Genomic DNA, 56505 nt, shown 5'->3' on the forward strand with positions numbered 1-56505 from the left:
GACTGGTCGGCCAACCGCACGACCAGCAAGCCGCCGCCGAACAGGCCGATCGAGATCGCGGTCGTCAAGATCATCGCGACGGTCATGGTGACGTTGCGACGAAATCCGGTGAGGACCTCGTTGATGAGGAAGCCGAAGCGCACTAGCGATCCATTCCGTAGACGCCGCGCTGCTCATCGCGAACCAGGCGGCCGAGTTCGAGTTCGACGACCCGCTGACGCATCGAGTCGACGATGTGGTGGTCGTGGGTGGCCATCAGCACCGTCGTGCCGGTGCGGTTGATCCGCTCGAGCAGATCCATGATGTCCTTGCTGGTCTCGGGGTCCAGGTTGCCGGTGGGTTCGTCGGCCAGCAGCACCAGCGGGCGGTTGACGAAGGCGCGCGCGATCGCCACGCGCTGCTGTTCGCCGCCGGACAGTTCGGCGGGCAGCCGGTTGGCCTTACCCGAGAGGCCGACCATCTCCAGCACGTCGGGCACCACCCGATTGATGGTTTCCGCGCGCTTGCCGATCACCTCCAACGCGAACGCCACGTTCTCGAACACCGTCTTCTGCTGCAGCAGGCGAAAGTCCTGGAACACGCATCCGATCACCTGCCGCAGGCTCGGGACGTGGCGGCCGGACAGCTTGTTGACGTGGAACTTCGACACCTGGATGTCGCCGTGGGTCGGGGTCTCCTCGGCCAGCAGCAGCCGCATGAACGTCGACTTGCCCGAACCCGACGGGCCGATCAGGAAGACGAACTCACCCTTGTCGATCTTGACCGAGACGTTGTCGAGCGCGGGCCGCGCAGACGACTTGTACTGCTTGGTCACGTTGTTGAGGGTGATCATCACGGGTCGCCAGTGTAGCGGGACGAGGACGCCGCCCTAGCTGGGCGGAGTCGTCGCCGGTGGCTCCGGCGGGAACAGTTGCGGCAGGCCCGGGAACGGCGGCTCCGTCGTCGTCGGGGTGACGGTCTGGGTGGTCGGCGGGCGCGGGCCGAAACCGTCGGGGTCGATGACCGTGGTCGTCGGGGTGGGCTCGGTCGTGGTCGTCCCTGGCGGTGTCGTGGTCGGTGTCGTGGTCGGCGTCGTCGTGGTGGTCGGTGGCGTCGTGGTCGTCGTCGTGTACACGGGTTCCTTGGGCCGACGCACGTTGGTCCTCGGCACCCACGTGTAGTTCGGGTCCGGGACGAAACCCGGCGGCACGACCGCGGGCGCGGGTCGTGGTGGCGTTGCGGGTTGCGGCTGGAAGGTCTGGTTCACCCAGAACAGCGCGACGAACGCGACGATCAGCGCCAGCGTGGAGACCCGCATCCGGCCCAGCCGCGCCCTGAGCCAGCCGGTCACTGCTTCTGCTCCGGCGCGGCCTGGGTCTCCTCGGCGGCTCCGCCCGCGACCGCCGCCGGGTGCGGGATCGCCGCGACCATCGGGTTGTGTCCGTCGCCGGGCGACGAGATGCCGCCGCGGCGCAGCGCGCGGATGACCAGGACCCGCAGCCGCCGGCCGACCTCGAACTGCTTGCCGGGCAGCGTGCGCGCGACCATCCGCAGGTTCACGGTGTCGAGTTCGATGCTCTCCACACCCATCAGCTGCGGCGCGTCGAGCAGCAGGTCACGCAGCCACTTGTCCTCGTAGGCGTTCTCGGCCACCTCGTGCAGCAGGTCGTTGACCTCGTTGAGGTCGGCCGACGTCGGCACGGGGATGTCGATGACCGCGCGGGCCCAATCTTTGGACAGGTTCACCGATTTGACGATCTGCCCGTTGGGGATCGTCATCATCTCGCCCTCGCTGGAGCGCAGCTTGGTGACCCGCAGCGTGACGTCCTCGACGGTGCCTTCGGCGGGCGCGGCCACACCGGTCACCGTCAGCGCCACCAAATCGCCGAAGCCGTACTGCTTTTCGGTGATGATGAAGAACCCCGACAGTAGATCCTGCACGAGCCGCTGAGCGCCGAAGCCCAGCGCGGCGCCGAGCACCGCGGCCGGGGCGACCAGCGAACCGATCGGCACGGCGAGGATGTCGGTGATCTCGACCAGCACGATGACGAACAGCAGCGCGACCGACACCCAGGAGATGACCGACGCGACGGCCTGCCGGTGCTTGGTGCTCTCCGAGCGCACCAGTTGGTCGCTGCCCTCGTACTCGGCGTCGAGCCGGCGCACGATCCGTACGGCGGCCCAGTTGATGAACCGGGCGGCCAGGATGCCACCGATCAGCAGCAGCGCGATGCGCACGCCGCGGTCGAGGATCCAGACACCGATGTCGCCGGACCAGAAGCCGCGCCAGCTGTCACCCATGCTGAGGGCCAGGACGGTGTTGGTGGTCATGGGGTTACTCGTCGTTTTGGCTCTTGCGCCAACGGATCCCGGCCTCGAGGAAGCCGTCGATGTCGCCGTCGAGCACCGCGGCCGGGTTGCCGACCTCGTACTCGGTGCGGAGATCCTTGACCATCTGGTACGGGTGCAGCACATAGGACCGCATCTGGTTACCCCACGAGCTGCCGCCGTCGCCCTTGAGCGCGTCCATCTCGGCGCGCTCCTCCAGGCGCTTGCGCTCCAACAGTTTTGCCTGCAACACCCGCATCGCCGACACCTTGTTCTGCAGCTGCGACTTCTCGTTCTGGCAGGTCACCACGATGCCGGTCGGGATGTGGGTCAGCCGCACCGCGGAGTCGGTGGTGTTGACCGACTGCCCGCCTGGCCCGCTGGACCGGTAAACGTCAACGCGCACATCGCTTTCCGGGATGTCGATGTGGTCGGTGGTGTCGACCACGGGCAGCACCTCGACATCGGCGAATGACGTCTGGCGGCGGCTCTGGTTGTCGAACGGGCTGATGCGCACCAGCCGGTGGGTGCCCTGCTCGACCGACAGGGTCCCGTACGCGAACGGGGCGTGCACGGCGAACGTCGCGCTCTTGATGCCCGCCTCCTCGGCGTAGGAGGTGTCGAACACCTCGACCGGGTAGTCGTGCTGCTCGGCCCAGCGGATGTACATCCGCATCAGCATCTCGGCCCAGTCCGCGGCGTCGACGCCGCCCGCGCCCGAGCGGATGGTGACGACGGCCTCGCGCTCGTCGTACTCGCCGGACAGCAGCGTGCGCACTTCCATCGCCTCGATGTCCTCGCGCAGCTTGGTCAGCTCTGCGTCGGCCTCGCCCTTGGCCTCGGTGGCGGCCGCGCCCTCCTCCTCGTCGGCGAGCTCGTAGAGCACCGGCAGGTCGTCGAGGCGCCGGCGCAGGTCCTCGACGCGGCGCAGCTCGTTCTGGGCGTGCGACAGGTCGCTGGTCACCTTCTGGGCGCGCGTCTGGTCGTCCCAGAGGTTCGGGTCGGACGCCTCGTGCTCGAGCTTTTCGATGCGGCTGCGAAGACCCTCGATGTCGAGCACCCGCTCCACCGTCGTGAGGGTGGAGTCGAGGGCGGCGAGGTCGGCTTGACGATCAGGATCCACGGGAGTTCAGGTTACCTGGGGCGACACCCGGGCCGGTTCTCGCTGACAACCCGCGACGAACCAGGGAACCGATCTAGCATCGGGTGGGTAACCAGCCCGGGCCGCGACGCGACAGCCCCTTGCGCGCGACCGGGCAGCGACAGAAGGCTGTAAATGCGCCCATACCATGTGGCGATCGTCGGCTCCGGACCCTCGGGTTACTTCGCCGCGTCGTCGTTGCTCAAGTTCGCCGACTCCGCCGAGGACATCGACGTGCGCGTCGACATGATCGAGATGCTGCCCACTCCGTGGGGGCTGGTGCGCTCCGGTGTCGCGCCGGACCATCCGAAGATCAAGTCGATCAGCGCGCAGTTCGAGAAGACCGCGCTCGATCCGCGGTTCCGGTTCTTCGGCAACGTCGCGGTCGGCGAGCACGTGCAGCCGGCCGAGCTGGCCGAGCGCTATCACGCGGTGATCTACGCCGTCGGCGCCCAGTCGGACCGGGCGCTGGGCATCCCGGGTGAGGATCTGCCGGGCAGCGTCGCCGCCGTCGACTTCGTCGGCTGGTACAACGCGCACCCGCACTTCGAGGAGATGACGCCCGACATCTCGAGCGGACGCGCGGTGGTCATCGGCAACGGCAACGTCGCGCTCGACGTGGCCAGGATCCTGGTCACCGACCCCGATGCGCTCGCCGCCACCGACATCGCCGACCACGCGCTGGAGTCGCTGCACGACCGCGGTGTGGAGGAGGTTCTGGTCATCGGCAGGCGCGGGCCGCTGCAGGCGCCGTTCACCACGCTGGAGCTGCGTGAGCTCGGCCATCTCGAAGGGCTCGGCGACGTCGACGTGATCGTCGACCCCGCCGATTTCGCCGGCATCACCGACGCCGACCTCGACGCTGCGGGCAAGACCGTGCGCAACAACGTCAAGGTGCTGCGCGGTTACGCCGAGACGACGCCGAAGAACGCCAAGCGGCGCATCGTGTTCCGGTTCCGCACCTCGCCGATCGAGATCAAGGGCGACGGCCGGGTGGAGTCGATCGTGCTGGGCCGCAACGAGCTGGTCGAGGAGAACGGCCGCATCGTGGCCAGGGACACCGGCGAGCGTGAGGAAGTGCCCGCGCAGCTGGTGGTCCGCGCGGTCGGCTACCGCGGCGTGCCGACGCCGGGCCTGCCGTTCGACGAGCGCAGCGGCACGATCCCGCACACCGCCGGGCGCGTCGAGGGCAGCCGCAACGAGTACGTCGTCGGCTGGATCAAGCGCGGCCCCACCGGAGTCATCGGCAGCAACAAGAGCGACTCGCAGGAGACCGTCGACACGCTGATCGCCGACCTGTCCGGCGCGCAGCTGTTCGACTTCGACGAGGACCATTCCGAGCAGCTGGCGCGGTGGCTGGTCGAGCGGCAGCCGAAGGTCGTCACCGACGACCACTGGCGGTTGATCGACGAGTACGAGCGCTCAGCCGGCGAACCGCACGGCCGGCCGCGGGTGAAGTTGACCAGCGTCGCCGAACTGCTGCGGATCGGGCACGGTTAAGGCGCGGGCGGAGGCGGCGGAGGTTCCTGCGGCAGCTCCTGCGGCGCGAACCGCCAGTTGTCCGGGTTCTTCGGCGAGTAGACGACCGGGAACAGCTGGCCCATCGTCGGCCAGTCGTTCACGTCGACCTCGAGGCGCTGGTACACGACGTGCTCGGTGACCGTCGGGCCGTTGATGACGCCCGTGATCGTCACGTACTGCGGCCCGGTGACGTCGGTCGGTCGCGGGCTGACGCCGGTGACCAGCAGTTGTCCCGCCGGCCAGTCGGGCGGGGTGCCGCGGCGTCGCATCAGCATCGGTCGCGCCAGCAGCACCAGCGCGCCGACCAGCAGCAGGATCACCGCGAATTCGAACACCCCCACATGGTAGGACCACAGGCATGGATCGCCCCGAGGATGACCTGACGTTGGCGCTCGCGTTGGCCGACGAGGCCGACGCGCAGACCACCGCCCGATTCGGCGCGGTCGACCTCGTCGTCGAGACCAAACCCGACATGACACCGGCCACCGACGCCGACCTCGAGGTGGAGGCGATGATCCGGCGCCGGCTCGCGTCGGCCCGGCCCGAGGACTCGGTGTTCGGCGAAGAGTTCGGCGGCACCCGGGAATTCGTCGGCAGGCAGTGGGTCGTCGACCCGATCGACGGGACCAAGAACTTCGTGCGCGGGGTGCCGGTGTGGGCGACGCTGATCGCGCTGCTGCACGACGGGGTGCCGGCGCTCGGTGTGGTCAGCGCGCCCGCGCTGCAGCGACGGTGGTGGGCGGTCTCCGGGCAGGGCGCGTTCGCCCAGGTGACCGGACAACCCGAACGACGGGTCTCGGTGTCGAAGGTCGACGATCTCGGGTCGGCGAGCCTGGCGTTCTCGAGCCTGTCCGGGTGGGCGCAGCGCGGGATCCGCGACCGCTTCGTCGCGCTCACCGACGAGGTGTGGCGCGTGCGCGGATACGGCGACTTCTACAACTACTGCCTGGTCGCCGAGGGCGCCGTCGACATCGCGCTGGAACCCGAGGTGTCGACGTGGGACCTGGCGCCGCTGGACGTGCTGGTGCGCGAGGCCGGCGGCCGCTTCACCAACCTCGCCGGCGAACCCGGCCCGCACGGCGGCAGCGCGGTGGCCACCAACGGCCTGCTGCACGAGGCGGTGTTGACGCGGCTGCGCTGACCGCCGCGCAGGGACCTTACTCACGAGTCAGTTCTGGTACCTTACTCTGGAGTCAGTTCGACGGGCTCGGACATCCACCACAAAGCGAGGCAGCCGACATGACCAACACCCTGCCGTCGAAGAACGGGTCGAAACCGAAGCGGCGCGGCGGTAAAGAAAGCGCCGTGGGCCTGCAGAAACACCGGCGCACCGCGACCGACCTGGGCCTGGCGCTCGTCACCCCGCTGGTCGGCCAGGAGTTCCTGGATCGCTACAACCTGCGCGACCCGCTCAACCGCGGGCTCAAGTACGGCGTCAAGCAGGCGTTCTCGGTCGCCGGCGCCGCGGGCCGCCAGTTCAAGCGCGTCTCGGGCAGCCAGAGCAGTCCCACGCGGCTCAAGACCAGCGGCTCGGACTACTTCGACCTCACCCCCGACGACGAACAACAGATGATCGTCGACACGGTCGCCGAGTTCGCCGCGGAAGTCATCCGGCCGGGCGCGCGGGAGGCCGACGAGGCCGCGGCCTACCCCGCCGACCTCGTCGCCAAAGCCTCCGAACTCGGCATCACCGCGATCAACGTGCCCGAGGACTTCGACGGCATCGCGGCGCACCGCGCGGCGGTCACCAATGTGCTGGTCGCCGAGGCGCTGGCCTACGGCGACATGGGGCTGGCGCTGCCGATCCTGGCCCCGGCGGGTGTCGCGTCGGCGCTCACCCACTGGGGCAGCGCCGATCAGCAGGCCACCTATCTCACGGAGTTCGCCGGCGAGAACGTCCCGCAGGCCTGCGTGGCGATCGCCGAGCCGCGGCCGCTGTTCGATCCGACCGCGTTGAAGACGACGGCCGTGCGGACCCCCAGCGGCTACCGCATCGACGGCGTGAAGTCGCTGGTGCCGGCCGCCGCCGACGCCGAATTGTTCATCGTCGCAGCGCAACTCAACGGCAAGCCGGCGTTGTTCATCGTCGAGTCGTCGTCGCAGGGCGTCAGCGTCATCGCCGATCCCGGCATGGGCATCCGCGCCGCGGCCCTGGGCCAGGTGACCTTCGACAGCGTGACCGTGCCGCTGTCGGCGCGCCTCGGCGAGGACGAAGCGACCGACGAGGACTACTCCGAGGCGATCGCGCTGTCACGGCTGGGCTGGGCGGCGCTGGCCGTCGGCACGTCGCACGCGGTGCTCGACTACGTCGTGCCCTACGTCAAGGAACGCCAGGCGTTCGGTGAGCCGATCGCGCATCGGCAGGCGGTCGCGTTCATGTGCGCCAACATGGCCATCGAGTTCGACGGGTTGCGGCTGATCACCTGGCGGGGCGCGTCGCGCGCCGACCAGGGCCTGTCGTTCACCCGCGAGGCGGCGCTGGCCAAACGGCTGGGCGCCGACAAGGGCATGCAGATCGGCCTGGACGGCGTGCAGCTGCTCGGCGGCCACGGCTACACCAAGGAACACCCGGTTGAACGCTGGTATCGCGATCTTCGCGCGATCGGCGTCGCCGAGGGTGTTGTAGTTATTTGAGCCGTCATTCCTCAGAATCCGAAAGTCGAACCATGGCAATCAATCTGGAACTCCCCCGCAAGCTCGAAGCGGTGATCGAGAAGGCGCATCAGGGCGCGGCGGAGATGCTGCGGCCGATCTCCCGCAAGTGGGACCTGCGCGAGCACGAGTACCCGGTCGAACTCGACACGCTGGCCACCCTGTTCGAAGGCATCCAGGGCGCCAAGACGGTCGCGTTCGCCGGCGCCGAGGCGTTCGCCGGTGGCGACTCGCCCAAGGACACCAACCACAACGGCGCGAACATGTCGGCCGTGCTCAACGTGATGGAAATCAGTTGGGGCGACGTCGCTCTCATGCTGTCGGTGCCGCGCCAGGGGCTCGGCAACGCCGCGATCTCCAGCGTCGCCACCCCCGAACAGCTGGAGCGCCTGGGCAAGGACATGTGGGCCGCGATGGCCATCACCGAGCCCGGGTTCGGCTCGGACTCGGCGGCGGTGTCGACGACGGCCAAACTCGACGGTGACGAGTACGTCATCAACGGCGAGAAGATCTTCGTCACCGCCGGATCGCGCGCCACACACATCGTGGTGTGGGCGACGCTGGACAAGTCGTTGGGCCGGGCGGCGATCAAGTCGTTCATCGTGCCGCGCGAGCATCCCGGCGTGACGGTCGAGCGCCTCGAGGACAAGCTCGGCATCAAGGCCTCCGACACCGCGGTGATCCGCCTCGACAACGTCCGCATCCCGAAGGACAACCTGCTCGGCAGCCCAGAGATCCAGGTGGAGAAGGGTTTTGCCGGGGTCATGGAAACCTTCGACAACACCCGCCCGGTGGTCGCCGCGATGGCCGTCGGCATCGCCCGCGCCGCGCTCGAAGAGGTCCGCAAGATCCTCACCGAGGCCGGCATCGAGATCTCCTACGACAAACCCTCGCACGCCCAGAGCGCGCCTGCCGCGGAGTTCCTGCGCATGGAATCCGATTGGGAGGCGGCTTATCTGCTGATGGTGCGCTCGGCGTGGCAGGCCGACAACGCGATTCCGAACTCGAAGGAAGCGTCGATGGGCAAGGCCAAGGCCGGCCGCGTCGCCAGCGACATCACGCTCAAGGCCGTCGAACTGGCCGGCACCGTCGGCTACTCGGAGACGACGCTGCTCGAGAAGTGGGCCCGCGACAGCAAGATCCTCGACATCTTCGAGGGCACCCAGCAGATCCAGCTGCTGGTGGTGGCCCGTCGGCTGCTCGGCCTGTCGTCGGCCGAACTCAAATAGGGCTCGGGTTCTCCGCCGTTTGTGAATCTGACGACGGAAAGCGCCGAAAATGCGTCGCTAGATTCACAAACGGGCCAAGCACCACGCGAAAGTCCCCGGACGCAGGTGGCGTCCGGGGACTTTCGCGGTTCCGGTTACGAACCCAGGTGCGAGATGAGGTCCGGCTTCATCTCCTGAAGCTGCTGGCCCCAGTACTCCCAGCTGTGCGTGCCGTACGGCGGGAAGTTGAACACGCCGTTCTGTCCGCCCGCGGCGATGTAGTTGTCGCGGAACGTGACGTTGGTGCGGATCGTCAAGCCCTCGAGGAACTCGGCGGGCAGGTTCGCGCCACCCAGTTCGTTGGGCTTGCCGTTGCCGCAGTAGACCCACAGCCGGGTGCCGTTGGACACCAGCGTCGGGATCTGCAGCATCGGGTCGTTGCGCTTCCACGCGCTGTTCGGGTCCTCGGTCGGGCCCCACATGTCGTTGGCCTTGTAGCCGCCGGCGTCACCCATCGCCATGTTGATCAGGAACGGCCAGCTGCCCTCCGACGGATTCAGGAACGCCGAGAGCGCACCGGCGTAGATGAACTGGTCGGGGTGATAGGCCGCCAGGATCATCGCCGAGTTGCCCGACATCGACAGCCCCACCGCGGCGTTGCCCTGGGTCGACACGCCCCGGTTCGCGGCGAGCCACTGCGGCAGCTCGCTGGTCAGGAACGTCTCCCACTTGTAGGTCTGGCAGCCCGCCTTGCCGCAGGCCGGCGCGTACCAGTCCGAGTAGAAGCTGGACTGACCGCCGACCGGCATGATCAGCGACAGCGGCGAGTCGAAGTACCACTCGAAGGCCTGCGTCTCGAGGTCCCAGCCGTTGTAGTCGTCGCGGGCGCGCAGGCCGTCCAGCAGATACACGGCCTTGGAGCCGGTGCCCTTCTGAAACTGCACCTTGATGTCGCGGCCCATAGAGGGCGACGGCACCATCAGGTACTCGACCGGCAGGCCGGGCCGGGAGAACGCCCCCGCTGTCGCTGTCTGCCCGGCGATACTCACCACACCCGGCAGCAAGGCCGCCGCGACGGCAGCCACCGCGAAGCGTCGCGCCCACGGGCCACGAATCTTGTCAATCAAGCTCATACTGCAATTCCATCCATCTTCCGGTTGCCTACTGACCAGGCCGTTCCGTCCCACGATCGAGCGATCGCCATCGACACCGCAGCACGTTTTTCGCTGCGCTGTCATGCCCGCTCGACTGACCCGGGGCCGTCGAGCGGACCGAGAAAATTTCAGTTGTCGCGTGTGCAGTAAAACACGATGACCAGCGCGGGATAAACCCAACAGGCCCCAATGCCCGAGGATCGACGCGAAACAGAAACTGACGGAACCGTCGAACCGCGCCTGGTCGGGCCCGCTTCTCCGGCCTTAGGCTGCCGGTCATGGCGAACGCCCGCGGGTCCCGGCTGAGCGCCGACGATTGGATCACCGCCGGGTACGACATCCTCGCCGAGGACGGCGTCAAGGGCCTCAAACTCGAGCCGCTGTGTGCCCGCGCCGGGGCGACCAAGGGCAGCTTCTACTGGCATTTCACCGACATGGCCGCATACCGCACGGCGCTGGTCGAAGCCTGGGGCGAACTGCGCGACGAGGACCGCAGCCACTTCGCCGGGCTACGTGAACTGCCGCCACGCGAGCGGTTGTCGCGAATGATGGAAGCACTGGTCGACGCGCGGCACTGGCGCCTCGAGCGCGCGATGCGCGAGTGGGCGCGCACCGACGACGCGGTGGCGGCCGGGGTGCGCGCCTCCGACGCCCGGGTGGTCGACGCGGTGCGGCAGGCGTTCGTCGACGACGGGTTCGACCCCGACGACGCCGATGTCCGCGCGAACGCCACCTTCGCGGCCGGGATCGGGTTCCTGCACCTGTCCGGAGCCCGGCCGAGCCGCGCGGCGGCCGCGCGACGCGAACGGTTCCTCGACATCATGCTCACGCACTGACAGCGCCGTTCCATACAAAAAAGTATGTTAGCGTCCGGGGCATGACCGTCTCCACTGTCGACGCCGACTTCGTCAGCCGGCTGGCGGACCGGGCGCTGGAGGCCGAACGGCTGCGCCAACTGCCCCCGGCGACGGTCGAGGAGTTCACCGCGTCGGGACTGTCCGATCTGCTGGTGCCTGCCCGGTTCGGCGGCCGGCAGGCGCCGTTTCCCGCGATCCTCGACCCGGTGCGGCGGATGGCCCACGGGTGCGCCTCGAGCGCCTGGACGATCGGCTTTCTCGTCCTGCACAACTGGATGGTCGCGCTGTTCGGCGAGCAGGCCCAGCAGGAGGCGTTCGCGACGCGCCCGTTCCTGGCGCCCGCCCCGTTGGCGCCGACGGGCCGCGGCGTGCCCGTCGACGGCGGCATCCGGCTCACCGGCCGCTGGTCGTGGGCCACCGGCGTGATGCACGGGAACTGGATCATGGTCGGTGCCCTGTGCGGTCCCGACGACGACCTGACCGCGATCTGGCCCGCGCTCGCGCTGCTGCCGATCACCGACGTGGTCATCGAGGACGTCTGGCACACCGACGGCATGCGCGCCACCGGATCCAACGACGTCGTCATCACCGATGCGTTCGTGCCCGAGCACCGGTTGGTTCGGGTGGGCGACATCTACGCCGGCAGCGCCCCCGGCGCGCAACTGCACGACGCCGACACCTATCGCTGGCCGATGGTGCCGGCCGTGGCGCTGCTGGCCGCGATGCCGGCACTGGGCAGCGCCGAACGCGCCGCCGAGATCTACGCCGAGCGGCTGGCGGGCCGCGTGCTGGCCTACGAAGGCCTCACGCAGAAGGACAAACCCCTCGCCCAGGCCCGGCTCGGCGAGGCCGATGTCCGGCTGCGTACCCTGCGCGGCCTGCTGGCCGACACCGTCGGCGAGATCGAAACCGCCGTCGCCGCAGGTGAATCGGTGCCGCGGCCGGTGCGCGCTGCGGCGCGGATGTCCGCCGCGCACATCGTCCACGAGTCGCGCGCCGTGATCGGCTTGCTACTCGAGGCGTCGGGCGCCAGCGCGCACTTCGTCGACAATCCACTGCAGCGCATCAAACGCGATGTCGACGTGATCGCCGGCCACGTCGTGTTCGATTACGACACCGGCCGCGAACTCGCCGGGGCGTTGAAGCTCGGGATGAAAGTGCCGCGGACCGCGATGGTGTAGGAGATTCTCAATGAAGTTGTCAAGCCGCCGCGGCGTTAGGGGCGGTGGGTTGATAGGTCCTGTGGTCGCGCAGCATGGCCCACAGGACGTTGAGGCGTCGGCGGGCCAGTGCGAGGACGGCTTGAGTGTGGGTTTTGCCTTCGGATCTTTTGCGGTCGTAGTAGGTGCGCGAGGCGGCGTCAGTGCGGATGGCTATCTGGGCGGACAGGTAACAGGCGCGCAGCAGGCGGCGGTCGTAGCGGCGGGGGCGTTTGAGGTTGCCGCTGATGCGGCCAGAATCTCGCGGCACTGGGGCCAGCCCGGAGACGCCGGCGAGGCGGTCGGCGGAATCGAAGGCATTCATGTCGCCGCCGGTGGCGGCGATGAACTCGGCGCCGAGCACGACGCCGAAGCCGGGCATGCTCAGGATGATTTCGGCGTGGCGGTGGCGGCGAAATCGGTCCTCGATCATCGTCTCGGTCGCGCCGATTTCGGTGTCGAGGGTCATCACCTCCTTGGCCAGGCGAGCGACCATGGTGGCGGCGAGGTCTTGGCCGGGCACGATGGTGTGTTGGGCGTTGGCCGCCTCGATAGCTTTGGCTGCGACAGCAGAGGCGTTGCGGGCCTTGTGTTTAGCCAGCCAGGCTGTCAGGCGGGCGGCACCGGCGCGGCGCAGCCCGTCGGGAGTTTGGTAGCCGGTGAGCAGGATGAGCGCGGCCTTGCTGGTGCTGTAGTCGAAGGCGCGTTCCAAGGCGGGGAAGTATTCCAGCAGCTGGGCGCGCAGCCGGTTGATCGCCCGGGTGCGATCGGCGACCAGATCGGTGCGTCCAGCGGTCAGGATGCGCAGCTCGACTGCGAGCTCATCGCCGGACCGCAGCGGTTGCAGGTCGCGGCGCATCCGGGCCTGATCGGCAATGATCGCGGCGTCTTTGGCATCGGTTTTGCCGTCGCCGCGGTAGCCGGACGAGGCGTGGTAAACAGTGCGGCCAGAAATGTAGAGCAGCCGCTGCTGGGAAGCGATGAGCAAGGTAATCAGCAGCGCGGCACCGCCGGCATTCAGGTCGATCGCCCACGTAACATCACCGCCGTCGGCCAATGCCATAACCTCGTCGATCAATTCGACCAAGACCGCCTCGTCGTTAGCCACCCGTTGCGACAGCAAGCGCTGCCCGTCGGCATCGATAACCACGCAGTAGTGGTCAGACTTTCCAGCGTCGACGCCCGCCCACAGTTGTTGCCCCACAACCACCTCCGCGATCGTTGTTGTTTCTCTCAACCCAGCAGACGACCACGCCGACTTGTCCTTACACAGCGATCGAATCGCATCTCTCAATTAGCGGTCGAGTCGTCGCGGGACGACGGGCGGCCAATCTCCTTCGGCCATGGAACACCGCAAAAACATGAAAGCCATACCCGCCGTCCCTGGGTGATTCAAAGCCTACGGCCGACGGCCCCGAACACCCTGCAAGAAAGGTAAGGAAGAACATGGCCGAGGACCTGCGCGACCGGATCACCAAGCTGTTCCAGAAGAACGTCGCCAACCGGCTGATGCGGGCGCTGCCGTTCCAGACACTGCTGGAGACGACGGGCCGCAAGTCCGGGCAGCCGCGACGCACGCCGCTGGGCGGCAGCCGGGTCGGCGATCAGTTCTGGTTCGTCTCCGAGTTCGGCGAGCGCTCGCACTACATCAAGAACATCCAGGCCGACCCGCGGGTGCGGGTGCGGTTGAACGGCCGGTGGCACACCGGGGCTGCACACCTGATCCACGACGACGACCCCCACGAACGGCTCAAGTCGCTGCCGCAGTTCAACAGCTTCGGCGTGCGCACGTTCGGCACCAATCTCTTGACCGTGCGGGTCGATCTGATCGACTGAGCACTGTTGACCCGCTCCGTAAGTAAAACTAAAGTCAGTTTTAGTTTCTTGCCGTCGTCGTCGAGGGAGTCACCGTGGAGTCATTCGTACACCTGCGCAAGGGCAAGGGGCCGCGGCGGCTGCACGCCGACCTCGACGGGCTCAAAGACGACGAGCTCGGCCGCGGCGGGTTCACCGGCCGCACGGCCAGCTTCTTCCGGCGCAACGACCCCACCGCCTACCGGACCGTGGGACCGCTGCACCCCACCGACGTGCTCTCCTCGGAGCTGAAGCCCAGCGATGCGACCGACGCCCACGGCGGCCCGCTGCTGATGTTCTCCAACGCCGACTGCCTGGTGCTGCTGAGCCGGCGCAGCGAGGAGATGCCGTTCTTCGTCCGCTACGTCGACGGTGATCTGTTGTCGTTCGTGCACAAGGGTTCTGGCCGACTGGAGACCGAGTTTGGCCCGCTGGACTACCGCGAGGGCGACTGGGTCTACATCCCGAAGGCCTGCACGTGGCGGCAGATCCCCGCCCAGGAAACCACGCTGCTGATGATCCAGGCGACCGACGAGTTCCGGGTGCCGCCGGCCGGTTACCTGGGCAGGCACTTCCCGTTCGATCCCGGCCTGGCCGTGGTTCCCGAGCCCGCGCCGATCGACGACGGCTCCGGGCCGACCACCGACGGGGAGTACGAGGTGCGGCTCGTCCATGACGGCGGCCCGACTTCGCTGTTCTATCAACACCATCCGCTCGACGTGGAGGGGTGGCGCGGCGACAACTTCCCGTTCACGTTCAACATCGAGGACTATCACGTCATCACCTCGGAGAGCGTGCACCTGCCCCCGACGGTGCACCTGTTCATGCAGGCCACCGGCGTCTACATCATGAACTTCCTGCCCAGGCCCGCCGAGGGCGTGCCCGGAGTCGAGCGCACCCCGTGGTACCACCGCAACGTCGACTACGACGAGATCGCGTTCTTCCACGCCGGCTCGCTGTACGGCATTCCGATGCCGCCCGGACTGGTCTCGCATGCTCCGCAGGGCGTGCACCACGGCGCACCCGAGAAGGCCCGTGAACGCGCGCGCCGCAAGTTCGACGACTACGACCGGGTGGACTGGTCGGTGATCGCCATCGACACCCGTCGTCGACTGATCCCGTCCGACGAGATCTTGGCCAACGATCTGGGGCAGCACTGACGATGACGAGCACTACTGAGGCACCCGTGAAGTACGAGTACGATCGCATCCCGTATCTCGTTGCCTACCAGAACAATTCGGCGGTCCGCGATGTCTACGGCGGGGTCGCCGAGCTGGTCGTGCTGGAGAGCTATCTGCTGCGGCCGAAGGACCGGCCGAGCGACACCGTGCTGGTGTTCATGCACCCGATCGGCGGCGGCGCGTACCTGCCGATGATCAACGGCTTGGCCAAGGCCGGCCACCACGTCATCTACTGCAACAGCCGGTTCCGCGGCACCGACTCGGCGCTGCTGATGGAAAAGGTCGTCGAGGATCTCGGCGAGTGCATCAAGGACGCCAAGAACCGGCTGGGCTACCAGAAGGTGGTGCTGGCCGGCTGGAGCGGCGGCGGGTCGCTGTCGGTGTTCTATCAGCAGCAGGCTCAGCACCCGACCGTGACGGCGAGCCCGTCCGGTGACGGTCCCGACCTGACCAAGCTGGGGCTGATCCCCGCCGACGGCATGATGCTGCTGGCCGCGCACGTCAGCCGCCACGGCACGATGACCGAGTGGCTCGACGCGTCGATCCTCGACGAGTCCGATCCGACCAAGCGGGACCCGGAGCTGGATCTGTACAACCCGGACAATCCGAACCAGCCGCCGTACACACCGGAGTTCCTCGAGCGGTACCGGCAGGCGCAGATTGACCGCAATCGTCGGATCACCAAGTGGGTCAAGGACAAACTGGCCGAGCTCAAGGCGGCGGGCAGGCCGGACGACGAGTTCGCGTTCGTCGTGCACGGCACCATGGCCGACCCGCGCTGGCTGGACCCGACCGTCGACCCGAACGATCGCAAGCCCGGCACCTGCTACCTCGGCGACCCGCAGGTGGTCAACAACTCCCCCGTCGGCCTGGCGCGGTTCTGCACGCTGCGCAGCTGGCTGTCGCAGTGGAGCTATGACGACGCCAACGGTGACGCGGTCAAGGCCGGCCCCGACATCGCGGTGCCCACGCTGGTGATCGGCAACCTCGCCGACGACGCGTGCACGCCGAGCCACACCCGCCGGCTGTTCGAGGCGATCGGGCATCATGACAAGGAGATGCACGAGATTCCGGGCGCCAACCACTACTACGCGGGCGCCGATCAGCGCGACAAGCTGCGCGCGGCGGTCGGCGTGGTGACCGACTGGCTGCACCGGCACGGGTTCTCGCTATGAGCGTCGCGGGGCCCCTGGACGGTATCCGGGTCATCGAGGTCGGCACGCTGATCTCCGGGCCGTTCGCCGGACGGCTGCTCGGTGACATGGGCGCCGAGGTCGTCAAGATCGAGCCGCCCGGCGCGCCGGACCCGTTGCGCACCTGGGGGCAGGCCGAACTCGACGGGCACCACTTCTTCTGGACGGTGCACGCCCGCAACAAGAAAGCCGTCACGCTGAACCTGCGGACGGAGGCCGGGCGGGCCCTGTTCCTCGACCTCGTCGAGCGCTCCGACATCATCGTCGAGAATTTCCGCCCCGGAACGCTGGAGAAGTGGAACCTCGGCTACGAGGTGCTGCGCGAGCGCAACCGCGGGATCATCCTGGTCCGCGTCTCCGGTTACGGGCAGACGGGTCCGGAGGCGCACAAGGCCGGGTATGCGTCGGTCGCCGAGGCCGCCAGCGGGCTGCGGCACATGAACGGCTTTCCCGGCGGGCCGCCTCCACGACTGGCGCTGTCGCTGGGCGACAGCCTGGCCGGCATGTTCGCCGCGCAGGGGGCGCTGGCGGCGCTCTATCGCCGGTCGGTCACCGGCGAAGGGCAGGTCGTCGACGCCGCACTGACCGAGGCGTGCCTGGCGGTGCAGGAGTCCACGATCCCCGACTACGACGTCGGCGGCGTGGTGCGCGGACCGTCGGGCACCCGATTGGAGGGCATCGCGCCGTCGAACATCTACCGCAGCGCCGACGGCAGCTGGGTGGTGATCGCTGCGAACCAGGACACCGTGTTCCGCCGGTTGTGCGACGCGATGGGCCGTCCCGAGCTGGCGACCGACGACCGGTTCGCCAACCATGTCGCCCGCGGCCGCAACCAGGACGAGCTCGACAAGATCATCGGCGACTGGGCCGCCGAGCGCGGGCCCGACGACATCATCGAAACCCTCTCGGCCGCAGGCGTTATCGCCGGTCCCATCAATACGGTCGCCGAGGTGGTCAAGGACCCGCAACTGCGGGCGCGCGGGATGCTCGTCGAGCACTTCGACGAACGGGTCGACCGCCCCGTGCTGGGCCCCGGCGTCGTGCCGGTGCTGTCGGAGACGCCGGGCACCGTGCGCTCGGCGGGACCCGCCAGGCCCGGCCAGCACAACGACGAGATCTACCGCGGACTGCTCGGCAAGACCGCAGCCGAACTCGAGGCGTGGCAGTCGGAGGGAGTGCTGTGAACGCGTTGCCCGAACATGTGCAGATCCGCGACGTGTCGCTGCGCGACGGGTTGCAGATCGAGGACCCGATCCCGTTGTCGGCCAAGCTCGAACTGCTCGCCGCGATCGCCGCGACCGGGGTGCGCGAGATGGAGGCGACGGCATTCGTCTCGCCGTCGAAGGTGCCCGCGCTGGCCGATGCGCCCGAACTCGCCGCGCACCTGCAGGAGTACCGCGATTCGCACGGCATCGAGTTCTCCGCGCTGGTGGCCAGCCCCAACGGCGCCAAACGTGCGATCGCTGCGGGTCTTTCGTCGATCGAGTACGTCGTGTCGGCAGCCGACGGGCACTGCCGCGCGAACGTCGGCCGCACGTCGGCCGAGGCCACCGCGCTGATCCCGGAGATCACCGCGATCGCCCACGACAGCGGCGCCACCGTCGAGGTGATCGTCGCGACCGCGTGGGACTGCCCGTTCGACGGCCCCACACCGCACCAGCGGGTCGTCGACGTGCTGACCACCGCGGTGCAGGCGTCGGTGGACCGGCTGGCGATCGCCGACACAATCGGCACCACGACACCGCGGCGGGTCACCGAAACCGTTGCCGCGCTGTGGCCGCTGATCGGCGACATCCCGCTCGGGGCGCATTTTCACAACACCCGCGGCGCGGGACTGGCCAGCGCCTACGCCGCGGTCAGCGCTGGGGTGACGCGGTTGGACGCGTCGGTCGGCGGCCTCGGCGGTTGCCCGTTCGCGCCGGGCGCCAGCGGGAACGTCGCCACCGAGGATCTGGTGTACCTGTTGCGCGACAGCGGAATCGGCGTCGACGTCGATCTGGCGGCGGCGATCGACGCGGCCGCCGTGGCGCAGCGTTTGGTCGGTCACGACCTGCCGAGCGCGCTGCTGCGCGCGGGTGACCGGATCCTGGGCTGAGCCGACGTGCCGCAGGCAACGCTGAGCGCCAAGGGCCGCCAGACCCGCGAGGCCATCGAGCAGGCGGCACGGAAGCTGTTCGCCGAGCGCGGTTTTCACGGCACCACCTTGGGCGACATTACGTCGGCGGCCGGTAGATCACCCGCGGCGTTCTACCGGTACTTCGCCGACAAGGAGGACCTGCTGGCGGTGCTGGCCGAGTCGTTCCTGCACGAGGTCGTCGCGCCGTCGGGTTCGAGCATCGACCTGCCCGAATCCCCCGACGACGACGCCTTCTTCCGCGCGGTGGTGACCGGTTACTGGAACATGTTCAAGCAGAACATCGGCATCATGATCGCCGTCGCGCAACTCGCCGCGACCCAACCGCGGTTCGCCGCGGTGCAGAACGAGTTCCGCCGCTTCGGGATGGAGATCGTCGCCGCCTCGGTGCAGCGCGCCCAGGAGCAGGGCTACGGCACCGAACTGGACCCCCAGCCCACCGCCGCGGCGATCGCGCTACTGTTCGAGAACTTCACGTCCGTCTTCGTCGGCACCTCGGGACTCGACGTCGAGATCACCGACGAAGATGCCATCGCGACACTGTCGAGGATCTGGAAGAAGACGCTGTACGGGTTCTAGTCGTTTCAACCCGCCGAGCGCACGGTTGTTGTACACGAAACGCGAGTAGAGGCGCTAGCAACCGTACGCTCGGCGACAACGTAGAGAGGAAATCACCGTGGATTTCGCCCTGCCCGACCATCTACCCGGACTGCTCGCGGAGATGGACGCGTTCATCGAAGCCGAGATCAAACCGCTCGAGCGCGAGAACATCCAGTATTTCGACAAGCGTCGCGAACACGCCCGCACCGACTGGGACAACGACGGCGTGCCGCGCCGCGAGTGGGAGGACCTTCTCGACGAGATGCGCAGGCGCGCAGACGCGGCCGGCTGGTTACGGTACGGGCTGCCGTCGCGGTTCGGCGGCCGCGACGGCAGCAACATCGACATGGCGGTGATCCGCGAGCATCTCGCGCACAAGGGGCTGGGGCTGCACAACGACCTGCAGAACGAGTCGTCGATCGTCGGCAACTTCCCGCAGGTGATCATGATGGACCGGTTCGGCACCGAGCAGCAGAAGGCCGAATGGACCGAGGCGCTGATCACCGGTGAGCGGTCGATGGCCTTCGGGCTCACCGAACCCGACCACGGCTCCGACGCCACCTGGATGGAGACCACCGCGGTACGCGACGGCGACGAGTGGGTCATCAACGGCGCCAAGCGATTCAACACGGGCGTGCACCGGGCCACGCACGATCTGGTGTTCGCCAGAACATCCGGCGATCGCGGTCAGGCGCGGGGCATCACCGCGTTCCTGGTGCCGACCGACGCGCCGGGCTTCACCGTGCCGTACTACTGGTGGTCGTTCAACATGCCGACCGACCACGGCGAGGTGTCGCTGTCCGACGTCCGCGTGCCCGACGACGCGATCCTCGGCGAGGTGGACCGCGGGCTCGAGGTCGGCCAGACGTTCCTGCACGAGAACAGGATCCGGCAGGCGGCCAGCAGCCTGGGCGCCGCGCAGTATTGCATCGACCGGGCCGTGCAGTACGCGGGAGAACGCAAGGTGTTCGGCAAGCCGCTGGCGGTCAACCAGGCGGTGCAGTGGCCGCTGGTGGAGTTGCAGACCGAGGCGCAGATGGTCCGGCTGCTGGTGTACTACGCCGCTTCGGAGTTGGACCGTAACCACCACATGGAGGTCTCCGACAAGGTGTCGATGGCCAACTATCGCGCCAACCGGTTGGTGTGCGAGGCGTCCGACCGGGCGATGCAGGTGTTCGGCGGCGTCGGCTACAGCCGCCATGAGCCGTTCGAGCACATCTACCGGCACCACCGCCGCTACCGGATCACCGAGGGCGCCGAGGAGATCCAGATCCGCCGGGTGGCGCAGCGGCTGTTCGGGTTCGGCAAGCGTTGAGCCGCGAGCTGGCCGACGCGCTGACCGGGGTGCTGCGCCCGGTGCTCGGCGACACCATCGCCGTCGAGAACCTGCGCGCGCTGACCGGCGGAGCCAGCCGCACGACGTGGGCGTTCGACGCCGTCACCGACAGCCGTCGGGCGCTGATCCTGCGCACCGGGCCACCCGACGACGTGCACGCCTCAATGGAGTTGGAGGCGGCGGTGCAGCAGCGGGCGGCCGCCGCCGGCGCGCCGGTGCCGCACATCCTGGCCGCCGACAATTCGCCCGCGGCGCTGGGCAATCCGTACCTGATCTGTGACGCCAAAGGCGGCGAGACGATCGTGCGCCGGATCTACCGCGCGCTCGACGATGCCGGGCGCGCGCGGTTGTTGCAGCAGTGTGCGCAGGCGCTGGCGGCCATCCACCGGGCGGACTACCGGGGCGCCGGGGTGCCGCCGGCCGACCAGCTCGCCGGGTGGCGCGACCAGCTCGACGAGATGGGCGACACCACAGCCACATTCGAATGGGCGTTTCGGTGGCTGGCCGAGCACCGGCCGCCGCTATCGGAGCAGGTGCTGGTGCACGGTGACTTCCGAATGGGCAACCTGATCGTCGACGACGGCGGGCTGGCAGCGGTGCTGGACTGGGAGCTCGTACACGTCGGCGAGCGCTACGAGGATCTGGCGTGGTTCTGCATCCGCGCATGGCGGTTCGGCGCCGTCGAGGAGCTGGGAGCGGGCGGTCTGGGCAGCGTCGAGGCATTCCTGTCGGCGTACGAGGCGGCCGCGGGCATGGCGCTCGACCGCGTCGCGTTCCGCTGGTGGCTGGTCGCCGCCACGCTGTCGTGGGGCGTCATCTGCCGGTATCAGGCCGAGCGGCACCTGTCCGGGCAGACCGAATCGGTGGAGTTGGCCGCGATCGGGCGGCGGGTGGCCGAAACCGAGTGGGACGTGCTGGATCTGCTGGAGGGAGGTGGGCCGCGATGAGCTGGCTCTACGGTCGGCCGACCGCCGCGGAGCTGGTCGCCGCGGTCGCGGGGTTCCTGGAGAACGACGTGCGCAGCGCGACCGCGCCCGGCGGAGGGGCCGATACCGGCCAGGTCAACTTCCACGCCCGCGTCGCGGCCAACGTGCTGCGCATCGTCGAACGCGAACTGCAGGACAGCACCGCGTCGGAGGTGTTCGACGCGCTCGGGCGGCTCGGCTACGCCGACGAGCCCACGCTGGCGGCGGCGATCCGCGCCGGCGAGCTCGACGGCCGGGCGGCCGACGTGCTGCCGGTGCTGCGCACGCTGGTGCGCCACCGCCTCGACGTCAACCACCCCGGCTACTGAGCGATTTGTGAGTGAAAACGATCGCTCAGTGGGTGTTGCGAAATGCCGAGTGAGGTGTTTGGCGTTCGGGACTGAGCGCGACACGATGAGTTATGGCTCGTTCGTATCGTCCTGTGGTGCGTGATCAGGAGTTCTTGTTGCCGCCGAATATGGCGGACTGGCTGCCTGCAGATCATCTGGTGTGGTTTGTCCTTGATGTGGTCGAGCAACTCGACACTTCGAGGTTGCACGCACAGCGGCGCACTGGTGGCGTCGGGCGGGCGGGTTATGACCCGGATATGTTGTTGGCGTTGTTGATCTATGCCTATGCGACAGGGCAGCGGTCATCGCGCCAGATTGAACGGTTGTGCACCGACCATGTCGCCTATCGGGTGGTGTGTGCTCAGGACCGGCCGGATCACACCACGATCGCGCGATTCCGCGCGGCTCACGATGAGGCGTTCACCGACCTGTTCGCCCAGGTGCTGCGCTTGTGCGCCCAAGCCGGGATGGTTCAGGTCGGGGTGGTTTCTATTGATGGCACCAAGATCGCAGCCAACGCCTCGAAATCAGCGAACCGGTCTCAGCGGTGGGTGGCTGAGCAAGCTCGCCGGATCGCCGAGGATGTGGTCAGTCAAGCCGCCGCGGTCGATGCCGCCGAAGACGCCGCAGAAGCCCAAGCCGGCCCGGCGCAGCGCCCGCCGGCCGAATTGGCTACCCCTGCCGGGCGCGCGGCGGCGATCAAGAGGGCCAAGGAAGAGATCGCCCGTCAAGACGCCGCCAACGCCGAGGCCGACGCTGCCGATGAGGCCCGTCAAGAGCACTACCTGCAGCGCGTGGAGGCCGGTGAAGTCGTGTCGAGTCGACCACCGGCTGGAGTGGATCAGGTGCGCCTGTATCAGGCCAGGATTGCCCGTGAACAGCGGCGTCTGGCCCCGTTGCTGAATGTGCGCGGGACCGCAGAGGCCAACCAGCGTGCCGCGATTCGCAAGATCCTCAAGAAGGCCCAAGCCGGATTGGCCCGGGCTCAGCAAGAGCAGGCCGCCGGGCTGGCTGACCGGCGGGGCGCGTCTGAACGCCGACGCGTCCGCCTCGGCGTTCAGCGTGGCCAGGCACGCGGGCCTGTGGTCAATCTGACCGATCCGCAGGCTCGATTGATGGTCGAGGGCGCCGGCGGCGGATCGGTTCAGGGCTACAACAGCCAGATCGTGTGCTCTGATGACCACTTCGTGATCGGGTTGCACATCTCCCAAGACGCCAACGATCTACATTGCTGGACACCAGCTTTGGCTGCGGCCACGACCCACATGGATGCCCTCAACAAGACGATCGAATTGGTCCTAGCCGACAACGGCTACTTCACCGAAGACAACATCACCAGCCCCGGGCCCGAGCGGCTCATAGCCCCGGGCCGGGGTCGAGCCGTTCATCACGACGCTAAACACCAATCCATTCAAGGCCCGCCACCACCGGATCTGTCACCGCGCGATGCGATGCGTCACACCCTGCGCGACCCCGAGCAGGCCCAACGATACAAACGCCGTTCGGCAACCGTGGAACCGGTAATCGGACACCTCAAAGACCGCATCGGCCTACGCCGCTTCGCCCGCCGCGGCCTGGCAGCCGTCAGCGCCGAACTGCATCTGGCCGCCGCAGCACTGAACCTCACTAAACTCCACACAGCCACCGCCGGATAACTCCGGCATCACCGTTGCACCCGGCGACATCCCCACCATCACCGGCTCACCGCTCACAAATCGCAACACCCACTCAGCGAACGAAATCACTCACAAATCGCCCCGGCGGGCCCGCGCCAGCCACGCCGGTTCATCGACCAGCGACCCGGCCGGCTGCCCGAACGCGGCGACGTGGGCCTCCCCGATGACGCCGCGATAGGTCGTCTCGACCAGCGACTCGAGCGTCCAGCCGTCGCCGAACGCGCCGCGGATGTCGTCCTCGCTGACCTGCGGCCCGAAGCCGTGGCCGCGGTCCGACAGCGCCAGCACGTGCACGGTCCCGCCCGGTTCACAGGCCGCGTGCAGGCTGGCCACATACCGGGCGCGGTCGGCGGCGGCGAAGATGTGGAACAGGGCGCTGTCGAGGATCGTGTCGTAGCGGGTCGCGCTGCCGAGGTTCGTCGCGTCAGCCACCGCGAACCGCGCCTCGACATGCTGGGCCGCCGCGTTGGCCCGCGCGTGCTCGATCGCCGCCGGGGCGTAGTCGACGCCGAGCACGTCGTAACCCAGTCGGGTCAGCAGGATCGTGTGCTCGCCCGCGCCGCAACCGACGTCGAGCACGCGGCCGGTGAACCCGCCCGCGCGTTCGAGTTCCACGATCGCGGGCTGGGGCGCTCCGATCACCCAGGGCGGGGTTCCGCTCTTGTAGGCGTCGTCGAATAGGGACAGAGTGGGTGTGACATCCATGCCGCCAGTGTTCAACCTCAACGCCCGTTGAGGTCAAGGAGGACTCATGACCGTCGCCGACGACACGATCACCGACGTGGCGGATCAGCTGTTCGGCGCGATCGAGCGCGGCGACCGCGAGGCGGTGCAACGGTTGTGGAGCGAGCACATCGTGGTCTGGAAGGTTGCCGACGCCGACCGCGACAAGGACCGGGCGCTGCGGGTGATCGATTGGTTCATCGGCGCGACGACGCAGCGTCGCTATGAGATCCTCGACCGAAGGCTGTTCGACGGCGGGTTTGTCCAGCAACACATCCTGCACGCCAGCGGAAGCAACGGCGGGGCGATCGCGATGCGCGTCTGCATCGTGGTCAAGCTGGACGGCGACGGACTGATCAGCTCGATCGACGAGTACTTCGATCCGGCCGAGATCGCCCCGCTGCTCGGGTCGACGAGGTGACGAGGAGACGACATGGCAAGTCTGAGTGAGCTTTTCAGCGATCCGGGATCGGCGGGTCGCTGGGTACTCGACCCCGGACAGTCCACCGTCACGGTGAAAAGCAAGTCGCTGTGGGGTCTGCTGCCCGTCAAGGGGCGGTTCACCGAGCTCACCGGCGAGGGTCAGCTCACCGCCCCGCAGACCGTGTCCGGGCGCGTCGACATCAAGGCGGCGTCGCTTCGCACCGGCATCCGCAAACGCGACGAGCACCTGCACTCCGCGGATTTCTTTGAAGCCGAGAAGTTTCCGGACATCACCGTGGTCGTCACCGGGGCCGACGCGATCGACGGTGACACGCTCGACCTGCGCGCCGACCTCACCATCAAGAACACCACCCGGCCGCTGACACTGCGCGTCTCGGTGACGCCGGTCGGCGACGGCGGAATGCGGCTGAGCACGCAGGCGTCGGTCGACCGGCAGGACTTCGGCGTCGACGGCAACATGGCGGGCATGATCGGTGACAACGCGACGATCTCCGGCGACTTGGTGTTCCGGCACGCCGGCTAGCCGTACCATCACCGCATGGCCGACTCATCGCGTCCGCTGCGGGTCCTCGTCTACAGCGACAACCCACGAACCCGCGAAGAGGTGCAACTGGCGCTGGGCAAGCGGGTCCACCCGGAACTGCCCGAACTGACCTACTTCGAGGTCGCGACCGGCCCGATGGTCATCCGACAGATGGATCAGGGTGGCTTCGATCTGGTGATCCTCGACGGCGAGGCCAGCCCCACCGGCGGGATGGGAATCGCCAAGCAGCTCAAGGACGAGATCGCCGACTGCCCACCGATCCTGGTGCTCACGGGGCGGCCCGACGACGCGTGGCTGGCGCGGTGGTCGCGGGCCGAGGCGGCGGTGCCGCACCCGATCGACCCGATCCGGCTCGGCGACGCCGTCGCGGGCCTGCTGCGCACCCTCGTGCAATAGCCCGCAAATACGCGTATTCGCCTGTCGCACAGGCCTGTTGGAGGCACGACGGCATCGCCGATCGTTGCCAATAGCGATACTAACCAAAACGTGTGGCGTGCATCGCAAAGCCCGCTAGTGTGTGGGTAAGCTCACATCGACAGCCCACGAGGGAGCGTTTGCGCGGTATGGATTTGTACACGCCAATCCTGGTGCTTGGCGCTATTGCGGCGGCGTTCGCAGTCGGCTCGGTCGGCATTGCTCTGCTGGTCGGACCACGGCGCTACAACCGAGCCAAGCTCGAGGCCTACGAATGCGGCATCGAGCCGGTGCCGCACGGCGGCCCGTCCGGTCAGCCCACCGGCCAGCGGTTTCCGATCAAGTACTACTTGACCGCGATGTTGTTCATCATCTTCGACATCGAGATCGTCTTCCTCTACCCGTGGGCTGTCGCTTTCGACAATCTCGGACTGTTTGCGCTGGTAGAGATGCTGCTGTTCATGCTGACGGTGTTCGTGGCCTACGCGTACGTCTGGCGGCGAGGAGGCCTGCAATGGGACTAGAAGAGAAACTGCCCGGCGGAATTCTGCTGTCCACCGTCGAGAAGGTGGCCGGCTACATCCGCAAGGGGTCGCTATGGCCGGCGACGTTCGGCCTGGCGTGCTGCGCGATCGAGATGATGGCCACGGCCGGTCCGCGCTTCGACATCTCGCGGTTCGGCATGGAGCGCTTCTCCGCGACGCCGCGGCAGGCCGACCTGATGATCGTCGCGGGCCGGGTGAGCCAGAAGATGGCGCCGGTGCTGCGGCAGATCTACGACCAGATGGCCGAACCGAAATGGGTGCTCGCGATGGGCGTCTGCGCCTCCTCGGGCGGGATGTTCAATAACTACGCGATCGTGCAGGGCGTCGACCACGTGGTGCCGGTGGACATCTACCTGCCCGGCTGCCCACCGCGGCCCGAGATGCTGCTGCACGCGATCCTCAAGCTGCACGACAAGATTCAGGAAATGCCGCTCGGCGTGCACCGCGAAGAGGCCGTGCGCGAAGCCGAGCAGGCGGCGCTGGCCGTCACGCCGACCATCGAGCTCAAGGGTTTGCTGCGGTGAGCGAGAACAACGGTCCCGAGATCATCGGCGTGCGCCGCGGGATGTTCGGCAACCGCGACACCGGCGACACCTCCGGTTACGGCCGGCTGGTACGCCCGGTGGCGCTGCCCGGCAGCTCACCGCGGCCGTACGGCGGGTTCTTCGACGAGGTCGTCGACCGGCTGGAGGCCGTGCTCGGCGAGGACGGTTTCGCCGCCTCGATCGAGCGGGTGGTGGTCTACCGCGACGAGCTCACGCTCGAGGTGGACCGCACGCAGTTGCCGACGGTCGCCCAGGCGCTGCGCGACGACCCCCAGCTGCACTTCGAGCTGTGCCTCGGGGTCAGCGGGGTGCACTATCCCGACGACGTGGGACGCGAGCTGCACGCCGTCTACCCGCTGATGTCGATCACGCACAACCGCCGGATCCGGGTCGAGGTCGCCGCGCCCGACGCCGACCCGCACATCCCGTCGCTGTTCGGGGTGTATCCCACCGTCGACTGGCACGAGCGCGAGACCTACGACTTCTTCGGCATCGTCTTCGTCGGTCATCCGGCCCTGACCCGCATCGAGATGCCCGATGACTGGGTGGGCCACCCGCAGCGCAAGGACTACCCGTTGGGCGGCATCCCGGTCGAGTACCACGGCGCCGAGATCCCACCGCCCGATCAACGGAGGGCCTACAACTGATGAGCATCGACCAGACCGAGAGCGGCGAGACCGTTGTCGTTGTCGGCGGCCAGGATTGGGACCACGTCGTCGAGGCGGCCAGGGAAGCGGCGGCCGCGAACGCCGGTGACCGGATCGTCGTCAACATGGGCCCGCAGCATCCCTCCACGCACGGCGTGCTGCGGCTCATCCTCGAGATCGACGGCGAGACGATCGTGTCGGCCCGCTGCGGAATCGGCTACCTGCACACCGGAATCGAGAAGAATCTCGAGTTCCGCACCTGGACGCAGGGCGTCACGTTCGTCACGCGGATGGACTACCTGTCCCCGTTCTTCAACGAGACCGCGTACTGCCTGGCGGTCGAAAAACTGCTCGGCGTCGCCGACGACATCCCGGAGCGGGCCAGCGTCATCCGCGTGATGATGATGGAGCTCAACCGGATCTCCTCGCATCTGGTCGCGCTGGCCACCGGCGGCATGGAACTCGGCGCGATGAGCGCGATGTTCTACGGGTTCCGGGAGCGCGAGCAGATCCTGTCGGTGTTCGAGACCATCACCGGTCTGCGGATGAACAGCGCCTACATCCGGCCGGGCGGAGTCGCGGTGGACCTGCCCGACGAAGGTCTGCCCCAGATCCGCGAACTGCTCGGCCTGATGCCCAAGCGGCTCAAGGATCTGTCGGATCTGCTCAACGAGAACTACATCTGGAAGGCCCGCACGCAGAACGTCGGATACCTCGACCTGACGGGCTGCATGGCGCTGGGCATCACCGGGCCGTGTCTGCGCTCGACCGGGCTGCCGCACGATCTGCGCAAGTCCCAACCCTATTGCGGCTATGAGACTTACGACTTCGACGTCATCACCGACGACGGCTGCGACTCCTACGGCCGGTACCTGATCCGGGTCAAGGAGATGGCCGAGTCGCTGAAGATCGTCGAGCAGTGCGTGGAGCGGCTCGAGCGGCTCGCCGGACAGCCGGTGATGATCCAGGACAAGAAGCTGGCCTGGCCTGCCGACCTGAAAGTCGGTCCGGACGGGCTGGGCAACTCGCCCGAGCACATCGCCAAGATCATGGGACATTCGATGGAGGGGCTCATCCACCACTTCAAGATCGTCACCGAGGGCATCCGGGTGCCCGCCGGGCAGGTGTACGTCGGAATCGAGTCTCCGCGAGGCGAACTGGGCGTGCACATGGTCTCCGACGGTGGCACCCGACCGTACCGGGTGCACTACCGCGACCCGTCGTTCAACAATCTGCAGGCCGTCGCCGCGATGTGCGAGGGCGGCATGGTGGCCGACGCGATCACCGCTGTCGCGTCGATCGATCCGGTGATGGGCGGGGTGGACAGGTAGATGAGCGTATTCCTCGAGCTTGGTCAACGACCTGACGAACCCGGCCCGCCGATCAACGGGCCGGTGTCGTATCCGGACGAGGTCGCGACGCGGTTGAGCGCCGACGCGGCGAAGATCGTCGCGCGCTATCCGCAGTCACGGTCGGCGCTGTTGCCGCTGCTGCACCTGGTGCAGTCGGAGGACGGCTGCCTGACCCCGGCCGGTATCGCGTTCTGCGCCAGGCAGTTGCAGCTGACCGAGGCCGAGGTCACCGCGGTGGCGACGTTCTACTCGATGTATCGGCGCACGCCCACCGGCGACTACCTCGTCGGGGTCTGCACGAACACGCTGTGCGCGGTGATGGGCGGCGACGCGATCCTCGACGCGCTGCAGGACCACCTCGGTATCCACGCCGGCGAGACGACCGAGTCCGTCGACGGGGGGCCCAGGGTCACGCTCGACCACGTCGAGTGCAACGCCGCCTGCGACTACGCGCCGGTGGTCATGGTCAACTGGGAGTTCTACGACAACCAGACGCCCGCATCGGCACGGGATCTCGTCGACGGCCTGCGCTCGGGCACGCCCCCGGACCCGACCCGCGGCGGCGCACCGCTGTGCACGTTCCGCGAGACCGCGCGCACGCTCGCGGGCCTGCCCGATCCGCGGTCCAACGGCGGCGCCACCGGCGACGCCACGCTGGCCGGGTTGCGGATCGCCCGCGAACGCGGCATGCAGGCGCCTGAGGCCGAGGCCCAGGGCTCGCCCCCGGAGACGCCCGACGACGCGGCGGCCGCCGCGAACGCCACCAGGAACGCGTCGGCTCCTGGCCCGTCGGCCACCGTTCCCCCGAAACCCGGCACCATCGAAACCAGCCCCGACGCAACGGATTCTGACGCATGACCGCTTTGACCCCCGTGCTCAGCCGGTTCTGGGACGAACCGGAACCATGGTCGCTGGACACCTACCGCCGCCACGGCGGATACCGCGGCCTGGAGAAGGCGCTGTCGATGCCGCCCGATGACGTCATCGCGTTGATCAAGGATTCCGGCCTGCGTGGCCGCGGCGGCGCCGGCTTCCCGACCGGGACGAAGTGGTCGTTCATCCCGCAGGACGACACCGGCGCGGGCGCCAAACCGCACTACCTGGTGATCAACGCCGACGAGTCGGAACCCGGGACGTGCAAAGACATTCCGTTGATGCTGACAACCCCGCACTTCCTGGTCGAAGGTGCGATCATCGCGGCGTACGCGATCCGCGCCCACCACGCGTTCATCTACCTGCGCGGTGAGGTGGTGCCGGTGCTGCGCCGGTTGCACGCCGCGGTCGCGGAGGCCTACGAGGCCGGGTATCTGGGCACCGACATCAACGGCTCGGGCTTCGACCTGGACCTGATCGTGCACGCCGGCGCCGGGGCGTACATCTGCGGTGAGGAGACCGCGCTGCTGGATTCGCTGGAGGGCAGGCGCGGCCAACCCCGGCTGCGGCCACCGTTTCCCGCCGTCGCCGGGCTGTACGCCTGCCCGACTGTGGTGAACAACGTCGAATCCATCGCCAGCGTGCCGCCCATCATGCTCAACGGGATCGACTGGTTCCGCTCGATGGGTACGGAGAAGTCGCCGGGTTTCACGCTGTACTCGCTGTCGGGTCACGTCACCACGCCCGGTCAGTACGAGGCGCCGCTGGGCATCACGCTGCGCGAACTGCTGGAGTACGCCGGCGGTATCCGCGCCGGGCACAAGCTGAAGTTCTGGACCCCCGGCGGTTCGTCGACCCCGCTGCTGACCGACGAACACCTCGATGTGCCACTGGATTACGAGGGTATGGCCGGTGTCGGCACCATGCTGGGCACCAAGGCCCTGCAGATCTTCGACGAGACGACGTGCGTGGTGCGCGCGGTGCGCCGCTGGACGCAGTTCTACGCCCACGAGTCGTGCGGCAAGTGCACACCGTGCCGCGAGGGCACCTACTGGCTGGCCCAGATCTACGAGCGGCTGGAGACCGGTCGCGGCACCGAGGCCGACATCGACAAGCTGCTCGACATCTCCGACAACATCTTCGGAAAGTCGTTCTGCGCGTTGGGCGACGGGGCCGCGGCGCCGATCATGTCGTCGATCAAGTTCTTCCGTGACGAGTACATCGCCCATCTGCAGGGCGGGTGTCCGTTCGACCCGCATGCCTCGACGCTGATGGCGACCGAAGGGGCGGGTGTGTGATGGCGCGATCGGTCCGGCTCTTTTCCGGCGAGCAGACGCAAACTGCCCCGAAAACGGCCGAAAAGTGGGCAGTTCACGTCTGCTCGCGCAAGAAAATGGGGGTGGCTGAGTAGATGACGCAGACCGCTGATACCGGCGCAGCCACCGACGTGGAGATGGTGCAGCTGTCGATCGACGGCGTGGACGTCAGCGTGCCCAAGGGCACCCTGGTGATCCGCGCGGCCGAACTGATCGGGATCCAGATCCCGCGGTTCTGCGACCACCCGCTGCTCGACCCGGTCGGCGCCTGCCGCCAGTGCCTCGTCGAGGTCGAGGGTCAGCGCAAGCCGATGGCGTCGTGCACCACCACGTGCACACCGGACATGGTGGTGCGCACGCAGTTCACCTCGCCGGCGGCCGACAAGGCGCAGCAGGGCGTCATGGAGCTGCTGCTGATCAACCATCCGCTGGACTGCCCGGTCTGCGACAAGGGCGGCGAGTGCCCGCTGCAGAACCAGGCGATGGCGCACGGTCGCGCCGAGACCCGCTTCGAGGACGTCAAACGCACCTTCCCCAAACCGATCAACATCTCCTCGCAGGTGCTCCTGGACCGCGAGCGCTGTGTGCTGTGCGCGCGCTGCACCCGCTTCTCCGAGCAGATCGCCGGCGACCCGTTCATCGATCTGCTCGAACGCGGAGCGCTGCAACAGGTCGGCATCGCGCCGGGCGAGCCGTTCCAGTCCTACTTCTCGGGCAACACCGTGCAGATCTGCCCGGTCGGCGCGCTCACCGGCTCGGCGTACCGGTTCCGGGCCCGGCCGTTCGACCTGGTGTCGAGCCCGAGCGTGTGCGAGCACTGCGCGTCCGGGTGCGCCCAGCGCACCGACCACCGCCGCGGAAAAGTCATGCGTCGGTTGGCCGGTGACGACCCGCAGGTCAACGAGGAGTGGAACTGCGACAAGGGCCGCTGGGCGTTCACCTACACCACCCAGGGCGACCGCATCACGACCCCGCTGATCCGCGACGAGGACGGCAAGCTGCGCCCGGCGTCGTGGTCCGAGGCGCTCGCGGTCGCCAGCACCGGGTTGGCCGCGGCCAGGGGCAGCGCAGGCGTGCTCGTCGGCGGCCGCGCGACCGTCGAGGACGCCTACGCGTACGCCAAGTTCGCCCGAATCGTGCTCAACACCAACGACATCGACTTCCGCGCCCGGGCGCACAGCGCGGAGGAGGCCGACTTCCTGGCCGCCGCCATCGCGGGGCAGCCGATGACGGTGACCTACGCGGACCTGGAGAACGCACCGGCGGTGCTGCTGGCGGGTTTCGAACCCGAGGAGGAGTCGCCGATCGTCTTCCTGCGAATGCGCAAGGCGGTCCGCAAGAAGGCTCTGCAGGTGATCTCGGTGGCGCCGTTCGCGACCCGCAGCCTCACCAAGCTGCGCGGCCGACTGGTCGCGGCGGCACCCGGCGCCGAGGCCGCCGCGCTCGACGCCCTCACCGAGGATCCGCAGCTGCGGCTGCCCGGCGCGGTCATCCTGGTCGGCGAGCGGCTGGCCACCTCCCCCGGATCGCTCTCGGCGGCAGCGCGATTGGCCGCTGCCACCGGCGCCCGGCTGGCCTGGGTGCCGCGGCGGGCCGGTGAACGCGGCGCCGCCGAAGCGGGCGCCCTGCCGCATCTGCTGCCCGGCGGTCGGCCCGTCTCCGATGCCGCCGCGCGGGCCGAGGCCGCGGCGGCCTGGCACGTCGGCGACGTGCCGAGTGCCCCGGGCCGCGACACCACCGCGATCCTCGAAGCCGCGCGCAGCGGCGAAGTGGGGGCGCTGCTGATCGGCGGCGTGGAGGTCGCCGACCTGCCCGATCCGGCCGCGGCGCTGGCCGCGATCGAGGCGACGCCGTTCGTGGTCAGTCTGGAGATCCGCGAGAGCGCGGTCACCGCGGTCGCCGACGTCGTGTTCCCGGTCGCCCCCGTCGTCGAGAAGGCGGGCTCGTTCCTGAACTGGGAGGGCAGGCTGCGCCCGTTCGAGCCGGCACTGAAAACCAGTGCGAGCCCGGACCTTCGGGTGCTGAACTTCCTGGCCGAGGAACTGGGCGTTGCGCTGAACCTGCCGAACTCCGCTGCCGCCGGTGACGAGCTGTCACGGCTGGGGTTGTGGGCGGGCGCCCGCCCCGCCGCTCCGACGGTCGCACCGGGCCCGCCCGCGTCTCCGGCCGCGGGCCAGGCGGTGCTCGCCGGGTGGCGGATGCTGCTCGACGAGGGCCGCCTGCAGGACGGTGAACCTCATCTCGCGGGCACCGCGCGGACCCCTGTCGCCCGGCTGTCCGCGAGCACCGCGGCCGAGATCGGCGCCGCCGAGGGCGATCTGGTGACGGTGCGCACTCCGCGCGGCTCGATCACGCTGCCGCTGGTGATCACCGACATCGGCGACCGGGTGGTGTGGTTGCCGCTCAACTCGCCGGGATCGGCGGTACACCAGAGCCTCGGGGTCTGTACGGGTGATCTGGTGTCGATCGGGCGGGCCGAATCGTGAACCATCCCGATCCGACCCTGTTCGGGCACGACCCGTTGTGGCTGATCGCGCTCAAGGCCGTCGCGATCTTCGCGTTCCTGATGCTCTCGGTGCTCTCGGCGATCCTGATCGAGCGCAAACTGTTGGGCCGCATGCAGATGCGGTTCGGCCCCAACCGGGTCGGCCCGAAGGGGCTGCTGCAGTCGTTGGTCGACGGCGTGAAGCTCGCGCTCAAGGAGGGGCTGGTCCCGGCCGGTGTCGACAAGTTCGTCTACCTCGCCGCGCCGGTGATCGCCGCGGTGCCGGCCTTCATCGCGTTCGCGGTGATCCCGCTGGGCGGCGAGGTGTCGATCTTCGGGCACCGAACGGCGTTGCAGCTGACCGACATGCCGGTCGCGGTGCTCTACATCCTGGCCGCCACGTCGATCGGCGTGTACGGGATCGTGTTGGCCGGCTGGGCATCGGGGTCGACGTACCCGCTGCTGGGCGGGCTGCGTTCGAGCGCCCAGGTGATCTCCTACGAGATTGCGATGGCGCTGTCGTTCGTCGCGGTGTTCATCTACGCGGGCACCATGTCGACGTCGAGGATCGTCGCCGCGCAGGACGGTGTCTGGTACATCTTCCTGCTGCTGCCGTCGTTCCTGGTGTACGTGACGTCGATGGTCGGCGAAACCAACCGCGCGCCTTTCGATCTCCCCGAAGCCGAGGGCGAGTTGGTCGGCGGCTTCCACACCGAGTACTCGTCGATCAAGTTCGCGATGTTCATGCTGGCGGAGTACGTCAACATGACGACGGTGTCGGCGCTGGCCACCACGATGTTCCTCGGCGGCTGGCACGCGCCGTGGCCGATCAACATGTGGGATGGCGCCAACACCGGGTGGTGGCCGCTGCTGTGGTTCATCGCCAAGGTGTGGGCGTTCATGTTCCTGTTCTTCTGGTTGCGGGCCACGCTGCCGCGTATGCGGTACGACCAGTTCATGGGGCTGGGCTGGAAGGTCCTCATCCCGTTCTCGCTGGCGTGGATCATGATCGTGGCCACCGCCCGGGCCCTGCGCAACGAGGGCTTCGACGAGCTCACCACCTGGTTGGCGTCGGCCGCCGCGATCGTGGCGCTGCTGATCGTCGTCGCCCTCTGGCGGGCCGTGCGCACCAGGAACGTGCGCAAGGTTCCGCAGCAGAACCTCGACCCGCAGGTCTTCCCCATACCGCCCCTGCCGGCTGCGAAGCCGACGGCAACGAAGGAGCGCGCCGATGCCTAAATTCATCGAAGCCATCAAGGGTTTCGGGGTCACGTTCGGGACCATGTTCAAAAAGCCGATCACCGAGGAGTACCCGGAGAAGCCGGGTCCGGTCGCCAAGCGGTACCACGGCCGGCACCAGTTGAACCGGTACCCGGACGGGCTGGAGAAGTGCATCGGCTGCGAACTGTGCGCGTGGGCGTGTCCGGCCGACGCCATCTACGTCGAGGGCGCCGACAACACCGAACACGAGCGCTACTCCCCCGGTGAGCGTTACGGCCGCGTGTACCAGATCAACTACCTCCGGTGCATCGGCTGCGGACTGTGCATCGAGGCCTGCCCCACCCGGGCGCTGACGATGACCAACGAGTACGAGATGGCCGACGACAACCGCGCAGATCTCATCTGGGGCAAGGACAAACTGCTGGCGCCGCTGCGCTCGGGCATGCTGCCGCCCCCGCATCCGATGGCCCCGGGCGCCACCGACGACGACTACTACCTCGGCAACATCGGGCCGGTACCGGACAAGATCACCGAGGAAGCCCGATGAGGTTCGACCTGATCGCAGCGGCCGCCGCCGACGCGCCCGGCCGCACGTCGACCACCGAGGCGGTGCTGTTCTGGGTGCTCGGCACGGTCGCCGTGCTGGGTGCGCTCGGCGTCATCATCGCGCGAAAAGCGGTGTACAGCGCGATGTTCCTGGCGCTGACGATGATCGTGCTGGCCGTCTTCTACATCGCTCAGGACGCGCTGTTCCTCGGTGTGGTGCAGGTGGTCGTGTACACCGGCGCGGTCATGATGCTGTTCCTGTTCGTGCTGATGCTGATCGGCGTCGACTCCTCGGACTCGCTGGTCGAGACGATCCGCGGCCAGCGCGTCGCTGCCGGCGTCGTCGGTGTCGGGTTCGGCGCCCTGCTGATCGCGGGTGTCGGCAACGTCTCGGTCGGCGGCTTCACCGGCCTGGCGCAAGCCAACACGAACGGCAACGTGGAAGGCCTCGCGGCGCTGATCTTCGTGCGGTACCTGTGGGCGTTCGAGTTGACCAGCGCGCTGCTCATCACCGCCGCGCTCGGGGCGATGGTGCTCGCGCACCGGGAACGCTTCGACCGCCGCAAGACGCAGCGAGAACTCGCCGAGGAGCGGTTCCGGCCGGGCGGATATCCGACGACGCTGCCCAATCCCGGTGTGTTCGCCCGCAACAACGCCGTGGACATCGCCGCCCGGTTGCCCGACGGCTCCGGGTCCGACCTCTCGGTCAGCCCGGTGCTGGAGAAACGGACGGTTGCCGTACGCAACGGTCGAGGAGACGACGAGTGAACCCCGACAACTACCTCTACCTGTCGGCGCTGCTGTTCACCATCGGCGCAGCCGGGGTCATGTTGCGGCGCAACGCGATCGTCATGTTCATGTGTGTGGAGCTGATGCTCAACGCGTGCAACCTGGCGTTCGTCTCGTTCTCCCGGATGCACGGCACGCTCGACGGTCAGGTCGTGGCGTTCTTCACCATGGTGGTCGCCGCGTGCGAGGTGGTGGTCGGGCTGGCGATCATCATGACCATCTTCCGCGCCCGCAAGTCCGCCTCCGTCGATGACGCCAGTCTGCTGAAACACTAGGTCTGCTGAGAACCGAAGGGCACGATGACGATTCCAGTTTGGCTCACCATCGCACTGCCGCTTGCCGGTGCGGTGATCCTGTTGCTCGGCGGTCGACGCACCGACGCCTGGGGGCATCTGCTGGGCTGCCTGGCCGCGATCGCGTCGTTCGTCGTCGCCGCCGTGCTGTTCGCCGGGATGCTCGGCCGCGGCGGTGAAGACCGCGCGGTCCACGAGTCGCTGTTCTCCTGGGTACCCGTCGGCGGGTTGCAGGTCGACTTCGGGCTGCAACTCGACCAGCTGTCGATGTGTTTCGTGCTGCTGATCACCGGTGTCGGCTCGCTGATCCACATCTACTCGATCGGCTACATGGCCGAGGACCCCGGCAGGCGGCGGTTTTTCGCGTATCTGAACCTGTTCCTGTCGGCGATGCTGCTGCTGGTGCTCGCCGACAACTACCTCGGCCTCTACGTCGGCTGGGAAGGTGTGGGCCTGGCGTCCTACCTGCTGATCGGGTTCTGGGCCCATAAACCGTCGGCGGCCACCGCGGCCAAGAAGGCGTTCGTCGTCAACCGGGTCGGCGACATGGGCCTGGCGATCGCGCTGATGGTGATGTTCGCCTACATCGGATCCGTCTCGTACGAGGGCGTGTTCGCCGCGGCGCCGGCCGCCGGCGAAGGTGTGCTCACCGCGATCGGGCTGCTGTTGCTGCTGGCGGCGTGCGGCAAGTCGGCGCAGGTGCCGCTGCAGTCCTGGCTGGGCGACGCGATGGAGGGCCCGACGCCGGTGTCGGCGCTGATCCACGCCGCCACCATGGTCACCGCGGGCGTCTACCTGATCGTGCGGTCCGGCCCGGTCTTCGACCTCGCCCCGAACGCGCAACTGGGTGTGGTCATCGTCGGCGCGGTGACGCTGCTGTTCGGCGCGGTGATCGGCTGCGCCAAGGACGACATCAAGAAAGCTCTTGCCGCGTCGACGATGTCGCAGATCGGCTACATGGTGCTGGCCGCAGGGCTGGGCCCGGTCGGTTATGCGTTCGCGATCATGCACCTGCTGACCCACGGCTTCTTCAAGGCCGGGCTGTTCCTGGGCGCCGGTTCGGTGATGCACGCGATGAATGACGAGGTCGACATGCGCCGCTACGGCGGCCTGCGCAAAGCGCTGCCGATCACCTTCGCCACGTTCGGGCTCGGCTACCTGGCGATCATCGGGGTGCCACCGCTGGCGGGCTTCTTCTCCAAGGACGGCATCATCGAGGCCGCGCTCGGCGCCGGCGGCGTCAAGGGCATCATCCTCGGCGGGGCGACGATCCTCGGCGCCGGCATCACCGCGTTCTACATGACGCGGGTGATGCTGATGACGTTCTTCGGCGAAAAGCGGTGGGCCGAACATGCGCATCCACATGAGGCGCCTGCCGTGATGACCTGGCCGATGATCCTGCTGGCCGTCGGCTCGGTCGGATCCGGTGCGGCGTTCGCGATCGGCGGCACCCTCGAACACTGGCTCGAACCCGTCGTCGGCACGCACGAGGTGCACCACGTCGCCCCGGTATGGGTGGTGACGACGGTGATCCTGGCCGTCGTCGCGGTCGGCATCCTGATCGCCTACCGCATGTACGCGACCAAGCCGGTGCCCGCCGATGTGCCTGCCGGATCGGCGCTCACCGTGGCCGCGCGCCGTGACCTCTACGGCGACGCGTTCAACGAGGCGGCGCTGATGCGGCCCGGCCAACTGCTCACCCGCGGGCTCGTCGAGATCGACGACGAAGCGGTCGACGGGGCGGCCAGCGGCCTGGCCGGCCTGGTGTCCCGGTTGTCGGATGGCCTGCGCCAGTGGCAGACCGGGTTCGCCCGCTCGTACGCATTGTCGATGCTCGGAGGTGCGGTTCTGGTGCTCGCGGCGATCCTGGCGGTGCAACTGTGGTGAGCACCTTCCCCTGGCTGACCGTGCTGTGGGCCACGCCGACCGTCGGCGCGGCGCTGGTGATCCTGCTGCCCGCCGCCCAGCGGGTGCTGGCCAAGTGGTTCGCGCTGGCCATCTCGGTGGCCGTGCTCGCGGTCACCGCGGTGCTGGCCGTCGGGTTCGACCCGGGCGGTGAGCAGTACCAGTTCGTCGAATCGCACCGCTGGATACCGTCGTTCGGCACCGGCTACATCCTCGGCGTCGACGGCATCGCATTGGCGATCGTCGTGCTCACCGCCGTGCTCGTGCCGCTGCTGATCATCGCGGGCTGGAACGACGCCGACGCGTTGACCGGGCTGCGCGGCCGGTCCGTGCAGACCTACCTCGCGCTGACGCTGGCGGTCGAGGGCATGGTCATCATGTCGCTGGTGTCGCTGGACATCCTGCTGTTCTACGTGTTCTTCGAAGCGATGCTGATCCCGATGTACTTCCTCATCGGCGGCTTCGGCGGCGCGAACCGCTCCAAGGCGGCGGTGAAGTTCCTGCTGTACAACCTCTTCGGCGGTCTGATCATGCTGGCCGCGGTGATCGGGCTGTACGTGGTGACCGCGGGCAGCGACGCGTTCGACTCCGGCACCTTCGACTTCCGCCTCATCGTGGCCGCGGTGTCCAGCGGTGAGTTCGTCGTCAACCCCGCCGTGATGAACCTGCTGTTCCTCGGGTTCATGTTCGCGTTCGCCGTCAAGGCGCCGCTGTGGCCGTTCCACCGCTGGCTGCCCGACGCCGCGGTGGAAGCGACGCCGGCGAGCGCGGTGCTGATGATGGCGGTGATGGACAAGGTCGGCACGTTCGGCATGCTGCGCTACTGCCTGCAGTTGTTCCCCGACGCGTCACAGTATTTCCAGCCGCTGGTCGTCACGCTGGCGGTGGTCGGCATCGTCTACGGCGCGATCGTCGCGATCGGCCAGACGGACGTCATGCGGCTCATCGCCTACACGTCGATCTCGCACTTCGGTTTCATCATCCTGGGCATCTTCGTGATGACCAGCCAGGGCCAGTCCGGGTCGACGCTCTATATGGTCAACCACGGCCTGTCGACCGCCGCTCTGTTCCTGATTGCCGGGTTCCTGGTGTCGCGCAGGGGAACCCGCCTGATCAACGCCTACGGCGGTGTGCAGAAGGTGGCGCCCGTGCTGGCGGGCACCTTCCTGGTCGCCGGGCTGGCGACGCTGTCGCTGCCCGGCCTGGCCCCGTTCATCAGCGAATTCCTGGTCCTGATCGGCACGTTCACCCGTTACCCGGTGCTGGCGGTGTTCGCGGCCACCGCGCTGGTGCTCTCGGCGATCTACATCCTGTGGATGTACCAGCGGATGATGACCGGGCCGGTGACCGACGGCAACGACCGCGTGCCCGACCTGCTGCCGCGCGAACTCGTCGTCGTCGCACCGCTCATCGCGCTGCTGCTGGTGCTCGGCGTCTACCCCAAGCCCGCGCTCGACGTCATCAACCCGGCGGTCGACCACACGTTGACCACCATCGACCAACCTGACCCCGCACCCAGACTCGCGGAAGGGCCGACGCCGTGACCCTGACCCCGCCCACCGTCGAATACGGCCTGGTCTCCCCGATCCTGATCATCTTCGGGGTGGCCATCGCCGGTGTTCTCGTCGAGGCGTTCCTGCCGCGGCAGGGCCGCTACCGGGCCCAGCTGCTGCTGGCGTTCGGCGGTCTGGCCGCCGCGCTGGCCGCCGTCGTCGTGCTCGCCCGCGACCTGCACGGCAGCGTCGGACGCTCGGCGGTGATGGGCGCCGTCGTCGTCGACACGCCCGCGCTGTTTCTGCAGGGCACGATCTTGGTCGTTGGCGTGCTCGGCGTACTGCTCATCGCCGAACGCGAGATCCCTGCCCGCGCAGGCGGAGACGACGGCGGACGCGGGCTCGACGGGTTCACCGCGCAGGCGTCCGCGGTGCCCGGCAGCGTGGCCGAGCAACTGGCCACCAAGGCCGCGGTCATCCAGACCGAGGTGTTCCCGCTGACACTGTTCGCGATCGGCGGCATGCTGCTGTTCCCCGCCTCCGACGACCTGCTGACGATGTTCATCGCGCTGGAGGTCCTGTCGCTGCCGCTGTACCTGCTGTGCGGACTGGCGCGCCGGCGACGCCTGCTGTCGCAGGAGGCGGCGCTCAAGTACTTCCTGCTGGGTGCGTTCTCGTCGGCGTTCTTCCTGTACGGCATGGGGATGCTGTACGGCTTCGCGGGCACGCTGAACCTTGACGGCATCGCCGAGGTCGTCCAATCCGGTTCGGGCAACACGTCACTGGCGCTGATCGGCACCGGTCTGCTGCTGGTCGGGGTGCTGTTCAAGATCGGCGCGGTGCCGTTCCACGCGTGGATCCCCGACGTGTACCAGGGCGCGCCGACGCCGATCACCGCGTTCATGGCGGCGGCGACGAAAATCGCCGCGTTCGGCGCGATGCTGCGGGTGTTCTACGTCGCGCTACCCGAGCTGCGTGACGACTGGCGGCCGATCCTGTGGGCGATCGCGATCCTCACGATGGTGGTGGGCACCGTCACCGCCGTCACACAGGTCGACGTCAAGCGGATGCTCGCGTATTCCGCGGTGGCGCACACCGGGTTCATCCTGACCGGCGTGATCGCCGCGAACGAGGCGGGGCTGTCGTCGACGCTGTTCTATCTGTTCGCCTACGGATTCAGCACCGTCGGCGCGTTCGCGGTCGTCAGCCTGGTCCGCGACGCCGCGGGCGAGGAGGACACCGCGATGGCGCGGTGGGCCGGGCTCGGGCGGCGGTATCCGATTGTCGGCATTGTCTTTTCGCTGTTTCTGCTGGCCTTCGCCGGCATTCCGCTGACCAGTGGGTTCGTCAGCAAGTTCGCGGTGTTCAAGGCCGCCGGTGAGGGCGGGGCGATCCCGCTGGTCGTCGTCGGTGTCGTCGCGAGCGCGATCGCCGCGTACTTCTACGTGCGGGTGATCGTGTTGATGTTCTTCACCGATCCGCCCGAGGATGCGCCGACGGTGGTGGCGCCGAGCCTGCTGAGCACCGGGGTGGTGACCGTGACCGCGGCGGTGACGTTCGCGCTGGGCGCGCTTCCGCAGCCGCTGCTGGATCTGGCGAACCACGCCGACCAGTTCCTGCGGTAGCCACTCACGTCAGCAGCCCGACCTGGCGGTAGGCGCTCTCCAGGTAGCGCCGCATCTGCCGCGGCGTCGGCGGATCCGGTTGCAGCACACGGTATGTGACAGCACCGGCGAGCATGTCGACCAGGACCTCGAGGTCGGCGTCCGCGGCGACCACGCCGTCGTCTTGCGCTCGGCGCAGCATGGCGAGCACCGCCGCGCGTCGCGGCGCGATGTGATGATTCCAGTACGTCTGCATCAGGGCCGGATGCGAGACGGCAGACCCGTAGATCTGGGCGACGAGTCCGCGGAACTTCGGGTCGGTCGCCGTGGTGGCGGCGGCGGCGATGTTGCGCCTGATGTGGTCGCGGATGTCGTCCGGCTCGTCACTTGTGGGCCAGCGGATGTCCGCGCTCACATGCGATTCGACGGCGTCGGCGACCAGCCGCTCCTTGGTCGACCACCGCCGGTAGACGGTCGGTTTCCCGACGCCGGCCCGCTTGGCGACCTGTTCCATGCTCATGCCGGCGATGCCGTGTTCGATGAACAGGTCGAGCGCCGCGGTGAGGATCGCCGCATCGGTCGCCGGGTCACGGGGGCGGCCCCGCGTCATCGCACCGTACCCACGGTCAACGCGCGGCGCAGCCAGTCGTCGAGGCTGCCGGGATCGGTTCCGCGCCAGGCCAGGTGGCCATCGGGACGCACCAGCAGGGCATCGCCGCGCCGGTCGCCGAGCAGCGCGACGCCGGGGCCGAGTCGGCTCTGCGCGACATCGTGCAGTGTCTGATCGCCGGACAGCAGTCCCCACCCGCCCTTCAGTTCGGCGCCGGAAACCTCGGCGACGCGGTCGCCGGGGCGGGGCCGCGGATAGGGCAGGGATCTTTCGGCCAGCGGACCGCGCCGGTAACTCACCCACAGTTGCGATGTCTGATAGGTGACCCGGCGCTGCACCCAGGGACGGTTCATCACGGGGACGAGAAGCCGGTCGCGGACGAAGCGGCCGAAACCGTGCTGTGCGACATTGAGTTTCGTCACCGCGCTGGTGCTGCGCAGGACTTCGGTGGCCAGGGGCCGACGTTCGGTCTCGTAGGTGTCGAGCAGTGCGGGTTGTGCGCGGCCGCCGATCACGGTCGCCAGTTTCCACGCGAGGTTCTCGGCGTCGCCCAGCCCGGTGAGCATCCCCTGTCCACCGAACGGTGCGTGGGTGTGGGCGGCGTCGCCCGCGATGAACACCCGTCCTCGCCGGTAGGTGTCGGCGAGACGGCGATGCACGCGAAACGTCGACAGCCATCCGGCGCCGGTGATCCGGACGGCGCGCCCGGTGCGGTCCGGCAGGATACGTTCCAGGCGGACGAAAAGCTCGGCGTCGTCGGGCTTTCCGGACGGACCGTCGGGGTCGTAGGCGATGATGCGCCACATCCCGCCGGGCATCGGCATCGCGCCGAGCATGCCCGCCGGATGGATCCATCCGGTGGTGCCGGACCGGTCCAGATCCCAGTCGAGCGCGACATCGGCGAGCAGGAACCGTTCGCTGAGCTTGACGCCGGGAAAGCCGATGCCGGCGATCCGGCGGACTGCGCTTCCGGCGCCGTCGCAGCCGATCAACCAGTCGGCGTCGAGGTCCGCGCCAGACGCCGCGTGGGCGGTGACACCGGTCGGCGTCTGGGTGAGCCCGGTCAGTTCGGTGCCCCAGGTGATCTCGCCGCCGAGTTCGGCCAATCGTGTGCGCAGGGCGGCCTCGACCTCGGCCTGCGAGATGACCATCGGCGGCGCGGCGGTGTGCAGTCCGGGATCACCGAACTTGATGTGCATGACGGGCCGGTCGCCGAGGTAGGTCGTGATGCTCATCGCCCGGACCGAGCGGTCCGGCAGGTCGCCGAGCGCACCGAGCCGGTCGAGCACCTCGGAGCCGCGCGCGTGCAGGAAGTTGGCCCGCGAGGTCGTCGCCGGCCCGTCGGCGCAGTCGATGACGCGGACCGCGACGCCGTGTGCGAGCAGCCCGCAGGCAGCTGCCAGACCGGTCGGGCCGGCACCCACCACCAGGACCGCGGTGCGCGACATCATCATCCTTTCTAATACGAAACGGTTCCGTAATGGAATCTACGCTTCTCGACGCCGTCCCGCTACATTCATCTGGTGACCGCAGAACCGCTCGTCCTCGTCGCCGACCACGGCCCGGTCCGGGTGCTGACGCTCAACCGGCCCGAAGCCCGAAATGCGTTGAGCCGCGCGCTGATCAAAGCCGCTTACGCCGCGCTGACCGACGCTGACGCCGATGAGTCCGTGCGCGTCGTCGTCCTCACCGGCACCGATCCCGCCTTCTGCGCAGGGGTGGATCTCAAGGAGGCGCAGCGCGACGGGTTGAGCTACTTCGAGGAGTTCCGTTCGCAGAGTTGCATCGCCGCGACCGGCAACATGCGCACCCCGATCGTCGCGGCGATCAACGGCGCGACCTTCACCGGTGGTCTCGAGATGGCGCTGGGTTGCGACTTTCTCATCGCCTCCGAGCGGGCGGTGTTCGCCGACACCCACGCCCGCGTCGGCATCCTGCCCGGTGGCGGTATGACCGCGCGACTCCCCCAACTGGTCGGGCTCGGGATGGCGCGCCGGTTGTCGATGACCGGCGAGGTGGTCGACGCCGCCCGTGCCGAGCGGATCGGGCTGGTGACCGAGGTCGTCGCGCACGGCCGACTGCTGGACCGCGCGTTCGAGTTGGCCACGCAGATCGCCGAGGTGCCGGGTCCGGTCATGCGGGGGCTCAAGGAGATCTACACGACCGGCGCCGCCGCGGTGATCGATCCGGCGCTGGCAGCCGAGGCGGAGATCGCGTTCGCTCAGCACCGCGATTTCGAGGGACTCGGCGATCGGTTCCAGGCGGTCACCGAGCGCAACAAGAGCCAGATCGACGGCTGAATTCGCGGCTACCGAGACGTGCGTTTGAGGATGAACTCGACCGTGCGGCGGCCGTCGAACTCCGGGCGCGGTGTCGTCGTCATATCGACCTGCCTGCGGGCCTGGTCGACGACGGGGGTGTCCGGGTCGAGCACCGACAGGTACACCTTGTGCTCGGCCAGCGACGCGACGGCCCGCTCGAAACAGCCGTCGTCGATCACCTCGGCGTGCGTGACCTCTGGGCCGTTCTGGAACAGCCATCGCGGCGGTTCGGCCAGCGAGTCGTAGGCGTCGAGGACCGCGGCGGCGAACTCCATGTGGTCGCGCTGGTTCGGCGCGCCGGGCGCCCACTCGGGCCCGCCGTAGATGCTGATCACCACATCGGGTCGCAGGGCGGTGATCGCCGTGGTGATGGCCGCCCGCAGTTCGGCGGTGTTGCGGATGTCGCTGTCGGGAAAGTCCCAGAACTGCACGTCGGCGACGCCGACGACGGCCGCCGACCGCAGCTGCTCGCGTTCACGCAGCGGCCCCGCCTGCTCGGGCGGCATGCCGGCGATACCCGCCTCTCCCCGACTGGCCAGCGCGTAGTGCACGGTCCGGCCCTCGCGCGTCCACTTCGCGACCGCGGCCGCGCAGCCGTACTCCGGATCGTCGGGGTGCGGCACCAGCACCAGGGCGGTGCGCCAGTCGGCGGGAAACGGCTCGAGCACGCTCGCTATGTCACCACACCGTGCACGACGATCGCAGTGGTCTGGTCGACCCAGTCGTCGCCGAGTTGCGCGCCGGGCTGCAGCAGCATCCGCAGCAGCGTCGCGCCACCGATCACCTCGACCAACCGGTCCGGGTCGACGTCGGCGCGCACCTCGCCGCGCCGCACCGCCTCGGCGACCCGGTTGCGTACGGCCACAAAGACCTCCGTGAACCGGTTCATCACCCGCACGTTGAGGTCGGCGTCGGCGACCATGTCCGCGATCAGGCCGGGCAGCGCCGCACGCACCACCGGGCTGGTGAACACGTCGCGGGTGGCGGCCAGCATCGCGCGGATGTCGGCGGCGAAACTGCCTGGCGGCGTGTCGATCGCCGACGGCGCGGCCGGGAACGCCGCCTCGTGCACCAACTCGGCCTTGCTCGACCAGCGCCGGTACAGCGCGGTCTTGGTGGTGCCCGCACGCTCGGCGACCGCGGCCATCGTCAGATTCGAATAACCGATTTCCACAAGCAGATCCGCGGTGGCCCGCAATATGGCAGCGTCAATACGCGGATCCCGGGGCCGCCCGGCGCCCGGGGTCTTGTCAACCGAAGACCCGTCTGATTTCATATCGCTACCCAGCGTATCGTAATTCTCGGCCGAAGGAAGTGCTTGTGGCTAGTGAACCGGCTGTCGAAGACATCAGCCGCCTCGAACATTCCAGTCGCGACCTGACCACGCTGCCCGATGTCATGTCGCGGTGGCTGGCCACCGTGCTGCCCGGTGGGGCGACGCCGGACATCACCGTCGAAAGCGGCGTCGACGCCAACGGGATGTCCTCGGAAACCATCATCCTGACCGGACGGTGGACCGACGACGGCCGGCCGCGCGAACAGAAATGGGTGGCGCGGGTCGCCCCGACCGCCCAGGACGTGCCGGTGTTCTCCGAATACCGGATGGACCACCAGTTCGACGTCATCCGGTTGGTGCAGGAGAAGACCGATGTGCCGGTGCCGCAGGTGCGGTGGTTGGAGGACAGCGGCGACGTGCTCGGCACACCGTTCTTCCTGATGGATCACGTCGACGGCCGGGTCCCGCCCGACGTCATGCCGTACACGTTCGGCGGCAACTGGTTCGCCGACTCCACCGCTGAACAACGCCGCGAGCTGCAGGACAACACCGTCGGCGTGCTCGCCAAGCTGCACTCGATCCCCGAGCCGCAGCAGACGTTCGGCTTCCTCGACGACGGGTCCGATCCGAATGCGCTGCGCCGCAACCTGAACTGGCTCAAGGACTGGTATGAGTTCGCGGTACCCGACATCGGGCGCTCCGAACTGCTCGAACGCGGGCTGGACTGGCTCGAGGCGAACTGGCCGGCCGAGGCCGCCGCCGCCGACCCCGTGCTGGTGTGGGGCGACTCGCGCGTCGGCAATGTGCTCTACGACGGATACGCGCCGGCCGCCGTGCTCGACTGGGAGATGGCCACCCTGGGCCCGCGCGAGATGGATGCCGCCTGGATGATCTTCGCGCACAACGTCTTCCAGGAGCTCGCCGGATTGGCGGGCCTGCCCGGTCTGCCCGATTTCATGCGTGAGGACGACGTCAAGGCCACCTACTCCGCGCTGACCGGCGTCGAACTCGGCGACCTGCACTGGTTCTACGTCTACTCCGGTGTGATCTGGGGATGTGTGTTCATGCGCACCAGCGCACGGCGGGTGCGGTTCGGCGAGATCGAGAAACCCGAGGACGTCGAATCGCTGTTCTACCACGGCGCACTGCTGAAACGACTGATGGGAGACAACGCGTAATGCTCGGACCCACAGACGAATTCCCGGTCCACCAACTTCCGCAACCGATCGCATGGCCGGGGTCGTCGGACCGCAACTTCTACGACCGGTCCTACTTCAACGCCCACGACCGCACCGGCGACATCTTCCTGATCACGGGCCTCGGCTACTACCCGAACCTCGGCGTGAAGGACGCGTTCGTCCTCCTACGGCGGGGCGACACCCAGACCGCGGTGCACCTGTCCGACGGCATCGACTCCGACCGGCTCAACCAGCACGTGCTCGGCTACCGCGTCGAGGTCACCGAACCGCTGCACAAGCTGCGGATCATCCTCGAAGAGACCGAGGGCGTCGCCGTCGACCTGACCTGGACGGGCCTGTTCGACGCGATCCAGGAGCAGCGGCACGTGCTGCGCACCGGCACCCGAATCACCCTGGACGCCCAGCGGTTCGCGCAGGTCGGCTCCTGGAGCGGGGTGATCTCGATCGACGGCGAGGACATCACCGTCGACCCGTCGGTGTGGATCGGCAGCCGCGACCGGTCGTGGGGCATCCGGCCGATCGGCGAGCCCGAACCCGCGGGCCGGCCCGCCCATCCCCCGTTCGATGGGATGTGGTGGCTGTACGTGCCGATGGCCTTCGACGACTTCGGTATCTGCCTGATCATCCAGGAGGACCCGACCGGTTTCCGCAGCCTCAACGACTGCACCCGCATCTGGCCCGACGGTCGCATCGAGCAACTCGGTTGGCCGCGGGTGAAGATCCACTACACGTCCGGGACCCGAATCCCCTTCGGCGCCACCATCGAGGCCACCACGCCCGACGGCGCGCCGGTGGTGTTCGAAGTCGAGTCGAAGCTGCCGGTGCCGATCCACATCGGCGGCGGGTACGGCGGCGACTCGGACTGGTTGCACGGTGTGTGGAAGGGCGACAAGTTCACCGAGCGCCTCACCTACGACATGACCGACCCGGCCGTCAACGGACGCGCGATGTTCGGGGTGATCGACCACGTCGGCCGCGCCGTGTGCACGGAGGGCGGTAAGTCGAGCGAAGGCTGGGGCCTGTTCGAGCACGGCGCGCTCGGTCGCCACGATCCGTCGGGCTTCAAAGACTGGCTGACCCTGGCGGACTGAGCGGTGACCAGGGTCGAGTCGGCGGACGCGTTGGCCCGCCTACTCGATGAGCTCGCTTGGTTGCAGGACACCTACTGTCTCGAGATGAGCGCGCCGCCCGGCGCCGCCGTCGCACCCGAGCGTGTCGAGTTGGTGCTGCGCGACGAGGGCACCGGTGGCTTCGACCCGGGCGATGTGCGCGTCCACGCGCAGTCGCGGCTGACCGCGCTCGGCATCCGCGAATGGTCCTTCCTCGGAGAGCATTTCGATCATGCGCCCGACCACTGCATGGCCGGCGCCGACCTGATCGAGGACACCGACAGGTTCGGTTTGGCGTTCGACGTGCCGTCGCCGGTCCGGTTGGTGGCGACCGCGTTCGAGCACGAGCGGCTGCCCGATCACCACGCCGTCGTGCCACCGTGGACCAGCACGTCGTGGCTGCAGGTGACGGCGCCCCGAGCACAGGTCCCGTCCCCCGCAGAGTGGGTGGAGGCGTTCGACGCCGAGGGCGCCGAGGTCACGTGGCGGCTGTACGGCGGTCCCGCCCATCCCACTGAAAACGTGTCCGCCGACTACACCGGTTGGTTCCTCGAGCGGCCATCCCGCGTCGACGAGCACCTCTCCGGACTGTTCATGTTCACCGTCGGATCCGGACATGTGTACGTGGATCGAAAGGATGTCGACGACGATCTGTGGTGGGTGTTCTGCCGGGCCGCCGCACGACTGTTCCCCACCGGCGAATTCGAGTCGGGCAATCTGCGGTTCACCGCCGAGGAGTGGCTCGCCCGACTATCCAGCGAAGGCCACGGCGCCCAATAGCGCCGCCGCGACGGCCTCGACCACAGCGTAGAACCAGTTGGGGTAGAACGGCGTCCGGTCGTCGACGACCGCCGAGATCAGCCGGCCCAGCGCCATCCCGGCCAGCGCCGCGCCGACGGTGAGCAGCACGCCGGTCCGGACGTCGTCGGCGACGACGGCGTACCCCAGCACGCCGGCGATCGCGAGCCCGAATCCGCCGTACACCGCGCGCACCTCGGCTCGCGCGGTCGCACCGCCGAGCGTGGTGCCGAACGGCCGCACCAGTGCCGCCGGTGCCGCCAGCGCGTAGATGCCCATCCCGGCGAAGAACACGGCGACGATCGCCACGACGATGTCCGCCACGGTAGCCTCCTGTCGATCGGGTAGGAGGCCAGCATGACCGCTGACGCGGCGCACGCGCTTCCACAAACCTGCTGTCCGTCGGTGTGGTTGTGGCCGGGCCTGGCGCTGTACGCGGGCCCGAGCCTGAACCTGGCGCCGCACTCCGGATCGGTGTGGTGCCTGGCGGTCGGCATCGGCGGCCCGCTGACCGTCACCGTCGCCGGCGCCGAACCCGTCCGCGCCCCCAGCGTGCTGATCCCACCGCGGCTCACCCATCACCTGGCCTGCCACGGGGACGGCCTGGTCTCCTGCTACCTGGAGCCGGCATCGAGTCGCGCCGAGAGCTGCCGCGCCAAGGTCGGCGCCTGGCACGCCGGCATCGGCAGCGGGCACGTCGACGAGGACCGCCTGCAGTTCACCCCCGACGACGACGAGGCCGCGTCACACTGGCTCGACATCGCCGCACCGGCGGCAGACCGTCGCATCGACCCGCGGATCGCCGTGACCGTCAACAGGATTCGTGACCATCCCGCGGACGCTGCGCCGTCACGCGAACTGGCCGCCGCCGTCGGGCTGTCCGAATCCCGGTTCCTTCACCTGTTCCGCGCCGAGGTGGGCACCAGCCTGCGCCGCTATCGGTTGTGGGCGCGACTGTTGGCCGCGGGCACCGTCATCGCCGACGGAAAGACCCTCACCGACGCGGCGATGCACGCCGGCTTCGCCAGCCCGTCGCATCTGTCGGATCGCTTCAGGTCGACGTTCGGCCTGTCGGCGTCGCAGTTGTTCGCCGCCGGTGTCGCCGTGCGGATTCCCGGCTAACTGGCGACGGGATCGACCGCCACCGGCGCCCGGCCGAACACCATCGACTCCTCGATCCGGTCGATCCGGTGGTCGATCGCGTCGAGCACGTAGTTGTGCCGCACATTCCACGGCCGGTGCGTGCCGGATTTCGGCAACACATGCGCGGCCCGCTGCACGTAGCCGGCATTGATGTTCCACGCGGGCTTCTCGGCCATCGGCTTGTCCCCCAGGTGCGGATAGGCATGCGTGTAGCCGTGCGAACCCATGTAGGACACCAGCTTTGCGAAGGCCCGCGCGGTCAGATCGGCGCGCAGCGTCCACGATGCGTTGATGTAGCCGACGCACCAGGCCAGGTTCGGCACGTCTTCGAGCATGTGCTCCTTGTAGACGAACCGGTCCTGCGGCTTGACCTCCTCGCCGTCGATGTGGATCGCGACGCCGCCGAGCGCCTGCAGCTGGATCCCGGTCGCGGTGATCAACACGTCGGCGTCGATGCGCTCACCCGACCGCAACACCACACCGGTCGCGTCGACGTGGTCGATCTGATCGGTCACCACGTCGAGCCTGCCGGAGTTGATGGTGTCGTAGAAGTCGTTGTCGAGCATCGCGCACAGCCGTTGATCCCACGGGTCGTACCGGGGGTTGAAGTGCACGTCGACCGGATAGCCCTCTGGCAGATTGCGTTTGGCGTATCCCCGGATGTAGCCGCGGCTGACCTTGGGGGCGGCCTTGGCGAACGCGTAGATGAACACCGTGAAGATGGTGTTGTAGACGCGCGCGGCCCAGTACCCGGCGCGACCCGGCAGCACCTTGCGCAGCGCCTGCACGACCGGATGCACCCGCCACGTCGAGAGCATGTAGCCCGGGGAGCGCTGCAGCATCGTCACGTGCCCGGCCTTCTCGGCCAGCGACGGGATCATGCTCACCGCGGTGGCGCCGCTGCCGATGACCAGCAGTCGCTTGCCGGTGTAGTCCAGCGACTCGGGCCAGTGCTGCGGATGCACCACCTCACCGGCGAACGAGTCGAGACCCGGGAAGTCCGGACGGTACGGCTCGTCGTAGTTGTAGTAGCCGGTGCCGAAGAACAGGTAGCGCGCCCGGTAGGTCGTCGGGGCGCCGTCCTCCTCGGCGTGCACGGTCCAGGTGTCGGTCGTCGAATCCCAGTCCGCCGACAGCACGCGGGTGTTGAACCGGATGTGCCGGTCGATGCCGTGCTTGCGGGCGGTCTCGGTGAGGTAGTCGCGGATGTCGGCGCCGTCGGCGACGTTCTCCGGGCGGGTCCACGGTTCGAACGGGTAACTCAGCGTGAAGATGTCGCTGTCGGAGCGGATCCCCGGATACTGGTGCAGATCCCAGGTGCCGCCGATGCGGGAGCGCCGCTCGAGCACCGTGTAACTCACCTGCGGGTTCTTCTCCTGCATGCGGTACGCGGCCCCGATTCCCGAGATGCCCGCGCCGATGATCAGCACATCGGACGCCTGTTCACTCATCCGCAACCTCCCTTGGTCCCGATGAGTACCACCATAGGAGTCAGGCCGCGAGCGCGTCGACGATCTGCGCCAACGCGTCGACGGCGATCGGTCCGGGCTGATAGAGGCAGATCCGGTCGGACACGCCGCCGACCCGGTCGCGGATGTGGGCGGCGATGTCGGCGGGGCTGCCGCAGGCGGCGATGGTGTGCAACACCTCGTCGTCGATGAGCCCGGCCATCTCCTGCCAGCGGCCCTGCTTGGACATCGCGTTCAGCTCGGGTTGCAGATCGCCCCACCCGTGCACGTCGAGCACCGGCCGGTACGCCGGGGTGGAGCCGTAGAACGCCAACAGCCGCCGCGCGGCCGCGTGACCGTCGTCGTCGGCGCCGACCGACACGATGATCTCCGGGACGACCGCGAAGTCGTCGAGCCTGCGGCCGGCGGCGGCCAGCCCGTCGCGCACCGCGGGCATCGTGGCCTCATGCAGGAACCGCTTCGAGCCGAACGGCATCACCAGCAGGCCGTCGGCGACCTCGGCGGTGGCGCGGGTCAGCCGCGGGCCCAGCGCGCCGAGATAGATCGGCGGCGGCCCGTACGGATGGGGTCCGGGGTTGAACGTCGGCGTCATCAGCGTGTGCCGGAAGTACTCGCCCCGGAAATCCAGCCGCTCGCCGGTCTCCCAAGCGGCGAACACCGCCCGCAGCGCACCGACCATCTCCTTCATCCGCGCGACCGGCCGCTCGAACGCGGCGCCGTAGCGTTTCTCGACCTGCGCGCGCACCTGCGTGCCGAGGCCCAGCGTGAAGCGGCCCTGCGCGAGCAGCTGATGGTCGTAGGCCTGGTGCGCGAGCTGGATCGGGTTGCGGGGAAACGCGATCGCGACGTTGGTCATCAGGTCCAGGCCGCCGACGGTCGCGGCCAGCGTCAGCGGCGCGAACACGTCGTGCGGGCCCTCGAAGGTGAACACCCCCGCGGCCCCCGCCTCGCGCAGCTGCTGCGCGCGGTTGACCGCATCCGTCGGCCCGAACAACGCTGTCATGACCTTCACGACGTGAGAGCCTAATCAGGTGGCCTCCGGTTCCCTGCCCTCGAGCACCGACGTGGTGGTGGTCGGCGCCGGATTCGCCGGCTTGGCGGCGGCGCGGGAGCTGACCCGGCTCGGCCACGACGTCGTCGTGCTCGAGGGCCGCGACCGCGTCGGCGGCCGGTCCTCGACGGCGACGATCGCGGGGGTGCCCGTCGACCTCGGCGGCACGTTCATCGGCCCCACCCAGGACGCCGTGACCGAACTGGCCGCCGAACTGGGCTGCGAGACGGTGCCCACGTACAGCCGCGGCAAGAACCTGATCCGCTGGCGGGGCCGGGTCCGGTCCTACCGCAGCACGGTCCCGCGGCTGTCGATCATCGAACTGCTCGACGTGTCGCGGATCCAGTGGCGCTTCGAGCGGGTCTGTCGACGGGTGCGCGTCAACGAGCCGTGGGCCAGTTCCAACGCGTACACGCTGGACGGTCAGACGCTCGACGGCTGGTTGAAGTCGGTACACGCGAGCGCGGGCACCCGGGACCTGATGGCGATCATGTCGCGGGTGACGTGGGGCGCCGAACCCGACGCGGTGTCGATGCTGCACGCGGTGCGCTACGTCAAGGCCGCCGGCGGGCTCGACCGCATGCTCGACGTCGAGGGCGGCGCCCAGCAGAGCCGCTTCCCCGGCGGCACCCAGCAGATCGCGGTGCGGATGGCCGAGGACCTGGGTTCGCGCGTCGTGCTCGGCGCCGTCGTGCGCCGCGTCGAACGCCACAGCGACGGCAGCCTGACCGTCACATCAGATGAGGGCGCGGTCACGGCGAAAGCCGTCGTCGTCGCCATCCCGCCCGAGCACCGCAAGGCCATCGCGTTTCTGCCCGAACTGCCACCCGAGTACGGCAAACTCGCCCAGCACTGGCCGCAGGGCAAGCTGAGCAAGGCCTACGCCGCCTACGAGACACCGTTCTGGCGCACGAAAGGCCTTTCCGGCGAGGCGCTTTCCGACGAGGGTCCGGTGTTCATCACGTTCGACGTCAGCCCCGGCGACGACGGGCCCGGGGTGCTGCTCGGCTTCACCGACGCCCGCACCTTCGACCCGCTGCCGCCGGAGCAGCGCAAGAAACGCGCGCTGACCGGCTTTGCGGCGCTGTTCGGCGACGAGGCGCTCACCCCGATCGACCACCTCGACCACTGTTGGGGCGCAGAGCAATTCGCACCCGGCGGCCCGACGGCCGCGGTGCCGCCCGGATCGTGGACGACGTACGGCCCGTGGCTGCGCAAGCCGGTCGACGGGATCCATTGGGCGGGAACGGAAACCGCCGACACCTGGACAGGCTTCCTCGACGGCGCGATCCGCTCGGGCCGGCGCGCGGCCGAGGAGGTGCACCGCGCGCTCGCGGACCCCTAGGAACTGATGCGGCGTTCGGCAGTCACCGAGTCGATCAGCAGCCGCAGCTGGGTGTTGACCTCGTCGGGGCGCTCGAGGATCGCGCAGTGCCCGCCGGCGAGTTCGACGAACTGCGCCAGGTTGGGCACCTCGCGGGCGATCCGGCGCGCCGACACCATCGGCAGCAGCCGGTCCTTCTCGCTGCCGATCACCAGCGTCGGCACCACGAGATTGTGCAGCCCGATGTGCTGCGGCCCGAGATGGTCGACGAGCGCGCCGGCCCACCCGCCGCGCCCGGCAGGTGCGGTGGCGGCGAACAGGTCGTGCACGAAGCCCGCGATTGCCGGGTCGGCGTCGCGGCCGACCGCCAGCATCGACAGGAACCGCTGGTTGGTGCGGTGCGCGGCGCGCGGCACCGGCACGGCGCCGAACGTCTTCAGCAGTGTGCCCGCGGTGCGGACCCGCACGTGCGCCAACTGCGGGGGCACCGGCAGCAGCTGCACGTGGCGCAGCAGATCGCCGGTGGTGGTGTTGATCAACGCGACACCGTCGGCCCGGTCGCGGACCCGCTCGGGGTAGCGCTCCGACCACGAGGTGATCGCGATGCCGCCCATCGAGTGGCCGGCGATGACGGCCCGCTCACCGGGGGCGAGGGTCGCCTCGAGCACGGAGTCGAGGTCGGCGGCCAGGTGGTCGAGGCTGTAGGCGCGCCGCGACCGCGGGACCTCGCTGCGGCCGTGGCCGCGGTGGTCGTAGGCGATGACGCGGTAGTGCTGCGACAGGTCGGCGATCTGGTGCGCCCAGACCCGGATCGCGCAGGTGATGCCGTGCACGAGCAGCACGGGATAGCCGTCGTCGGGGCCGAAGACCTCGGCGTGCAGGCGGGTGCCGTCGGCGGAGCGGACCGCCACCTCACGGCTCTGCGGCAGTGCGTCGGCGGGGGCGAAGGCGCGCGCCCTTGACCGACTGCGGGGACCACGACTCATGAGCGCTCCATTTCAGCTCGGCAACGTTGCCGCATAACTGAGCTTATCTACACATCCGCAAGCCGGTGGCACTACCCGGCCGAAAGGTGCGCCGAGGGTTTAATGGGCGCCATGCGCGCGATTCAGATAGCCAGCCTGGACGGACCGCAGGCCGCCACGCTCGTCGAGGTCGACGAGCCCGCCGCCGACGGTCAGGTCCTCATCGACGTCCACGCGGCCGGGGTCGCGTTTCCCGACGTGCTGCAGTCGCGCGGCCTCTACCAGTACAAGCCCGACCTGCCGTACAGCCCCGGCGGTGAGGTCGCCGGCGTGGTGCGCAGCGCTCCCGACGGCGCGCACGTGACGGCCGGTGACCGGGTCGCGGGGCTGACGATGCTGTGCGGCGCGATGGCCGAAGTCGTTGCGCTGCCCGCGGAGCGGGTGTTCAAGCTGCCCGACAACGTCTCGTTCGAAGCCGGTGCGGGCCTGCTGTTCAACGACCTGACCATGCATCACGCGCTGCTCACCCGCGGGCGGTTGGCCGAGGGCGAGACGGTGCTGGTGCACGGCGCGGCCGGCGGCATCGGCACGTCGACGCTGCGGCTGGCGCCGGCGTGGGGCGCGTCGCGGGTGATCGCGGTGGTGAGCACCGAGGAGAAGGGCGAGGTCGCCCGTGCCGCCGGTGCGACCGATGTCGTGCTCGCCGACGGGTTCAAGGACGCGGTCAAGGAACTGACCGGCGGCCGCGGGGTGGACATCGTCGTCGACCCGGTGGGCGGTGACCGGTTCACCGACTCGCTGCGCTCGCTGGCGCCGGGTGGGCGGCTGCTCGTCGTCGGCTTCACCGGCGGCGAGATCCCGTCCGTGAAGGTGAATCGGTTGCTGCTCAACAACGTCGACGCGGTCGGTGTGGGTTGGGGCGCTTGGACGTTCACCCACCCGAATTATCTGGCCGAGCAGTGGGCCGAGCTCGAGCCGCTGCTGGCATCGGGGAAGGTGGCCGCGCCGCAGCCGCAGGTGTTTCCATTCGAGCGCGCCGCGGACGCGATCGCGGCGCTGGAGGACCGGTCGGCGAAGGGCAAGGTCGTCGTCGCGGTGCGGTAGGGCTTTTTTGCGGCGCGCTCAGAGGTAGGGGTCGGCCCAGGCGCTGATGATGCGGGCCGCGCGGGCGGCCTGGTTCTTGCCGGTCAGCAGATGGTCGGCGCCCTCGAGCGAGACGAAGCTGCGCGGGTGGCGTGCGCACTGGAAGATGTCGCTGGCGTTGGCGATTCCGACGGTGTTGTCGGTCGGCGAATGCATGACGAGCAGCGCGCGACGCAGCGAGTGGATGCGCTCGCGCAGATCGGCGTTGCGGACGTCGTCGAGGAAGTGGCGTTTGAGCGTGAGTGCTTTGCCGCCGATCGAAAACGGTGCCTCGCCGTCTTTTTCGATCCGATCGACCAGCGCGTCGTAGATGTTTTCGACGTGCGCGGGCTGGTAGGGGGCGCCGATGCTGGCGACCGCGGCGACCGTCGGGCAGTCGTGCGCCGCGGCGAGCACGGCCGACCCGCCGAACGAATGGCCGACCAGCAGGTGCACCTCGCAGCCCTGCCGGCCCATGAACTCGACGGCGCGCACGGTGTCGGCGACCTTGTGGGAGAATGACCCGTCGCTCCAGTCGCCTTCGGAGTCGCCGAGGCCGAGGTTGTCGAAGCGCAGCATGCCGATGCCTTCGGCTGCCAGTTGTTTGCAGATCCGGCTGGCGGCCGGGCTGTCCTTGCCGAGCGTGAACCCGTGTGCGAACACGCCCCACCCCCGGACTTCGCCGACGGGATGGTCGATGAGCCCGCAGAGGTCCGGACCGCTGGTGCTCTCGAACATGACGCGCTCACTCACGCCGCCATCCTGTCATCGGCGGCCGCGTGCTAGTAGCGGATCCGGGCGACCTGGCCGGTGGCCAGCACTCCGGTGGGGTCATGGCGGTCGGCCAGCGCGGCCAGCCTGAACAGCGTCTCCTGGTCGTAGCTGCTGACCAGGCGCTCCGCGCCGGTGGCGGGGGCGAAGTTCGGGAACGCGCCGCCGGTCGACCACGGGTTCAGCGCGTTCACCACCTGCGCGGCGTTCCCGGGCACCGCGGCGGCGATCTCGGGCGCCAGCACACCGATGGTGATCAGGCTGAACGCGGCGTCGCGGT

59 protein-coding genes (2 of these 59 only partly in view) are annotated in these 56505 nt (G+C 68.6%); 40 read left to right on the forward strand and 19 right to left on the reverse strand.

The features are described from left to right. The 5 genes in view from ftsX to prfB are tightly spaced (at most 36 nt apart) and all read right to left on the reverse strand, a layout consistent with a single transcriptional unit that may run on beyond the window. Window positions 1-143 carry the beginning of a permease-like cell division protein FtsX gene (ftsX, locus tag BLW81_RS26550; protein WP_083409782.1) on the reverse strand. It extends 754 nt beyond the left edge of the window, so 143 of the gene's 897 nt are visible here — the first part of the coding sequence; it begins with the start codon at window positions 141-143; the stop codon falls past the left edge of the window. After that, window positions 143-832: a cell division ATP-binding protein FtsE gene (ftsE, locus tag BLW81_RS26555; protein ID WP_083409783.1), complete on the reverse strand. Its 690-nt coding sequence runs from the start codon at window positions 830-832 to the stop codon at window positions 143-145. The genes ftsX and ftsE overlap by 1 nt, the downstream gene beginning before the upstream one ends. Before the next feature lie 36 nt (window positions 833-868). Next, window positions 869-1330, reverse strand: a complete 462-nt coding sequence (locus tag BLW81_RS26560; RefSeq protein ID WP_173839683.1) for an Rv3103c family proline-rich protein — start codon at window positions 1328-1330, stop codon at window positions 869-871. Then, window positions 1327-2310 (reverse strand): mechanosensitive ion channel family protein, encoded by a 984-nt coding sequence (locus BLW81_RS26565; RefSeq protein ID WP_083409785.1) that lies wholly within the window; start codon window positions 2308-2310, stop codon window positions 1327-1329. Before BLW81_RS26565 ends, BLW81_RS26560 begins: the two co-directional genes overlap by 4 nt. Before the next feature lie 4 nt (window positions 2311-2314). After that, window positions 2315-3430, reverse strand: a complete 1116-nt coding sequence (gene prfB, locus BLW81_RS26570; RefSeq protein WP_083409786.1) for a peptide chain release factor 2 — start codon at window positions 3428-3430, stop codon at window positions 2315-2317. Between the two features lie 153 nt (window positions 3431-3583). Here prfB and BLW81_RS26575 point away from each other — a divergent pair, with 153 nt between their 5' ends. Next, window positions 3584-4948, forward strand: a complete 1365-nt coding sequence (locus BLW81_RS26575) for an FAD-dependent oxidoreductase (protein WP_083409787.1) — start codon at window positions 3584-3586, stop codon at window positions 4946-4948. Here the strand turns inward: BLW81_RS26575 and BLW81_RS26580 are convergent. Beyond that, window positions 4945-5304 (reverse strand): hypothetical protein, encoded by a 360-nt coding sequence (locus BLW81_RS26580; protein WP_083410840.1) that lies wholly within the window; start codon window positions 5302-5304, stop codon window positions 4945-4947. The genes BLW81_RS26575 and BLW81_RS26580 overlap by 4 nt on opposite strands. Window positions 5305-5327: 23 nt before the next feature. Here BLW81_RS26580 and hisN point away from each other — a divergent pair, with 23 nt between their 5' ends. From hisN to BLW81_RS26595, 3 genes are all read left to right on the forward strand, one after another. Beyond that, complete coding sequence (hisN, locus tag BLW81_RS26585; protein WP_083409788.1) at window positions 5328-6110, forward strand: histidinol-phosphatase; 783 nt, start codon at window positions 5328-5330, stop codon at window positions 6108-6110. Between the two features lie 98 nt (window positions 6111-6208). Further along, a complete protein-coding gene (locus tag BLW81_RS26590; protein WP_083409789.1) occupies window positions 6209-7603 on the forward strand; it encodes an acyl-CoA dehydrogenase family protein in 1395 nt (464 codons plus the stop codon). A gap of 32 nt (window positions 7604-7635) precedes the next feature. After that, a complete protein-coding gene (locus BLW81_RS26595) occupies window positions 7636-8850 on the forward strand; it encodes an acyl-CoA dehydrogenase family protein (RefSeq protein WP_083409790.1) in 1215 nt (404 codons plus the stop codon). Window positions 8851-8984: 134 nt separating this feature from the next. On the opposite strand, the gene BLW81_RS26600 is transcribed toward BLW81_RS26595, so the two are convergent. After that, entirely contained in the window at window positions 8985-9962 is a 978-nt protein-coding gene (locus BLW81_RS26600) for an esterase family protein (RefSeq protein WP_083409791.1), read from the reverse strand. Between the two features lie 299 nt (window positions 9963-10261). Here BLW81_RS26600 and BLW81_RS26605 point away from each other — a divergent pair, with 299 nt between their 5' ends. Then, complete coding sequence (locus tag BLW81_RS26605; RefSeq protein WP_083409792.1) at window positions 10262-10819, forward strand: TetR/AcrR family transcriptional regulator; 558 nt, start codon at window positions 10262-10264, stop codon at window positions 10817-10819. Window positions 10820-10860: 41 nt separating this feature from the next. After that, window positions 10861-12021, forward strand: coding sequence for an acyl-CoA dehydrogenase family protein (locus BLW81_RS26610; RefSeq protein ID WP_083409793.1), 1161 nt, complete (start codon window positions 10861-10863; stop codon window positions 12019-12021). 19 nt (window positions 12022-12040) lie between these two features. Here BLW81_RS26610 and BLW81_RS26615 read toward each other — a convergent pair whose 3' ends face one another. Then, window positions 12041-13276: an IS110 family RNA-guided transposase gene (locus BLW81_RS26615; RefSeq protein ID WP_083409794.1), complete on the reverse strand. Its 1236-nt coding sequence runs from the start codon at window positions 13274-13276 to the stop codon at window positions 12041-12043. A 209-nt stretch (window positions 13277-13485) separates the two neighbouring features. On the opposite strand from BLW81_RS26615, the gene BLW81_RS26620 reads away from it, so the two are divergent. The 10 genes from BLW81_RS26620 to BLW81_RS26665 all read left to right on the forward strand — a co-directional run bounded on the left by BLW81_RS26620 (window position 13486) and on the right by BLW81_RS26665 (window position 23307). Next, on the forward strand, window positions 13486-13875 hold the full coding sequence (locus BLW81_RS26620; RefSeq protein WP_083409795.1) for a nitroreductase/quinone reductase family protein: 390 nt from the start codon (window positions 13486-13488) through the stop codon (window positions 13873-13875). A gap of 74 nt (window positions 13876-13949) precedes the next feature. Then, window positions 13950-15053, forward strand: a complete 1104-nt coding sequence (locus BLW81_RS26625) for a homogentisate 1,2-dioxygenase (RefSeq protein WP_083409796.1) — start codon at window positions 13950-13952, stop codon at window positions 15051-15053. A gap of 2 nt (window positions 15054-15055) precedes the next feature. Then, entirely contained in the window at window positions 15056-16249 is a 1194-nt protein-coding gene (locus BLW81_RS26630; protein ID WP_083409797.1) for an alpha/beta hydrolase family protein, read from the forward strand. Next, window positions 16246-17451, forward strand: coding sequence for a CaiB/BaiF CoA transferase family protein (locus BLW81_RS26635; protein WP_083409798.1), 1206 nt, complete (start codon window positions 16246-16248; stop codon window positions 17449-17451). Before BLW81_RS26630 ends, BLW81_RS26635 begins: the two co-directional genes overlap by 4 nt. Beyond that, window positions 17448-18362 (forward strand): hydroxymethylglutaryl-CoA lyase, encoded by a 915-nt coding sequence (locus BLW81_RS26640; RefSeq protein WP_083409799.1) that lies wholly within the window; start codon window positions 17448-17450, stop codon window positions 18360-18362. Before BLW81_RS26635 ends, BLW81_RS26640 begins: the two co-directional genes overlap by 4 nt. Window positions 18363-18368: 6 nt before the next feature. Continuing rightward, on the forward strand, window positions 18369-18980 hold the full coding sequence (locus tag BLW81_RS26645) for a TetR/AcrR family transcriptional regulator (protein ID WP_083409800.1): 612 nt from the start codon (window positions 18369-18371) through the stop codon (window positions 18978-18980). A 97-nt stretch (window positions 18981-19077) separates the two neighbouring features. Next, entirely contained in the window at window positions 19078-20316 is a 1239-nt protein-coding gene (locus tag BLW81_RS26650) for an acyl-CoA dehydrogenase family protein (protein WP_083409801.1), read from the forward strand. Then, entirely contained in the window at window positions 20313-21284 is a 972-nt protein-coding gene (locus tag BLW81_RS26655) for a phosphotransferase family protein (RefSeq protein ID WP_157897850.1), read from the forward strand. Before BLW81_RS26650 ends, BLW81_RS26655 begins: the two co-directional genes overlap by 4 nt. Then, a complete protein-coding gene (locus tag BLW81_RS29785) occupies window positions 21281-21631 on the forward strand; it encodes a DUF6285 domain-containing protein (RefSeq protein ID WP_083409802.1) in 351 nt (116 codons plus the stop codon). The genes BLW81_RS26655 and BLW81_RS29785 overlap by 4 nt, the downstream gene beginning before the upstream one ends. Window positions 21632-21747: 116 nt before the next feature. Continuing rightward, a complete protein-coding gene (locus BLW81_RS26665) occupies window positions 21748-23307 on the forward strand; it encodes a transposase (RefSeq protein ID WP_235632108.1) in 1560 nt (519 codons plus the stop codon). A gap of 90 nt (window positions 23308-23397) precedes the next feature. Here BLW81_RS26665 and BLW81_RS26670 read toward each other — a convergent pair whose 3' ends face one another. After that, the gene (locus tag BLW81_RS26670) at window positions 23398-24033 is read right to left on the reverse strand and encodes a class I SAM-dependent methyltransferase (RefSeq protein WP_083409803.1); all 636 of its coding nucleotides are present in this window, start codon (window positions 24031-24033) and stop codon (window positions 23398-23400) included. A 46-nt stretch (window positions 24034-24079) separates the two neighbouring features. Here BLW81_RS26670 and BLW81_RS26675 point away from each other — a divergent pair, with 46 nt between their 5' ends. The 17 genes from BLW81_RS26675 (at window position 24080) to nuoN (ending at window position 41088) form a co-directional block, all read left to right on the forward strand. Further along, window positions 24080-24472, forward strand: coding sequence for a nuclear transport factor 2 family protein (locus tag BLW81_RS26675; RefSeq protein ID WP_083409804.1), 393 nt, complete (start codon window positions 24080-24082; stop codon window positions 24470-24472). 12 nt (window positions 24473-24484) lie between these two features. Next, entirely contained in the window at window positions 24485-25018 is a 534-nt protein-coding gene (locus tag BLW81_RS26680) for a YceI family protein (RefSeq protein WP_083409805.1), read from the forward strand. A 15-nt stretch (window positions 25019-25033) separates the two neighbouring features. Then, entirely contained in the window at window positions 25034-25435 is a 402-nt protein-coding gene (locus BLW81_RS26685; RefSeq protein WP_083409806.1) for an Rv3143 family two-component system response regulator, read from the forward strand. Window positions 25436-25602: 167 nt separating this feature from the next. Beyond that, window positions 25603-25977 (forward strand): NADH-quinone oxidoreductase subunit A, encoded by a 375-nt coding sequence (locus tag BLW81_RS26690; RefSeq protein ID WP_083409807.1) that lies wholly within the window; start codon window positions 25603-25605, stop codon window positions 25975-25977. Further along, window positions 25968-26522: a NuoB/complex I 20 kDa subunit family protein gene (locus BLW81_RS26695; RefSeq protein ID WP_083409808.1), complete on the forward strand. Its 555-nt coding sequence runs from the start codon at window positions 25968-25970 to the stop codon at window positions 26520-26522. Before BLW81_RS26690 ends, BLW81_RS26695 begins: the two co-directional genes overlap by 10 nt. Next, a complete protein-coding gene (locus BLW81_RS26700) occupies window positions 26519-27190 on the forward strand; it encodes an NADH-quinone oxidoreductase subunit C (protein ID WP_083409809.1) in 672 nt (223 codons plus the stop codon). Before BLW81_RS26695 ends, BLW81_RS26700 begins: the two co-directional genes overlap by 4 nt. Then, window positions 27190-28521 (forward strand): NADH dehydrogenase (quinone) subunit D, encoded by a 1332-nt coding sequence (gene nuoD, locus BLW81_RS26705; RefSeq protein ID WP_083409810.1) that lies wholly within the window; start codon window positions 27190-27192, stop codon window positions 28519-28521. Before BLW81_RS26700 ends, nuoD begins: the two co-directional genes overlap by 1 nt. Continuing rightward, entirely contained in the window at window positions 28522-29400 is an 879-nt protein-coding gene (gene nuoE / locus BLW81_RS26710; RefSeq protein ID WP_083409811.1) for an NADH-quinone oxidoreductase subunit NuoE, read from the forward strand. Continuing rightward, window positions 29397-30713, forward strand: coding sequence for an NADH-quinone oxidoreductase subunit NuoF (nuoF, locus tag BLW81_RS26715; protein WP_083409812.1), 1317 nt, complete (start codon window positions 29397-29399; stop codon window positions 30711-30713). The genes nuoE and nuoF overlap by 4 nt, the downstream gene beginning before the upstream one ends. A gap of 113 nt (window positions 30714-30826) precedes the next feature. Next, a complete protein-coding gene (locus BLW81_RS26720) occupies window positions 30827-33217 on the forward strand; it encodes an NADH-quinone oxidoreductase subunit G (protein WP_083409813.1) in 2391 nt (796 codons plus the stop codon). Next, window positions 33214-34455, forward strand: coding sequence for an NADH-quinone oxidoreductase subunit NuoH (nuoH, locus tag BLW81_RS26725; RefSeq protein ID WP_083409814.1), 1242 nt, complete (start codon window positions 33214-33216; stop codon window positions 34453-34455). The genes BLW81_RS26720 and nuoH overlap by 4 nt, the downstream gene beginning before the upstream one ends. Next, window positions 34448-34984 carry an NADH-quinone oxidoreductase subunit NuoI gene (gene nuoI, locus BLW81_RS26730; RefSeq protein ID WP_083409815.1) on the forward strand — a complete coding sequence of 179 codons (537 nt, stop codon included), beginning with the start codon at window positions 34448-34450 and terminating at the stop codon, window positions 34982-34984. The genes nuoH and nuoI overlap by 8 nt, the downstream gene beginning before the upstream one ends. Continuing rightward, complete coding sequence (locus tag BLW81_RS26735; protein WP_083409816.1) at window positions 34981-35751, forward strand: NADH-quinone oxidoreductase subunit J; 771 nt, start codon at window positions 34981-34983, stop codon at window positions 35749-35751. Before nuoI ends, BLW81_RS26735 begins: the two co-directional genes overlap by 4 nt. Further along, window positions 35748-36047 (forward strand): NADH-quinone oxidoreductase subunit NuoK, encoded by a 300-nt coding sequence (gene nuoK / locus BLW81_RS26740; RefSeq protein WP_083409817.1) that lies wholly within the window; start codon window positions 35748-35750, stop codon window positions 36045-36047. The genes BLW81_RS26735 and nuoK overlap by 4 nt, the downstream gene beginning before the upstream one ends. Before the next feature lie 24 nt (window positions 36048-36071). Further along, a complete protein-coding gene (nuoL, locus tag BLW81_RS26745; protein ID WP_083409818.1) occupies window positions 36072-37952 on the forward strand; it encodes an NADH-quinone oxidoreductase subunit L in 1881 nt (626 codons plus the stop codon). Further along, entirely contained in the window at window positions 37946-39514 is a 1569-nt protein-coding gene (locus BLW81_RS26750; protein ID WP_083409819.1) for an NADH-quinone oxidoreductase subunit M, read from the forward strand. Before nuoL ends, BLW81_RS26750 begins: the two co-directional genes overlap by 7 nt. Continuing rightward, on the forward strand, window positions 39511-41088 hold the full coding sequence (nuoN, locus tag BLW81_RS26755) for an NADH-quinone oxidoreductase subunit NuoN (RefSeq protein WP_083409820.1): 1578 nt from the start codon (window positions 39511-39513) through the stop codon (window positions 41086-41088). The genes BLW81_RS26750 and nuoN overlap by 4 nt, the downstream gene beginning before the upstream one ends. Window positions 41089-41092: 4 nt before the next feature. Here nuoN and BLW81_RS26760 read toward each other — a convergent pair whose 3' ends face one another. Next, window positions 41093-41677, reverse strand: a complete 585-nt coding sequence (locus BLW81_RS26760; RefSeq protein WP_083409821.1) for a TetR/AcrR family transcriptional regulator — start codon at window positions 41675-41677, stop codon at window positions 41093-41095. Beyond that, window positions 41674-43125, reverse strand: a complete 1452-nt coding sequence (locus BLW81_RS26765) for an FAD-dependent monooxygenase (protein WP_083410842.1) — start codon at window positions 43123-43125, stop codon at window positions 41674-41676. Before BLW81_RS26765 ends, BLW81_RS26760 begins: the two co-directional genes overlap by 4 nt. 75 nt (window positions 43126-43200) lie before the next feature. Here BLW81_RS26765 and BLW81_RS26770 point away from each other — a divergent pair, with 75 nt between their 5' ends. Continuing rightward, complete coding sequence (locus BLW81_RS26770) at window positions 43201-43977, forward strand: enoyl-CoA hydratase (RefSeq protein WP_083409822.1); 777 nt, start codon at window positions 43201-43203, stop codon at window positions 43975-43977. A gap of 8 nt (window positions 43978-43985) precedes the next feature. On the opposite strand, the gene BLW81_RS26775 is transcribed toward BLW81_RS26770, so the two are convergent. Further along, entirely contained in the window at window positions 43986-44666 is a 681-nt protein-coding gene (locus BLW81_RS26775; protein ID WP_083409823.1) for a PIG-L deacetylase family protein, read from the reverse strand. 5 nt (window positions 44667-44671) lie between these two features. Beyond that, entirely contained in the window at window positions 44672-45274 is a 603-nt protein-coding gene (locus BLW81_RS26780; protein ID WP_083409824.1) for a TetR/AcrR family transcriptional regulator, read from the reverse strand. Between the two features lie 44 nt (window positions 45275-45318). Between BLW81_RS26780 and BLW81_RS26785 the strand changes: the two genes are divergently transcribed. The 3 genes from BLW81_RS26785 to BLW81_RS26795 are packed head-to-tail and all read left to right on the forward strand — an operon-like array spanning window position 45319 to window position 48362. Continuing rightward, complete coding sequence (locus tag BLW81_RS26785; protein WP_083409825.1) at window positions 45319-46452, forward strand: phosphotransferase family protein; 1134 nt, start codon at window positions 45319-45321, stop codon at window positions 46450-46452. After that, the gene (locus tag BLW81_RS26790) at window positions 46452-47564 is read left to right on the forward strand and encodes an Rv3169 family protein (protein ID WP_083409826.1); all 1113 of its coding nucleotides are present in this window, start codon (window positions 46452-46454) and stop codon (window positions 47562-47564) included. The genes BLW81_RS26785 and BLW81_RS26790 overlap by 1 nt, the downstream gene beginning before the upstream one ends. A gap of 3 nt (window positions 47565-47567) precedes the next feature. Beyond that, window positions 47568-48362 (forward strand): hypothetical protein, encoded by a 795-nt coding sequence (locus BLW81_RS26795; protein WP_083409827.1) that lies wholly within the window; start codon window positions 47568-47570, stop codon window positions 48360-48362. Here BLW81_RS26795 and BLW81_RS26800 read toward each other — a convergent pair. Next, window positions 48333-48659, reverse strand: a complete 327-nt coding sequence (locus BLW81_RS26800) for a DUF4345 domain-containing protein (RefSeq protein WP_407662362.1) — start codon at window positions 48657-48659, stop codon at window positions 48333-48335. The genes BLW81_RS26795 and BLW81_RS26800 overlap by 30 nt on opposite strands. A 78-nt stretch (window positions 48660-48737) precedes the next feature. Between BLW81_RS26800 and BLW81_RS26805 the strand changes: the two genes are divergently transcribed. Then, entirely contained in the window at window positions 48738-49502 is a 765-nt protein-coding gene (locus BLW81_RS26805) for a helix-turn-helix transcriptional regulator (RefSeq protein WP_083409829.1), read from the forward strand. Here the strand turns inward: BLW81_RS26805 and BLW81_RS26810 are convergent. Beyond that, window positions 49499-50974: a flavin-containing monooxygenase gene (locus BLW81_RS26810; protein WP_083409830.1), complete on the reverse strand. Its 1476-nt coding sequence runs from the start codon at window positions 50972-50974 to the stop codon at window positions 49499-49501. The two genes, BLW81_RS26805 and BLW81_RS26810, sit on opposite strands and share 4 nt — an antisense overlap. 40 nt (window positions 50975-51014) lie before the next feature. Then, entirely contained in the window at window positions 51015-52004 is a 990-nt protein-coding gene (locus BLW81_RS26815) for a TIGR03617 family F420-dependent LLM class oxidoreductase (RefSeq protein ID WP_083409831.1), read from the reverse strand. A 19-nt stretch (window positions 52005-52023) separates the two neighbouring features. On the opposite strand from BLW81_RS26815, the gene BLW81_RS26820 reads away from it, so the two are divergent. Beyond that, entirely contained in the window at window positions 52024-53388 is a 1365-nt protein-coding gene (locus BLW81_RS26820; RefSeq protein WP_083409832.1) for a flavin monoamine oxidase family protein, read from the forward strand. Here BLW81_RS26820 and BLW81_RS26825 read toward each other — a convergent pair. After that, a complete protein-coding gene (locus BLW81_RS26825) occupies window positions 53385-54353 on the reverse strand; it encodes an alpha/beta fold hydrolase (RefSeq protein ID WP_083409833.1) in 969 nt (322 codons plus the stop codon). The genes BLW81_RS26820 and BLW81_RS26825 overlap by 4 nt on opposite strands. Window positions 54354-54464: 111 nt before the next feature. Here BLW81_RS26825 and BLW81_RS26830 point away from each other — a divergent pair, with 111 nt between their 5' ends. Beyond that, window positions 54465-55436: an NADPH:quinone oxidoreductase family protein gene (locus BLW81_RS26830; protein WP_083410843.1), complete on the forward strand. Its 972-nt coding sequence runs from the start codon at window positions 54465-54467 to the stop codon at window positions 55434-55436. Between the two features lie 18 nt (window positions 55437-55454). Here the strand turns inward: BLW81_RS26830 and BLW81_RS26835 are convergent, their stop codons facing one another. Continuing rightward, window positions 55455-56207, reverse strand: a complete 753-nt coding sequence (locus BLW81_RS26835; RefSeq protein WP_083409834.1) for an alpha/beta hydrolase family protein — start codon at window positions 56205-56207, stop codon at window positions 55455-55457. A 29-nt stretch (window positions 56208-56236) separates the two neighbouring features. Next, window positions 56237-56505, reverse strand: partial view of an FAD-binding oxidoreductase gene (locus BLW81_RS26840; RefSeq protein WP_083409835.1) — the 3' end only. The gene runs 1108 nt beyond the window's last position; only the last 269 of its 1377 coding nucleotides appear in the window; its start codon lies beyond the right edge, outside the window — the gene reads right to left on this strand; it ends in the stop codon at window positions 56237-56239.

The organism is Mycolicibacterium rutilum (assembly GCF_900108565.1).
GTDB lineage: Bacteria > Actinomycetota > Actinomycetes > Mycobacteriales > Mycobacteriaceae > Mycobacterium > Mycobacterium rutilum.

Bases quoted from the DNA above. Each gene is read 5' to 3' on its own strand.
- BLW81_RS26825 (WP_083409833.1), bottom strand. From the start codon at position 54,353: ATGAGTCGTGGTCCCCGCAGTCGGTCAAGGGCGCGCGCCTTCGCCCCC.
- BLW81_RS26620 (WP_083409795.1), top strand. From the start codon at position 13,486: ATGGCCGAGGACCTGCGCGACCGGATCACCAAGCTGTTCCAGAAGAAC.
- BLW81_RS26830 (WP_083410843.1), top strand. From the start codon at position 54,465: ATGCGCGCGATTCAGATAGCCAGCCTGGACGGACCGCAGGCCGCCACG.
- BLW81_RS26680 (WP_083409805.1), top strand. From the start codon at position 24,485: ATGGCAAGTCTGAGTGAGCTTTTCAGCGATCCGGGATCGGCGGGTCGC.
- BLW81_RS26720 (WP_083409813.1), top strand. From the start codon at position 30,827: ATGACGCAGACCGCTGATACCGGCGCAGCCACCGACGTGGAGATGGTG.
- BLW81_RS26790 (WP_083409826.1), top strand. From the start codon at position 46,452: ATGCTCGGACCCACAGACGAATTCCCGGTCCACCAACTTCCGCAACCG.
- BLW81_RS29785 (WP_083409802.1), top strand. From the start codon at position 21,281: ATGAGCTGGCTCTACGGTCGGCCGACCGCCGCGGAGCTGGTCGCCGCG.
- BLW81_RS26630 (WP_083409797.1), top strand. From the start codon at position 15,056: ATGACGAGCACTACTGAGGCACCCGTGAAGTACGAGTACGATCGCATC.
- BLW81_RS26575 (WP_083409787.1), top strand. From the start codon at position 3,584: ATGCGCCCATACCATGTGGCGATCGTCGGCTCCGGACCCTCGGGTTAC.
- BLW81_RS26735 (WP_083409816.1), top strand. From the start codon at position 34,981: ATGAGGTTCGACCTGATCGCAGCGGCCGCCGCCGACGCGCCCGGCCGC.
- BLW81_RS26595 (WP_083409790.1), top strand. From the start codon at position 7,636: ATGGCAATCAATCTGGAACTCCCCCGCAAGCTCGAAGCGGTGATCGAG.
- BLW81_RS26805 (WP_083409829.1), top strand. From the start codon at position 48,738: ATGACCGCTGACGCGGCGCACGCGCTTCCACAAACCTGCTGTCCGTCG.
- BLW81_RS26800 (WP_407662362.1), bottom strand. From the start codon at position 48,659: ATGGGCATCTACGCGCTGGCGGCACCGGCGGCACTGGTGCGGCCGTTC.
- BLW81_RS26695 (WP_083409808.1), top strand. From the start codon at position 25,968: ATGGGACTAGAAGAGAAACTGCCCGGCGGAATTCTGCTGTCCACCGTC.
- nuoD (WP_083409810.1), top strand. From the start codon at position 27,190: ATGAGCATCGACCAGACCGAGAGCGGCGAGACCGTTGTCGTTGTCGGC.
- ftsE (WP_083409783.1), bottom strand. From the start codon at position 832: ATGATCACCCTCAACAACGTGACCAAGCAGTACAAGTCGTCTGCGCGG.
- nuoE (WP_083409811.1), top strand. From the start codon at position 28,522: ATGAGCGTATTCCTCGAGCTTGGTCAACGACCTGACGAACCCGGCCCG.
- BLW81_RS26765 (WP_083410842.1), bottom strand. From the start codon at position 43,125: ATGTCGCGCACCGCGGTCCTGGTGGTGGGTGCCGGCCCGACCGGTCTG.
- BLW81_RS26600 (WP_083409791.1), bottom strand. From the start codon at position 9,962: ATGAGCTTGATTGACAAGATTCGTGGCCCGTGGGCGCGACGCTTCGCG.
- nuoI (WP_083409815.1), top strand. From the start codon at position 34,448: ATGCCTAAATTCATCGAAGCCATCAAGGGTTTCGGGGTCACGTTCGGG.
- BLW81_RS26635 (WP_083409798.1), top strand. From the start codon at position 16,246: ATGAGCGTCGCGGGGCCCCTGGACGGTATCCGGGTCATCGAGGTCGGC.
- BLW81_RS26685 (WP_083409806.1), top strand. From the start codon at position 25,034: ATGGCCGACTCATCGCGTCCGCTGCGGGTCCTCGTCTACAGCGACAAC.
- nuoF (WP_083409812.1), top strand. From the start codon at position 29,397: ATGACCGCTTTGACCCCCGTGCTCAGCCGGTTCTGGGACGAACCGGAA.
- BLW81_RS26610 (WP_083409793.1), top strand. From the start codon at position 10,861: ATGACCGTCTCCACTGTCGACGCCGACTTCGTCAGCCGGCTGGCGGAC.
- BLW81_RS26670 (WP_083409803.1), bottom strand. From the start codon at position 24,033: ATGGATGTCACACCCACTCTGTCCCTATTCGACGACGCCTACAAGAGC.
- BLW81_RS26760 (WP_083409821.1), bottom strand. From the start codon at position 41,677: ATGACGCGGGGCCGCCCCCGTGACCCGGCGACCGATGCGGCGATCCTC.
- BLW81_RS26675 (WP_083409804.1), top strand. From the start codon at position 24,080: ATGACCGTCGCCGACGACACGATCACCGACGTGGCGGATCAGCTGTTC.
- BLW81_RS26605 (WP_083409792.1), top strand. From the start codon at position 10,262: ATGGCGAACGCCCGCGGGTCCCGGCTGAGCGCCGACGATTGGATCACC.
- BLW81_RS26590 (WP_083409789.1), top strand. From the start codon at position 6,209: ATGACCAACACCCTGCCGTCGAAGAACGGGTCGAAACCGAAGCGGCGC.
- BLW81_RS26565 (WP_083409785.1), bottom strand. From the start codon at position 2,310: ATGACCACCAACACCGTCCTGGCCCTCAGCATGGGTGACAGCTGGCGC.
- hisN (WP_083409788.1), top strand. From the start codon at position 5,328: ATGGATCGCCCCGAGGATGACCTGACGTTGGCGCTCGCGTTGGCCGAC.
- BLW81_RS26690 (WP_083409807.1), top strand. From the start codon at position 25,603: ATGGATTTGTACACGCCAATCCTGGTGCTTGGCGCTATTGCGGCGGCG.
- nuoL (WP_083409818.1), top strand. From the start codon at position 36,072: ATGACGATTCCAGTTTGGCTCACCATCGCACTGCCGCTTGCCGGTGCG.
- BLW81_RS26780 (WP_083409824.1), bottom strand. From the start codon at position 45,274: ATGAAATCAGACGGGTCTTCGGTTGACAAGACCCCGGGCGCCGGGCGG.
- BLW81_RS26810 (WP_083409830.1), bottom strand. From the start codon at position 50,974: ATGAGTGAACAGGCGTCCGATGTGCTGATCATCGGCGCGGGCATCTCG.